The organism is Actinoplanes sp. TBRC 11911, from assembly GCF_012933445.1.
Classification (GTDB): Bacteria; Actinomycetota; Actinomycetes; order Mycobacteriales; family Micromonosporaceae; genus Actinoplanes.
The window spans coordinates 57672-115342 of record NZ_JABBNC010000029.1 but is presented as its reverse complement, the minus strand read 5'-3'; the positions used below and the strand labels follow the sequence as shown (position 1 = coordinate 115342).

Annotated in this window: 55 protein-coding genes, 1 tRNA gene and 1 pseudogene (2 of these 57 cut by a window edge); 23 read left to right on the top strand and 34 right to left on the bottom strand. The window is 68.4% G+C overall.

The features are described 5' to 3' along the window. On the top strand, positions 1-444 hold the end of the coding sequence (pepN, locus tag HH310_RS31185; RefSeq protein WP_169179278.1) for an aminopeptidase N. Its footprint begins 2118 nt before the window's first position; 444 of the gene's 2562 nt are visible here — the last part of the coding sequence; the start codon falls outside the window, past its left edge; its stop codon occupies positions 442-444. On the opposite strand, the gene HH310_RS31180 is transcribed toward pepN, so the two are convergent. The 3 genes from HH310_RS31180 to HH310_RS44300 form a co-directional block, all read right to left on the bottom strand. Then, the gene (locus HH310_RS31180; RefSeq protein ID WP_248294600.1) at positions 441-989 is read right to left on the bottom strand and encodes a Uma2 family endonuclease; all 549 of its coding nucleotides are present in this window, start codon (positions 987-989) and stop codon (positions 441-443) included. The genes pepN and HH310_RS31180 overlap by 4 nt on opposite strands. A gap of 88 nt (positions 990-1077) precedes the next feature. After that, entirely contained in the window at positions 1078-1494 is a 417-nt protein-coding gene (locus HH310_RS31175; RefSeq protein WP_169179305.1) for a DUF5130 family protein, read from the bottom strand. Positions 1495-1531: 37 nt separating this feature from the next. Then, positions 1532-1981 (bottom strand): hypothetical protein, encoded by a 450-nt coding sequence (locus HH310_RS44300; RefSeq protein WP_248294599.1) that lies wholly within the window; start codon positions 1979-1981, stop codon positions 1532-1534. Between the two features lie 53 nt (positions 1982-2034). On the opposite strand from HH310_RS44300, the gene HH310_RS31165 reads away from it, so the two are divergent. Both HH310_RS31165 and HH310_RS31160 read left to right on the top strand, forming a co-directional pair. Then, positions 2035-2529 (top strand): hypothetical protein, encoded by a 495-nt coding sequence (locus HH310_RS31165; protein ID WP_169179276.1) that lies wholly within the window; start codon positions 2035-2037, stop codon positions 2527-2529. A gap of 8 nt (positions 2530-2537) precedes the next feature. Next, positions 2538-3356, top strand: a complete 819-nt coding sequence (locus HH310_RS31160; RefSeq protein WP_312034430.1) for a class F sortase — start codon at positions 2538-2540, stop codon at positions 3354-3356. 6 nt (positions 3357-3362) lie between these two features. Here HH310_RS31160 and HH310_RS31155 read toward each other — a convergent pair whose 3' ends face one another. Then, the gene (locus HH310_RS31155; protein WP_169179303.1) at positions 3363-3908 is read right to left on the bottom strand and encodes an HNH endonuclease; all 546 of its coding nucleotides are present in this window, start codon (positions 3906-3908) and stop codon (positions 3363-3365) included. A 208-nt stretch (positions 3909-4116) separates the two neighbouring features. On the opposite strand from HH310_RS31155, the gene HH310_RS31150 reads away from it, so the two are divergent. From HH310_RS31150 to HH310_RS31135, 4 genes are all read left to right on the top strand, one after another. Further along, positions 4117-5193: a mechanosensitive ion channel family protein gene (locus HH310_RS31150; protein WP_169179275.1), complete on the top strand. Its 1077-nt coding sequence runs from the start codon at positions 4117-4119 to the stop codon at positions 5191-5193. 200 nt (positions 5194-5393) lie between these two features. Then, a complete protein-coding gene (locus HH310_RS31145; RefSeq protein WP_312034429.1) occupies positions 5394-6731 on the top strand; it encodes an MFS transporter in 1338 nt (445 codons plus the stop codon). Between the two features lie 20 nt (positions 6732-6751). Continuing rightward, the gene (locus HH310_RS31140) at positions 6752-7144 is read left to right on the top strand and encodes a globin (protein ID WP_169179273.1); all 393 of its coding nucleotides are present in this window, start codon (positions 6752-6754) and stop codon (positions 7142-7144) included. Between the two features lie 200 nt (positions 7145-7344). Beyond that, on the top strand, positions 7345-8601 hold the full coding sequence (locus tag HH310_RS31135; RefSeq protein ID WP_169179272.1) for a delta-60 repeat domain-containing protein: 1257 nt from the start codon (positions 7345-7347) through the stop codon (positions 8599-8601). Positions 8602-8738: 137 nt separating this feature from the next. Here HH310_RS31135 and HH310_RS31130 read toward each other — a convergent pair whose 3' ends face one another. From HH310_RS31130 to HH310_RS31110, 5 genes are all read right to left on the bottom strand, one after another. Beyond that, positions 8739-9329 carry a YbjN domain-containing protein gene (locus HH310_RS31130; protein ID WP_169179302.1) on the bottom strand — a complete coding sequence of 197 codons (591 nt, stop codon included), beginning with the start codon at positions 9327-9329 and terminating at the stop codon, positions 8739-8741. A gap of 134 nt (positions 9330-9463) precedes the next feature. After that, entirely contained in the window at positions 9464-10114 is a 651-nt protein-coding gene (locus HH310_RS31125; RefSeq protein ID WP_169179271.1) for a hypothetical protein, read from the bottom strand. Further along, positions 10111-10521, bottom strand: a complete 411-nt coding sequence (locus tag HH310_RS31120) for a thioesterase family protein (protein WP_169179270.1) — start codon at positions 10519-10521, stop codon at positions 10111-10113. Before HH310_RS31120 ends, HH310_RS31125 begins: the two co-directional genes overlap by 4 nt. Continuing rightward, positions 10514-12190 (bottom strand): energy-dependent translational throttle protein EttA, encoded by a 1677-nt coding sequence (gene ettA / locus HH310_RS31115; RefSeq protein ID WP_169179269.1) that lies wholly within the window; start codon positions 12188-12190, stop codon positions 10514-10516. Before ettA ends, HH310_RS31120 begins: the two co-directional genes overlap by 8 nt. Positions 12191-12362: 172 nt before the next feature. After that, on the bottom strand, positions 12363-12908 hold the full coding sequence (locus tag HH310_RS31110; protein ID WP_169179268.1) for a hypothetical protein: 546 nt from the start codon (positions 12906-12908) through the stop codon (positions 12363-12365). Between the two features lie 124 nt (positions 12909-13032). Here HH310_RS31110 and HH310_RS31105 point away from each other — a divergent pair, with 124 nt between their 5' ends. Then, positions 13033-14451 (top strand): trehalose-6-phosphate synthase, encoded by a 1419-nt coding sequence (locus HH310_RS31105; RefSeq protein ID WP_169179267.1) that lies wholly within the window; start codon positions 13033-13035, stop codon positions 14449-14451. Here HH310_RS31105 and HH310_RS31100 read toward each other — a convergent pair. From HH310_RS31100 to cobC, 4 genes are read right to left on the bottom strand one after another with little or no spacing between them, the layout of a single operon-like run. Then, positions 14439-14816 carry a VOC family protein gene (locus HH310_RS31100; protein WP_169179266.1) on the bottom strand — a complete coding sequence of 126 codons (378 nt, stop codon included), beginning with the start codon at positions 14814-14816 and terminating at the stop codon, positions 14439-14441. The genes HH310_RS31105 and HH310_RS31100 overlap by 13 nt on opposite strands. A 28-nt stretch (positions 14817-14844) precedes the next feature. After that, positions 14845-16032 carry a uroporphyrinogen-III C-methyltransferase gene (gene cobA / locus HH310_RS31095; protein WP_169179265.1) on the bottom strand — a complete coding sequence of 396 codons (1188 nt, stop codon included), beginning with the start codon at positions 16030-16032 and terminating at the stop codon, positions 14845-14847. Then, the gene (gene cobT, locus HH310_RS31090; protein WP_169179264.1) at positions 16029-17081 is read right to left on the bottom strand and encodes a nicotinate-nucleotide--dimethylbenzimidazole phosphoribosyltransferase; all 1053 of its coding nucleotides are present in this window, start codon (positions 17079-17081) and stop codon (positions 16029-16031) included. The genes cobA and cobT overlap by 4 nt, the downstream gene beginning before the upstream one ends. Continuing rightward, positions 17078-18130 carry an Rv2231c family pyridoxal phosphate-dependent protein CobC gene (cobC, locus tag HH310_RS31085; protein WP_169179263.1) on the bottom strand — a complete coding sequence of 351 codons (1053 nt, stop codon included), beginning with the start codon at positions 18128-18130 and terminating at the stop codon, positions 17078-17080. The genes cobT and cobC overlap by 4 nt, the downstream gene beginning before the upstream one ends. Before the next feature lie 83 nt (positions 18131-18213). Between cobC and HH310_RS31080 the strand changes: the two genes are divergently transcribed. Beyond that, the gene (locus HH310_RS31080) at positions 18214-20475 is read left to right on the top strand and encodes a transglycosylase domain-containing protein (protein WP_169179262.1); all 2262 of its coding nucleotides are present in this window, start codon (positions 18214-18216) and stop codon (positions 20473-20475) included. A 20-nt stretch (positions 20476-20495) separates the two neighbouring features. Here the strand turns inward: HH310_RS31080 and HH310_RS31075 are convergent, their stop codons facing one another. Further along, complete coding sequence (locus HH310_RS31075) at positions 20496-21113, bottom strand: TIGR03086 family metal-binding protein (RefSeq protein ID WP_169179261.1); 618 nt, start codon at positions 21111-21113, stop codon at positions 20496-20498. Between the two features lie 100 nt (positions 21114-21213). Continuing rightward, positions 21214-23214 carry a cobyrinate a,c-diamide synthase gene (locus tag HH310_RS31070; RefSeq protein ID WP_248294598.1) on the bottom strand — a complete coding sequence of 667 codons (2001 nt, stop codon included), beginning with the start codon at positions 23212-23214 and terminating at the stop codon, positions 21214-21216. Positions 23215-23322: 108 nt separating this feature from the next. Between HH310_RS31070 and HH310_RS31065 the strand changes: the two genes are divergently transcribed. Next, positions 23323-24414 (top strand): SURF1 family cytochrome oxidase biogenesis protein, encoded by a 1092-nt coding sequence (locus HH310_RS31065; RefSeq protein ID WP_169179260.1) that lies wholly within the window; start codon positions 23323-23325, stop codon positions 24412-24414. A 34-nt stretch (positions 24415-24448) separates the two neighbouring features. Continuing rightward, positions 24449-25285 (top strand): alpha/beta fold hydrolase, encoded by an 837-nt coding sequence (locus HH310_RS31060; RefSeq protein ID WP_169179259.1) that lies wholly within the window; start codon positions 24449-24451, stop codon positions 25283-25285. Here HH310_RS31060 and HH310_RS31055 read toward each other — a convergent pair. The 10 genes from HH310_RS31055 to HH310_RS31010 all read right to left on the bottom strand — a co-directional run bounded on the left by HH310_RS31055 (position 25260) and on the right by HH310_RS31010 (position 36914). After that, the gene (locus HH310_RS31055; RefSeq protein ID WP_169179258.1) at positions 25260-26774 is read right to left on the bottom strand and encodes an ATP-dependent DNA ligase; all 1515 of its coding nucleotides are present in this window, start codon (positions 26772-26774) and stop codon (positions 25260-25262) included. The genes HH310_RS31060 and HH310_RS31055 overlap by 26 nt on opposite strands. Before the next feature lie 312 nt (positions 26775-27086). Continuing rightward, complete coding sequence (locus HH310_RS31050) at positions 27087-27383, bottom strand: hypothetical protein (RefSeq protein WP_248294597.1); 297 nt, start codon at positions 27381-27383, stop codon at positions 27087-27089. Positions 27384-28608: 1225 nt separating this feature from the next. Next, the gene (locus tag HH310_RS31045; protein ID WP_169179257.1) at positions 28609-30090 is read right to left on the bottom strand and encodes an FAD-dependent monooxygenase; all 1482 of its coding nucleotides are present in this window, start codon (positions 30088-30090) and stop codon (positions 28609-28611) included. Between the two features lie 11 nt (positions 30091-30101). Next, a complete protein-coding gene (locus tag HH310_RS31040; protein ID WP_211192824.1) occupies positions 30102-31448 on the bottom strand; it encodes a dipeptidase in 1347 nt (448 codons plus the stop codon). A 50-nt stretch (positions 31449-31498) separates the two neighbouring features. Next, a complete protein-coding gene (locus HH310_RS31035; protein ID WP_169179255.1) occupies positions 31499-32563 on the bottom strand; it encodes a M48 family metallopeptidase in 1065 nt (354 codons plus the stop codon). A gap of 22 nt (positions 32564-32585) precedes the next feature. Next, the gene (locus HH310_RS31030; protein ID WP_169179254.1) at positions 32586-33185 is read right to left on the bottom strand and encodes a uridine kinase; all 600 of its coding nucleotides are present in this window, start codon (positions 33183-33185) and stop codon (positions 32586-32588) included. Next, positions 33175-34710 (bottom strand): cobyric acid synthase, encoded by a 1536-nt coding sequence (locus HH310_RS31025; RefSeq protein WP_169179253.1) that lies wholly within the window; start codon positions 34708-34710, stop codon positions 33175-33177. The genes HH310_RS31030 and HH310_RS31025 overlap by 11 nt, the downstream gene beginning before the upstream one ends. Further along, entirely contained in the window at positions 34707-35651 is a 945-nt protein-coding gene (locus tag HH310_RS31020) for a cobalamin biosynthesis protein (protein WP_169179252.1), read from the bottom strand. Before HH310_RS31020 ends, HH310_RS31025 begins: the two co-directional genes overlap by 4 nt. 46 nt (positions 35652-35697) lie before the next feature. Further along, a complete protein-coding gene (locus HH310_RS31015; RefSeq protein ID WP_169179251.1) occupies positions 35698-36159 on the bottom strand; it encodes a hypothetical protein in 462 nt (153 codons plus the stop codon). Positions 36160-36290: 131 nt separating this feature from the next. Next, the gene (locus HH310_RS31010) at positions 36291-36914 is read right to left on the bottom strand and encodes a single-stranded DNA-binding protein (protein ID WP_169179250.1); all 624 of its coding nucleotides are present in this window, start codon (positions 36912-36914) and stop codon (positions 36291-36293) included. A 159-nt stretch (positions 36915-37073) separates the two neighbouring features. Here HH310_RS31010 and HH310_RS31005 point away from each other — a divergent pair, with 159 nt between their 5' ends. From HH310_RS31005 to HH310_RS30995, 3 genes are all read left to right on the top strand, one after another. After that, complete coding sequence (locus tag HH310_RS31005; RefSeq protein ID WP_312034427.1) at positions 37074-38090, top strand: alpha/beta hydrolase; 1017 nt, start codon at positions 37074-37076, stop codon at positions 38088-38090. A 103-nt stretch (positions 38091-38193) separates the two neighbouring features. Further along, positions 38194-40527, top strand: coding sequence for a tetratricopeptide repeat protein (locus HH310_RS31000; protein ID WP_169179248.1), 2334 nt, complete (start codon positions 38194-38196; stop codon positions 40525-40527). A gap of 54 nt (positions 40528-40581) precedes the next feature. Then, positions 40582-40657, top strand: a tRNA-Arg gene (locus tag HH310_RS30995). A gap of 90 nt (positions 40658-40747) precedes the next feature. On the opposite strand, the gene HH310_RS30990 is transcribed toward HH310_RS30995, so the two are convergent. Beyond that, a complete protein-coding gene (locus HH310_RS30990; RefSeq protein WP_169179247.1) occupies positions 40748-41944 on the bottom strand; it encodes a tyrosine-type recombinase/integrase in 1197 nt (398 codons plus the stop codon). Positions 41945-41947: 3 nt separating this feature from the next. Further along, on the bottom strand, positions 41948-42619 hold the full coding sequence (locus HH310_RS30985) for a hypothetical protein (RefSeq protein ID WP_169179246.1): 672 nt from the start codon (positions 42617-42619) through the stop codon (positions 41948-41950). A 121-nt stretch (positions 42620-42740) separates the two neighbouring features. Here HH310_RS30985 and HH310_RS30980 point away from each other — a divergent pair, with 121 nt between their 5' ends. Next, the gene (locus HH310_RS30980) at positions 42741-43937 is read left to right on the top strand and encodes an AAA family ATPase (RefSeq protein ID WP_169179245.1); all 1197 of its coding nucleotides are present in this window, start codon (positions 42741-42743) and stop codon (positions 43935-43937) included. 239 nt (positions 43938-44176) lie between these two features. On the opposite strand, the gene HH310_RS30975 is transcribed toward HH310_RS30980, so the two are convergent. The 4 genes from HH310_RS30975 to HH310_RS30960 all read right to left on the bottom strand — a co-directional run bounded on the left by HH310_RS30975 (position 44177) and on the right by HH310_RS30960 (position 46662). Further along, positions 44177-45001 (bottom strand): aminoglycoside phosphotransferase, encoded by an 825-nt coding sequence (locus tag HH310_RS30975; RefSeq protein ID WP_169179244.1) that lies wholly within the window; start codon positions 44999-45001, stop codon positions 44177-44179. Between the two features lie 74 nt (positions 45002-45075). Further along, the gene (locus HH310_RS30970) at positions 45076-45240 is read right to left on the bottom strand and encodes a hypothetical protein (RefSeq protein WP_169179243.1); all 165 of its coding nucleotides are present in this window, start codon (positions 45238-45240) and stop codon (positions 45076-45078) included. After that, positions 45237-46361, bottom strand: coding sequence for a radical SAM protein (locus HH310_RS30965; RefSeq protein ID WP_169179242.1), 1125 nt, complete (start codon positions 46359-46361; stop codon positions 45237-45239). The genes HH310_RS30970 and HH310_RS30965 overlap by 4 nt, the downstream gene beginning before the upstream one ends. Positions 46362-46428: 67 nt before the next feature. Then, positions 46429-46662 carry a hypothetical protein gene (locus tag HH310_RS30960; RefSeq protein WP_169179241.1) on the bottom strand — a complete coding sequence of 78 codons (234 nt, stop codon included), beginning with the start codon at positions 46660-46662 and terminating at the stop codon, positions 46429-46431. A 416-nt stretch (positions 46663-47078) separates the two neighbouring features. Between HH310_RS30960 and HH310_RS30955 the strand changes: the two genes are divergently transcribed. The 5 genes and pseudogenes from HH310_RS30955 (at position 47079) to HH310_RS30940 (ending at position 52817) form a co-directional block, all read left to right on the top strand. Beyond that, entirely contained in the window at positions 47079-48212 is a 1134-nt protein-coding gene (locus tag HH310_RS30955; RefSeq protein ID WP_169179189.1) for a hypothetical protein, read from the top strand. Positions 48213-48231: 19 nt separating this feature from the next. Further along, entirely contained in the window at positions 48232-49158 is a 927-nt protein-coding gene (locus HH310_RS30950) for an inositol monophosphatase family protein (protein ID WP_169179240.1), read from the top strand. A 136-nt stretch (positions 49159-49294) separates the two neighbouring features. After that, positions 49295-50224, top strand: a complete 930-nt coding sequence (locus HH310_RS30945) for a hypothetical protein (RefSeq protein ID WP_169179239.1) — start codon at positions 49295-49297, stop codon at positions 50222-50224. Positions 50225-50795: 571 nt separating this feature from the next. Beyond that, positions 50796-51104: pseudogene (locus tag HH310_RS45905) on the top strand (AAA family ATPase); the annotation flags it as partial. 24 nt (positions 51105-51128) lie between these two features. Beyond that, positions 51129-52817 carry a hypothetical protein gene (locus HH310_RS30940; RefSeq protein WP_248294596.1) on the top strand — a complete coding sequence of 563 codons (1689 nt, stop codon included), beginning with the start codon at positions 51129-51131 and terminating at the stop codon, positions 52815-52817. A gap of 109 nt (positions 52818-52926) precedes the next feature. Here HH310_RS30940 and HH310_RS30935 read toward each other — a convergent pair whose 3' ends face one another. Then, a complete protein-coding gene (locus HH310_RS30935) occupies positions 52927-53271 on the bottom strand; it encodes a hypothetical protein (RefSeq protein WP_169179237.1) in 345 nt (114 codons plus the stop codon). 1525 nt (positions 53272-54796) lie between these two features. Here HH310_RS30935 and HH310_RS30930 point away from each other — a divergent pair. From HH310_RS30930 to HH310_RS30920, 3 genes are all read left to right on the top strand, one after another. Further along, complete coding sequence (locus tag HH310_RS30930; RefSeq protein WP_169179236.1) at positions 54797-55228, top strand: SUKH-4 family immunity protein; 432 nt, start codon at positions 54797-54799, stop codon at positions 55226-55228. Positions 55229-55291: 63 nt separating this feature from the next. Further along, the gene (locus tag HH310_RS30925; protein ID WP_169179235.1) at positions 55292-56236 is read left to right on the top strand and encodes an ATP-binding cassette domain-containing protein; all 945 of its coding nucleotides are present in this window, start codon (positions 55292-55294) and stop codon (positions 56234-56236) included. Between the two features lie 2 nt (positions 56237-56238). Further along, positions 56239-56979, top strand: coding sequence for an ABC transporter permease (locus HH310_RS30920; RefSeq protein ID WP_169179300.1), 741 nt, complete (start codon positions 56239-56241; stop codon positions 56977-56979). A gap of 51 nt (positions 56980-57030) precedes the next feature. Here the strand turns inward: HH310_RS30920 and HH310_RS45010 are convergent, their stop codons facing one another. After that, the gene (locus HH310_RS45010) at positions 57031-57282 is read right to left on the bottom strand and encodes a DUF3500 domain-containing protein (protein WP_312034424.1); all 252 of its coding nucleotides are present in this window, start codon (positions 57280-57282) and stop codon (positions 57031-57033) included. Positions 57283-57289: 7 nt separating this feature from the next. After that, a protein-coding gene (locus tag HH310_RS44295) for a DUF3500 domain-containing protein (RefSeq protein ID WP_282438583.1) crosses the window boundary here: on the bottom strand, positions 57290-57671 show its 3' portion. Its footprint extends 338 nt past the window's final position; the window shows 382 of its 720 coding nt (coding positions 339-720); its start codon lies off the right edge, out of view; it ends in the stop codon at positions 57290-57292.

The following is a 57671-nucleotide window of genomic DNA, read 5'->3' as shown; positions in this document are numbered from 1 at the left end:
ATCGACGAGGAGCTGGCCGGCGACCGTACCGCCAGCGGCGAGCGGGAGGCGGCGGTCGCGCGGGCGCTGATCCCGACGCCGGAGAACAAGGCCGCGGTGTGGACCGAGCTGACCACCACCGACGACCTGCCGAACTGGCTGAACCGGTCGCTGCTCAGTGGCTTCCAGAGCGTCAAGCAGGTGGCGCTGACCGCCCCGTACGCGCAGAAGTTCTTCGAGGTTGTCGGCGACGTGTGGGCCCGATCGGACAGTGAGCCGGCGCAGGAGTTCGTGATGCTGGGTTACCCGGTCTACCAGATCAGCGAGGAGACGGTCGCGCTCACCGACGCGTGGCTGGCGCAGGACGGGCACCCGGCCTCGCTGCGGCGGCTGGTCAACGAGGGACGCGACGGCATCCTGCGGGCCTTGAAGGCGCGCGCGAAGGACACCGCCGCCGGGAACTAGAGCCAGGCGGCCGGGGCGATCCGGAGCGGGAAGGGGGCGTCGAGCTTGACCGGCTCGGCGCCCTCGATGCTGTGCTCCGCGCGATACGCGTCACCCGCCAGCTCGAACGTGCGGAGCAGAGGCGTGGCCGGGCCCGGCTCGACCCGCCAGAACGACGGGATGCCCGCCTCGGCGTACAGGGAAGGCTTGAGAAAGCGGTCGAATCGGCGGGTGGCCGACGTCTCCACCTCGACCACCAGCGCGACGTCGCGCGGATCGCTCCAGACCGCGCCGGAGGAACGCGGGCGCAGCACGGCCACGTCGGCCACCAGGTTGCTCTCGCCGATCGCGACGCCGAGCCGGTCGCACACCCACCAGCCGGGTGGTGCGGCCGAGCGCAGCGTGGTCACCACCGAGCGGACCACCGACTCGTGCGACTCCGGCGGCGTGGGCGCCACGTGCAGGCAGCCGTCGACGATCTCGTAGCGATGCCCGTCCTGGGGGAAAAGGTGCAGGTCGGGCTCTGTCCAGGCGCCCTCGGGAGCGGTCCACCGAGCCGCACTCATCGCCACCATGAGGTGACAGCCTACTCACCGTCAGTGATCTTCGGAACACGAAAAAACCCGTCCCGGCGATCCGGGGCGGGTTTCTCAGTTAATTGCGGCCGGCGTGGCCCGCCAGCTGGTCGATGCCGCTGAGGACGCCGCCGGCCAGGTCGCCGCCGGCGAACGAGGCCGACATGGACAGGCCCGCGAGCTTGGCGTCGCGATCGGTGATGCGCTTGCGCGCCTCGTTGCCGGTCACGATCTCCAGCCGGCGCTGGTTCGGCGAGACCGCGATCAGCACGGCACGGTCGCCGTTCTCGATCTGGCGGTGCAGCTTCTCCGCGTGCTCGCGGGTGGGCGTCTCGAGCTCGCCGATGTAGACGCTGAACGTCAGGCCGGTCTGCTGGTCGGCGGCGCGCAGCGCCTCGTCGAGGCGGAGCAGCTGCCGGACCGAGAACGGGCCCTCGGACACCGGGTTCGGGTCGTGCAGGATCGAGTCGCCGCCCGGGTGCTCCAGCTCGGTCATCGGCTGCTCGTGCTCGGCGGCAGCCGTCTGCCCCAGGTCACCAGCTGTCACTTGCGCCTCCTGTCGAACCGGGCTTCACGCGGTGGCCGGCAGCGTCCTCCAGGACGGGTGCCTCGAGCGCCTGGCGGGACTGATTCCCGCTCAGCGCGGGCGCCGTGTGAGCGACCTGCTCCGGCGAGGCCAGGAACCAGATCGGCTGGAAATCATACGGCCGGCCCGGCCGGTAACGATGGGTACGCCGCGTGCGGTCGCTGCCGGCGAAGACGAGCGCGCCCACCACCAGGATCACCCCCAGTGGGATGATCAAGAAGACCAGAACGGTGTTTGAAACCGACAATCTCAACGCCCCCAGGCGCCAGTGTTCCCAGTTGATCCGAACAAGAGTCACGGTAGCGGAGTGCAGGTCGCGCCGGACCGTCGGGTCTGGAACCCAGCTTCTCACGCCGTAGAGATCTCGGCGTAAGTGGCCGCGGAGTGCGAAAATCACCCACACGCGCCGTTCGTGCCCCGGTGCCCCGCGAACGGCTGGAGGGGGTATCCATGCGCATGTCCGTCCCGGCCGCGCTGGCGGCGCTCATCCTGGGCTTACCTGTCCTGTTCACGGAGACTCCGGCGTACGCGGCGGCGGTCTTCGTGGAGACCAACCCGAGCACCGTACCGGCCGGCGACGAGGTCGGGCTGCGGGCCAGTTGTGAGGAGAATCTGGAAGCGGCGAAGGTCGAGTCGCCGCTGTTCGGTGCGGTCAGCGTCACACCGCAGTACGGCTTTCTGACCGCCACCGTGCACGTGCCGGCCGGCACGAAAGCCGGTGACTACCCGGTCGACCTGCACTGCCCCGCCAAACCGGATCAGAAGGCGGCGTCGACCATCCTGCACGTGGTGGCGAAGGTGCAACCGACGCAGGGACCGGCCACCGGCGGGGGCGGCACCGCGCCGGGCCGCAACGCCTCGCTCATGCTCGGCACCGGTTTCGTCGTCCTGGCCGCCGGGGCCGCGCTCGGAGTGGTGTCTCTTCGACGACGCCGTCTCGGCTGAGGCCGAGCGTGAGCGCCGAGACGCCCCGGTCGGTGACCGGGCCGCGCATGCCCGAGTCGGTGCTGCGCAAGAAGTCGGCCGAGATCGTGGCCCCGCCGCCGGGGACCATCACCGGGCCGCTCCCGCCGCCGCCGTCCGCGCCGGGACGCCACCCCTTTCGAGGCACGCCGGCGCCGCGGCCACGGCAGCCACCCCGACCGATTCGCGGCAAACGTCCGATACCGATCGGGCTGATCGCGCTGGCCCTGCTCTTCCTGGGGCTGTTCATCGTGGCGATGGGCCTGGGCGCGGCGACCAATCTGGACCTGTCGTTCGGTCGCCCGGAGCCGACCGGGGCACCGCCGCGCGCGTTCCCGGTCATGGAGCCGAGCCGCCCGGAACGGTTGAGCATCCCGTCGATCAACGTGCAGGCGCCGATCCTGGACGTGGGGCTCGCCTCGGACGGGTCGGTGGGGGTGCCGCCGCTGGGCCGGCACAACGAGGCCGGCTGGTTCTCCGGCGGACCGACTCCGGGGCAGTTCGGGCCGGCTTTGATCGTCGGGCACGCGGACACGCGTACCGGGCCGTCGATCTTCCATGAGCTGCACCGGATGAAGGCGGGGCAGAAGATCGAGGTGCGGCGGGCCGACCGGTCGGTTGCGGTTTTCGAGGTGAACTCGGTCGAGCATTTCGACAAGAGCCGGCTGCCGATCCAGCGGGTGTACGGCGATTACAGCCGGCCGTCGCTGCGGCTGATGACCTGCGGCGGAACGTGGCTGGGCGGTGACGCGGGTTACTCCGACAACATCATCGTCTTCGCGTCGCTGGTCACCACGAAGGGCGCCTAAAAATACTTAAGCCGCCTCGGCTTCAACCGGGGCGGCGGGAAGGTCCAGCCAGTCTGCCCAACGAGGGTCGGGCGTGCGGTGTCCGAGAACACGCCACGCCACCCCCCGTGGCGCCGCCGGTATGGAATGCAACCGCCACCCGAGCTCGGCCGGAGTCTTGTCGCCCTTGCTGTGATTGCACTTGGCGCAGGCGGCGACCACGTTCTCCCAGGAGTGCAGGCCGCCGCGGCTGCGCGGGAACACGTGGTCGATGGTCTCGGCCGACCCGCGGCAGTAGGCGCAGCGGCCGCCGTCCCGGGCGAAGATCGCGCGGCGGGAGAGGCCCACATGCGTACGGTAGGGAACTTTCACGTACCGAGTGAGGCGGACCACGGACGGAACCGGGAGATTCTGGTGAGCGGAGTGCAAAATGCCCTCACCGTCGGTGACGCACTCTGCCTTGGCGGTCAGGACCAGGATGGTCGCCCGACGCACCGATACGACGCACAGCGGCTCGTAGGTGGCATTCAGAACCAATGCGGATGAGCCCACTGTGGGTCGTATGTCAGGCATCGTGATCACCCTCCGGGTGTAATTGCTTTGTAGCGCTCCCGCTGCATAGTCGTCTCCGGGGCCTCGGTGACGAGGCTCGTGCGCCAATAGTCCCTGATGGATGACCAAATTGCGAGCCTTATCTGTGGCCGCGGGGTTAAGGTCTGACGACTCTGCGCTGTGCGAGCGCTGAGAGCCGCGGATTGTTCGCCCGGTAGGTTGGCTACCCGTGTTACTCCTCGCACCGACCCCTTCGGCGCCGCCCGCCTCCAGCCCGGACGTCTTCACGACGCCGGACACGACCGCGATCTGCCGGGACGACCTGTTGTGCAGCCGGGTCTTCGACTGGACGCACAACCAGTGGCTGGCGAACAGCAGCTACTGGATCGTCGTCAAACCGCTGCGGATCATCGGGATCATCCTGGTCGCGATGCTGATCCGCTGGTTGCTGCACCGCGCGATCAACCGGCTCACCACGAGTACGACGCGGGCCTCGATGCCGGCGCTGCTCAAGCCGTTGAAGGAGAAGGCCACCGCGACGGCCGAAGAGGGGCAATTCATCCCGGAACGCCGCCGGCAGCGCGCCGAGGCGATCGGGTCGGTGCTGCGCAGCTTCGTCACGGCCACGGTCTTCACGATGGCCGCGCTACTCGTGTTCGGAGAGTTCGGCTTCAACCTCGCACCGTTGCTGGCCAGCGCCGGGATCGTCGGCGTCGCCCTCGGCTTCGGTGCACAAAGCCTGGTGAAAGACCTTATAGCCGGTCTTTTCATGCTTTTGGAGGATCAGTACGGCGTGGGCGACACGGTGGATCTGGGCGAGGCAACCGGGGTCGTCGAGACCGTCGGCCTGCGCATCACCACGGTCCGGGACGGCCGCGGCGTGCTCTGGTACATCCGCAACGGCGAGATCATCCGGGTCGGCAACAAGAGCCAGGGCTGGGCCATGGTGGTCATCGACATCCCGATCGGCTTCGTCAACTCGGAGCAGGCGAGCGCGGTGCTCCGGGACGCGGCCGAGGCGGTGGCCGCGCAGCCGGAGCATCAGACCGAGTTCCTCGAGCCGCCGGACGTGGTCGGCGTCGAGCAACTGACCGTGGACGGCGCCACGATCCGCACGATCGCCAAGACCACAGCGGACGGCCAGCTGATCGTGCAGCGGGAACTGCAGCGCGCGCTCACCGAGGCGCTGGAGAACTCCGGATTGTCCGAGCGCATCGCCGCATCTCGATTGGTGCCGCGCTCCGCCGTGCCGCCGCCTTATCTCTTTCCGGGGGAGAACGACGAGCGTACGGGCGGTCCGACCTGACCTGAGCATCGATCTCCTGCGTGCGACTTTCCGGCCGTACGCCCTAGCTTCGTCTCGGGCGATCGGGCAGAATTCGCAGTGAGCAGATGCACATGCGGCATCAAGTTCCCGGCGGGGGCAGACCGACCGGAAGATGCCCCGGGCACCGCCGCGCCCGAGTTTCGCAAGCGCGGCGCGCGCCGAGATCGATGGAGGACTTGGTGCCTAAGCACGCCGCCAAAGAGGTGACCGAGAGCGACCAACCAGTTACATTTCGAGACGTCTTCGCCATACGCGAATATCGCGCGGTCTATTTCTCCCTGGTCGTCAACCTCGTCGGCGACTATCTGTCCCGGGCCGCCATCACCGTGCTCGTCTATCAGCAGAGCAGCTCGGTGCTGCTGTCCGCCGCCGCGTTCGCGATCAGCTTCCTGCCCTGGGTCGTCGGCGGCCCGGTCCTCTCCGCGCTGGCCGACCGCTTCCCGTACCGATCGGTGCTGATCAGCTCCGACCTGGTCCGGATGTGCCTCATCGCGCTGCTGCTGATCCCGCATCTTCCGGTCGAGGTCATGCTGGTCGTGATCTTCGTCTCCAGCCTCGGCGCGCCGCCCACCCAGGCCGCGCGGTCCGCCCTGCTGCCGCTGCTCGTGGACGCCCACCGGCTGCCCACCGCGCTCGCCATGAACGCCACCACCGGCCAGGCCGCGCAGGTGGTGGGCTACCTGGCCGGCGCGTCGCTGGCCGCCGCGATCAATCCGCAGGCGGCGCTCGGCATCGACGCGATCACCTTCGGCCTCTCGGCGTTGCTGGTCCTCTTCGGGATCAGGCACCGTCCGGCCACGCGCACCAGCAAGGAGCGCCACCTGCTGCGCGAGTCCGGCGAGGGGTTCCGGCTGGTCTTCGGCACCGAGACGCTGCGGGCCATCGCGCTGATGGCGTTCGTCGCGACCATGTTCGTCGTGGTGCCGGAAGCGCTGGCCGCGGCCTGGGCCGCCGAGGATTCGGGCAGCTCCGCGTCGCGTGGCCTCAACCAGGGCCTGATCATGGCGGCCGGACCGATCGGGTTCGTGGTGGGCGGCATCCTGGTCAGCCGGCTGTTCGGCACGGCGCAGCGGGAACGCCTGATCCGTCCGCTCGCGGTGCTCTGCCCGCTCGCGCTGGTGCCGGCGTTCGCCGGGCCGCCGGCACCGACGGTGGCGATCCTGGTGGCCCTGGCCGGCATGGCGGTGGGCGGCCTGATCCCCACACTGAACGGCAAGTTCGTGCTGATCCTGCCGCACGGGTACCGGGCGCGCGCGTTCGGCGTGATGCAGAGCGGTGTGCAGCTCAGCCAGTTCGGCGCGGTGGTCGTCACCGGTGTGCTGGCCGACCACTTCCGGCTGCCGCTGGTGGTCGGGCTGTGGAGCGTGGCCGGCGTGATCGTGATGGTGACGCTGGTGTTGCGCTGGCCGCTGCCGTCCGCCTTCGCCGAGGCCGCCGACCAGGCCGCGGCCGTCGTCTCCGCGCCGACCGCTCGGCACGCGCTCGTCACGAGCAGGGTCACACCCGAGCGCTCCTGACCGGCTGGCACCATAGATGGGTGACCGCACCCGTCCCCGAAGAGACCAGCTTCTACGACGCCATCGGCGGCGAGCCCACGTTCCGCCGTCTCGTCAAACGGTTCTACGAGGGGGTCGCCGACGACCCGCTGCTCCGGCCGATGTACCCGGAGGAGGATCTGGGTCCCGCCACCGAGCGCCTGACGCTGTTCCTCATGCAGTATTGGGGCGGCCCGAACACGTACGGGGCGACGCGCGGGCACCCCCGTCTGCGGATGCGGCACGCGCCGTTCACGGTCGACGTGATCGCGCGGGACGCCTGGCTCAAGCACATGCGGGACGCGGTGGATTCGCTGGATCTCCCGGAGGACCAGCACAAGACTCTTTGGGACTATTTAGAGCGTGCTGCGCACTTCATGGTAAACGCTGAGTAGATGGCGTCGCTCCGCTCCGCAGGCGCAATTGCCCTTTAGGTCGGTGAGCGGACACCCGGTTTTCTGCCACCCGCAAACCCCACGGGCGTCAGAAAACCGGGCGCCCACTCACCGACGGCAATTGCGCGATCGTTTCCGGGCCTGCTGGTGGCTCGTTGAGCGGGTGACCAAGTCCTGATCACCCGCCCGGGAGCCGCCGCATGCGTCGCCGCCTGCTCGCCGCCGTCACGCTCGTCTTCGCCGCCGTCGCGGGCGCGCATCCGGCCACTGCCGATCTAGCTCAGTCATCGGTGGTCTCCGCCAACCCGGTCGACTTCACCCCGCACGTGCTGGACGGCACCGTGTGGACCATGGCTGTCGTCGGCGACACGGTGGTGGTCGGCGGGGCGTTCACCAAGGTCGCGGACAGCTCCCGCAAGAACACCTACGCGCGGAAGAACATCTTCGCGTTCGACCTGGGTGACGGCACGATCCGGTCGTTCGCGCCGGACGTGGACGGGGCGATCTACTCGCTCGCCGCGGGTGCCGACGGCACGGTGTACGCCGGCGGCGCGTTCAAGACCGTGAACGGGACGGCGCAGCGCGGTCTGACCCGGCTCGACCTCGGTGACGGCCAGCGCGTCTCGTCCTTCAAAGCAAAGATCAATTGGGGCGACGTACGCTCGTTGGCGAACCGTGGCGGGCGCCTGTACGCGGCCGGCACGTTCTCCGCGATCAACGGCGTGGAACGGCCCGCGCTCGCCCGGATGTACGCGGAAAGCGGCTCGGTCGACACCGGCTTCGACGCCCGGCTCAGCGCACCGGGCCTGACCCGCACGCGGGTCGAGCACTTCGACATCTCCCCGGACGGCAGCCGGCTGGTCGCGGTCGGCGCGATCCTCAAGTCCGGCGGGTACGACCGGACGCAGATCGCGATGTTCGACCTGTCCGGCTCGTCGGCGGAGCTGGTGAACTGGTACACCGACGCGTACAAGCCGCAGTGCATGAAGGGTTTCGACACCTATCTGCGGCAGGTGAAGTTCTCGCCGGACGGCTCGTACTTCGTGGTCGCCGCGACCGGGCGGGCCTCCTCGCCGGTCAAGCTCTGCGACTCGGCGGCGCGGTTCGAGACCGGCGGTTCGGGCCGGCACAACCCGACCTGGGTGCAGCGCACCGGCGGCGATTCCCTGTACGCGGTCGCGGTCACCGGCTCGGCCGTCTACCTGGGCGGGCACCAGCGCTACTTCGACAACCCGCAGGGCACCGACGCGCACGGCCCCGGCCCCGGCGCGGTCTCCCGGCCGGGCATCGGCGCGGTCAGCCCGACCACCGGGCGCGCCCTGTCGTGGAACCCGACTCGCGCCCGCGGCGTGGGCGTCCGCTGCCTGCTCCCGGTCCCCCACGGCCTGCTGGTCGGCTCCGACACCGACCAACTGGGCAGGGAGTACCACGGCCGCATCGGCCTCTTCCCGCTGTAGCAGCCACGTAACCATCGCGATCGCCGCCGGTGACATGGCAGACGATTTTTCGACGCCTGCGGGGTTTGCAGGTGGCGGAAAATTGCCTGCCATGTCACCGGTTACAAGGCGATCGCCCGCCGAGCGGAGCGAGGCCATTAAAGCAGAGCGCCCTCGTCATGGAGCCAGTCGACAAAAGACGTTGCTACCGCGGCGCCGCAGTCGAGGAGCTCCGTGACGAGGGCGTCGTGGGCTCCGGCGGCTAATGGCACCTGCAGCTCGGCGTAGATCGGGAGCTGGCCCCGCTCGGTGGGGTCCCCCACGTACGCCTTGCAGAACCGTCGTGTGTGGTTCCACTCGTTGACCACGCGATAGGCGCGGTCCGCCCAGTCCGGCGGCACTGTCGCATGCGGACGCGCGCGGATCACCAGGATCTCGTCGTCCGGGCCCTCGAGTGTGAACAGCACCGCGTGTCGTTCCCACATGGCCAGCAGACTGCCGCCGCCGTCGGCGAGGAACCTTATGTCGAGCAGGTCGAGCGCCTTGCCGATGCGGGCCAGCGTGACCGGGGCGACCGGTTCGGCCTCCTCGGTGCGGGCCGGGTCGGCCGCGGCCGGTAGCGCCGGCGGTCGCGCGGGCTCGCGTTGCGCCGGAACGCCGACGCGCACGGCGCTGCTTACCGGTGACTTGTCGTCGGTGGCGGACGCACTGTCGGCGGCCGAACCCGAACGCCATGACCACCACGGCATCGTGTGCACCTCACTCCCCAGCGGACCCGTCATCGCCGGACGTAGCGAAGTGGATCCGAGGGCCGACGGTACCCGTACAGTTCGCGGAGGTCATCCCCCCAACGGGAGGGCGGGACCGGTCAGACGACCCGGCATCACCCGTTCGGGTGACTACCTATAGGCGTAACGGTCAATTTCTTGACGGCCTGTAGCCACGCGACTCCGTATGGTGCCGAAAGTCCGACCCAACGGCCCGCCACGCGCACCCGAGTGTCGGGGAGATCGGCACTCTCCGGACCGAGAAAACCCATCCGGGAGACGGCTTGAATCAGCCGTTGGGGGACCTCGACCGGCCCCGGAGTGACGACGAGTGCCACATGGTCGAGGAGGGCGTCCCGCACCACGCGCTGCCCCACCGCCCGACCGGCCAGCCCACCGGCCGTGACCTCGCGCAACGTCCCGGCCGCGGCGGCCGCTAATTTACCGATCTCTATACTGGACACCGATTCGACGGTCTCGGCGGCCGGCGGCGGCAGCGGCCACCGCCACTGGGCGTCCCGCAGCGGTGGCAACTGGTCGCCGCCCTTGGCCAGCACGGCCAGCAGTTCGGCGGCGGCGACCGTGGCGTCGTCCGGGCCACGACCGGCCACCTCGCGAGTGACCAGCACATCCCACGGAAGGCGAGCCCACAACGCCGTACGGGATCCGGATCCTCGCAACCGCACCGGCGCGCCGCGATCGAGCCGGATCAGCCGGGCCAGGAACGCCCCCGCATCGTCGACGCCGGCCAGCCCGTGAGCGGTCATGCGGAGATGACGTACGGGGTGAGGAACTCGCGCTCGGCATCGGACAGCCGCCGGGGCCGCCCGTTGGCCAGGTCGTACGGCACCAGAACCGACTTCGCGCGGCTGGCCAGCACACCGTTGTCGAACAGCTCGTACGAGACGGTGATGGTGGAAGCACGCAGTTCGGAGACCCACATCTCGATCCGCACCGGGTCGCCGTAGTCGACCGGACGTAGATACTCGATCTCGTGGCGGGCGATGACCGTGCCCGCCTCGAACGAGTCGAGCCCGTGCTTGTGAGCCTGGCCGAAGAACAGCTCGCAGCGCGCCTCCTCGTACAGGGTGAGGAAGCGCGCGTTGTTGACGTGCCCGAACGCGTCCATGTCGGACCAGCGAACGGGCACGTCGACGATGTATCTCTCAGTCACGGGTCAGCTTGCGGTAGGTGACCCGGTGCGGACGGGCCGCCTCGGCGCCGAGCCGGTCGATCTTGTTCTTCTCGTACGCCTCGTAGTTGCCCTCGAACCAGAACCACTTGTCCGGGTCCTCGTCGGTGCCCTCCCACGCGAGCATGTGGGTGGCGACCCGGTCGAGGAACATCCGGTCGTGGGAGATGACCACGGCGCAGCCGGGGAACTCCAGCAGCGCGTTCTCGAGGCTGGACAGCGTCTCCACGTCCAGGTCGTTGGTCGGCTCGTCGAGCAGGATCACGTTGCCGCCGATCTTCAGCGTCATCGCGAGGTTCAGCCGGTTGCGCTCACCGCCGGAGAGCACCTTGACCGGCTTCTGCTGGTCCGGGCCCTTGAAGCCGAACGCCGCCACGTACGCCCGGGAGGGCATCTCGACCTTGCCGACCATCAGGTGATCGAGACCGTCGGAGACGACCTCCCACACCGTCTTGGTGCCGTCGAGGCCGGAGCGGTTCTGATCGACGTACGACAGGGTGACCGTCTCGCCGACGCGCACGCTACCCTCGTCCGGCTTCTCCAGCCCGACGATGGTCTTGAACAGCGTGGTCTTGCCGACGCCGTTCGGACCGATGATGCCGACGATGCCGTTACGCGGCAGCGAGAACGACAGGTGATCGATCAGGGTGTGTCCGTCGAAGCCCTTGACCAGGTCGTGGGCCTCGATGACGGTGTTGCCCAGACGCGGGCCCGGCGGAATCTGGATCTCCTCGAAGTCCAGCTTGCGGGTCTTCTCCGCCTCGGTGGCCATCTCCTCGTACCGGTCCAGACGGGCCCGGCTCTTGGTCTGGCGCGCCTTGGCGTTCGAGCGCACCCACTCGAGCTCCTCGGTCAGGCGCCGCTTGAGCTTGGCGTCCTTGCGGCCCTCGACCGCGAGACGCTGCGCCTTCTTGTCCAGGTACGTCGAGTAGTTGCCCTCGTACGGGTACGTCCGGCCGCGGTCCAGCTCGAGGATCCAGTTGGCCACGTTGTCCAGGAAGTACCGGTCGTGGGTGATGGCGATGACGGTGCCGGCGTACTTGGCCAGGTGCTGCTCCAGCCAGTGCACGCTCTCGGCGTCCAGGTGGTTGGTGGGCTCGTCCAGCAGCAGCAGGTCGGGCGCCTCGAGCAGCAGCTTGCAGAGCGCGACACGGCGTCGCTCACCACCGGAGAGCTGGGTGACGTCGGCGTCCGGCGGCGGACAGCGCAGGGCGTCCATCGCCAGTTCGAGCTGCGAGTCGATGTCCCACGCGTCGGCGTGGTCGAGCTCCTCCTGGAGCTTGCCCATCTCCTCCATCAGCTCGTCCGAGTAGTCGGTGGCCATCTGCTCGGCGATCTTGTTGAACCGCTCCAGCTTGGCCTTGGTCTCGGCGACCGCTTCCTCGATGTTGCCGAGGACCGTCTTCGCGTCGTTGAGCGGCGGTTCCTGGGCCAGCATGCCGACCGTGTAGCCGGGCATGAGCCGCGCCTCGCCGTTGCTCGGGGTGTCCAGGCCCGCCATGATCTTGAGAAGGCTGGACTTACCGGCGCCGTTCGGGCCGACCACACCGATCTTGGCGCCCGGCAGGAAGTTCAGCGTCACGTTGTCGAGCACGACCTTGTCGCCGTGCGCCTTGCGCGCCTTCTCCAGGACGTAGATGTACTGGGCCACGGTGTGCCCTACCTCCGCGATAGAAATTAGGCCTTCAGTCCGCTCGAGGGTGGCGGGTGGGGCGGTTGGATGGGAAGCCGGATGGAGTTGCAGAAGTGCAAGGGGCAATCTTTCCAGGTTGCCCTCCGGCCTCTGAAGTCAACCCCTTCCCGCCCGTACGTGTTCCCGGGTCCTAGTCCGCGGCGACGACTTTGTGCTTTTCGACCTTGCCGCTGGTGAACCTGATCTCGAGCATCTCCCGGCTCACGATGATGCGGTTCCCGTTCGTCGCGCGGGCCTGATACTCGCCGGTCGCCAGCTCGGTGACGCCCGGCAGGAACAGCCCGTTCTGGTTCTGCACCAGCTGCCCGTCCGCACGGGGCGTCTTCCCCTGGTAGTAAAGCCCCTCGTCAGCGTCCTGGCAGATCCAGACCACGGTGCGGTTGTCCGTTTCGATCCGCAACACCTGGCGCAGGTCGGCCGGGAAACCCTGCGCGGCCGCGAACTCGCGCGTCTCCACCGGGCATAACTCGCCGGCGGGGGTCGGCGGCGGCGTCCAGATGGCGGGCTGGTTCGGCGTCGAGGCCGGCCCCGGTTGCGCCGCTCTCGCCTCGTTCTTGCGCCGTTCGCCCAGCACGAAACCTGCGGTCAGCCCGATGATCGTGAGGAAAACGGTGGCAATGACCACAGGGAAGAAGATCGGCCGCCGCGGCGGGGAAAGATCGTCGGACGGTGTCACGGGCTCAGGATGGCACCCGGCCGCACGTGCGTCCATCACAGCGGCGACACCTGGGCATCCCCTGGGCCGCTACGCAAAGTACGCTCGCCAGTGGGAACAGAAACGACCCGGAGGTGCACTCAGCGTGGCCGAACGAAGTTCCTTCGTCGTAGTCGCGAACCGTCTGCCCGTCGATGAGGTGACCACCCCCGACGGGGAGCGCCAGTGGCGCACGAGCCCGGGTGGCCTGGTCACGGCCCTGCATCCGGTCCTCACCCAGCACGGCGGCACGTGGATCGGGTGGGCCGGCGGGACCGGCGAGGCGCCCGACCCGTTCGAACTCGAAGGAATCCGGATCCACCCGGTTCCGCTGAGCTCGGACGAGCTGGAGCGCTACTACGAGGGGCAGTCCAACGCCACGATCTGGCCGCTCTACCACGACGCGGTCGAGACCCCGGTGTACAAGCGGCGCTGGCGCGACTCGTACCGCATCGTGAACCAGCGGTTCGCGCGGGCCGCCGCGGAGGTCGCCGACGACGGCGCCACCGTGTGGGTGCAGGACTACCAGCTTCAGCTGGTTCCGGCCATGCTGCGGGAGCTGCGCCCGGACCTCAAGATCGGGTTCTTCCTGCACATCCCGTTCCCGCCGATCGAGCTGTTCATGCAGATGCCGTTCCGGGCCGAGGTGCTGCGCGGCCTGCTCGGCGCCGACCTGGTCGGCTTCCAGCAGCGGCTGGCGGCGCAGAACTTCGTGCGGCTGGCCCGCCACCTGCTCGGCCTGCGGTACGAAGGGCAGTCGATCCAGGTGGACGGCCGCAAGGTCAAGGCGGGTGCCTTCCCGATCAGCATCGACACCCGGGAGATGGAGCGGCTGGCCGCCGACCCGAAGGTGCAGGCCCGGGCCAAGGAGATCCGGGCCGAGCTGGGCGACCCGCAGACGATCGTGCTGGGCGTCGACCGGCTCGACTACACCAAGGGCATCGAGCTGCGCCTCAAGGCGTTCCGCGAGCTGCTCTCGGACGGCAAGCTCAAGGTCGGCGAGGCGGTGATGGTGCAGGTGGCCACGCCGAGCCGGGAACGCGTCGAGCACTACCAGGCGCTGCGCGTCAAGGTCGAGCGCGAGGTGGGGCGGATCAACGGCGAGTTCGGCCGGGTCGGCGTGCCCGCGGTGCACTATCTGCATCAGTCGTACAGCAAGCAGGAGCTCGCGGCGCTGTACGTGGCGGCCGACGTCATGATGGTGACCCCGCTGCGTGACGGCATGAACCTGGTCGCGAAGGAGTACGTGGCGTGCCGCGCGGACACCGGCGGCGCGCTGGTGCTCAGCGAGTTCGCCGGTGCGGCCACCGAGCTGCGCCAGGCGTTCCTGTGCAACCCGCACGACCCGGACGGCGTGAAAGAGGCGCTGATGCGGGCGGTCCAGGCCGAGACGCCGGAGCTGAAGCGGCGGATGCGGGTGATGCAGCGACACCTGCGTACGCACGATGTGGCCGAGTGGGCGCGCATGTTCCTGGACGAGCTGGCCACCGCGGCCGGCGGCCGGGAGACTTCTCAGCCCACGTAGAGGCAGAACGGGTGGCCGGCCGGGTCGAGGTAGACCCGGACGTGCTCCTGCGGCTGGTAGGCGGCCAGGGTGGCGCCGGCCCGTTCCGCGTGCGCGCAGGCGTCCCGCAGGTCGTCGACCCGGATGTCCAGGTGGCTGCTCATCTGCGGCTCGCCCGGCCGGGCCGGCCACACCGGGCGTACGTAAAGCTTCTCGGTCTGGAAGGACAGCCCGGCGCCGCCGCCGGGCGCTGCCAGCGTGACCCAGTCCTCTTCGTCCTGGGTGGCACTCCAGCCCAGCAGCCGCTGATAGAAGGCGGCCAGATCACGGGCGTCCGGCGCGTCCAGCACGACACCCGTCAGCATCATTTGCGGCCGTGCGTCCATGTCTTCGCCATACCCGGTCGTAACGGACCTATGCCGTAGCGTTAACGACGTCGCCAATCACTATAACGGCGGGCGAGCGGATCCCGGCCTCCGCAGCGGCCTCGGCGATGGTGCCGAGCGTGCCACGGACCACCCGCTGGTGATCGGTCGAACCCTCCTGGACGGCAGCGGCCGGGGTGTCCGCCGGACGTCCCTCGGCGACCAGCCGCGCCGTGATGGCGGGCAGGTTCTTGACCCCCATCATGACGACCAGCGTGCCGCGCAGCCGGGCCAGCGCCGGCCAGTCCACAGCGGAGGACCGGCTGTCCGGCGCGATGTTGCCGGACACCACGGTGAACTCGCGCGCCACGCCGCGATGGGTGACCGGGATGCCGGCCAGCGCCGGCGCGGCGATCGAGCTGGTCACGCCCGGCACCACGACGACCGGGACACCCGCCTCGGCGCAGGCGATCACCTCCTCGCCGCCGCGACCGAAGACGAACGGGTCGCCACCCTTGAGGCGGACCACGAACTTCCCCTGCTGGGCGCGGTCGATCAGGATCCGGTTGATCTCCTCCTGAGCCACCGACGGCCCGTACGGGATCTTGGCAGCGTCCACGAATTCGACGCCGGCGCGTAATTCGCTGAGCAGCATGCCGGGCACCAGGCGGTCGGCGACCACGACGTCGGCGGCCGCGAGCATCCGGCGCCCCTTCACCGTGATCAGCTCGGGGTCGCCCGGACCGGCGCCGACCAGCGCGACGCCCTTGTACTCGGGCATCGCGGGCGGCTCGCTCTCCAGCGCCCGGGCGACCATGTCACGGACCGCGATGGCCCGCCGGCGGTCCCCGCCGTCGGTGACCGCGACCGTGACCGGGCCCTGCCGGGTGACGGCCGGGGTCCAGGCGGTGGCCGCGTCCCGGTCGTCGGCTCGCACGCAGAACACCCGCAGCCGCTCCGCGACGTTGCTGACCAGGGCGGCCGCCTCCGGATCGTCGACCGCGACCTGGACCAGCCAGGCGCCCTCGACGTCGGCCGGCTCGAATCGGCGCTGCTGCCAGGTGGCCCGGCCGGCGTCCACGACGGCGTGCAGGGCGGGGGTCAGCACCGGCGAGACGATCTCCACCTCGGCACCGGCCGCGAGCAGGGCCGGCACCCGCCGGCTGGCCACCGCGCCGCCACCGACCACCAGGACCCGGCGGCCGGTCAGGATGAGAGCGAGCGGATACAGACTCACTTCTCGGACACTCCCGCGGAGTCGAACGTGGCCACCTCGTGCAGCACCCGGACGGCGGCCGACACCACCGGCAGCGCGAGCGCCGCGCCGGTGCCCTCGCCCAGCCGCATGCCGAGGTCGAGCACCGGGTGGAGACCCAGGTGTTCGAGCGCGACGGGTGCGCCCGGCTCGGCCGAGCGGTGCCCGGCGACCATGGCGGCCACGGCGTCGGGTGCGAACGCGGCGGCGGCGAGCGCGGCCGAACCGGCGATCACGCCGTCGACGATCACCGGCACCCGGTGTGCGGCGGCGCCGAGGATGAGGCCGGTCAGCGCGGCGTGTTCGAGGCCGCCGACCGCGGCCAGCACGCCGAGCGGGTCGGCCCGGTCCGGTGCGTGCCGGTCCAGCGCCTCGGTCACCACGGCGATCTTGTGGGTCAGCATGGCGTCGTCGATACCGGTGCCCCGGCCGGTGACGTCGGCCGCCGAGCGCCCGGTGAAAACCGCGATCAGGGCCGCGGCCGGAGTCGTGTTGGCGATGCCCATGTCGCCGGTGATCAGGCACTTCGCGCCGGACGCGATGAGCTGGCCGGCGACCTGGATGCCGAGTTCGACGGCGGCGCGGGCCTCGTCGCGGGTCAGCGCCGGCTCGACGGTCATGTCCCGGGTGCCGCGGCGGATGTTGGCCGCCAGCAGCGCCGGGCCGGCCGGCGGCGGGACCGCCACGCCGACGTCGACGACCATGACATCGGCGCCGGCCTGGCGCGCTAACGCGTTGACGACCGCGCCGCCGGCCACGAAGTTGGCCACCATCTGCGCGGTGACCTCCTGCGGCCACGGGCTCACGCCCTGGGCGTGCACGCCGTGGTCCCCGGCGAAAACGGCGACGGTGGCGGGCTCGGGCAGCGGGGGCGGGCACACACCGGCGAGGCCGGCGAGGCGTACCGAAAGCTCCTCCAGAGCACCGAGAGAACCGGCCGGCTTGGTGAGGCGTGCCTGCAGTTCGCGCGCCTCGGTCATTGCTGTCTCGTCCGCCGGCCGGATGGCGTCGACGGTCTGCTCCAGGGTCACGAACGCTCCTTCAGCACGGCGATCAAGGTCTCGACGAATGCGTCGGTGGTGGCAGTGTCGCGCACCGCGATCCGCAGCCAATCGGGGCCCAGCCCGGGGAAGGTGTCGCCACGGCGTACGGCGTAGCCGCGTTCGCGCAGTTCAAGGCGCACCTTGTCGGCTTCGGACAGGCGTACGGGGACAAACGCACTCGCCGGTGTGCCGGTAACCGTGAGGTTCGGCACGTGCTTCAGCCGGTCGAGCAGATGCGACCGCTCGGTCGCGAGTCGCGCCGCGATGTCGCGTTCGGCCGAGATCGCGGTGGGCGAGGCGCAGGCGATGGCGGCGGCGAGAGCCGGGGTGGAAACGGCCCAGAGCGGCTGCGCTTTCGCCAGTTTCGCGACGAGATCGGCGGGCGCGAGCAGGTAACCGATACGCAGGCCGGCCAGCCCCCACGTCTTGGTGAGGCTGCGCAGCACGACCAGGCCGGGCAGATCGCCGCGGCCGGCCAGCGACTCGGGCTCGCCGTCGACGCCCGGCCGGAAGGTCGTGTCGGAGAAGGCCTCGTCGACCACCAGCACGCGGCCGGGCCGGGCCAGCTTGGCGATCTCGGCGGCCGGATGCAGGACCGAGGTCGGGTTCGTCGGGTTGCCGATGAAGACCAGGTCGGCGTCGTCCGGCACGAGGGTCGCGTCCAGCCGGAAGCCGTCCTCCTCGGGCAGCAGAACGCGCTCGATCGTGTGTCCGGCGTTGCGCAGGGCCGCCTCGGGCTCGGTGAACTGGGGGTGCACCACGACCGGCTTCCGGCTCGTTCGCAATGCCTGCGCAAGCAGCACGAACGCCTGTGCGGCGCCGGCCGTCAGCAGCACCTCGTTCTCGGCGCGCCGATGCCTTCTCGCCACCGCGGAGGTCGCGCCCGATTTATCGGGATATTGCCGCAGATGATGGAGGGAAGCGGTAATCGGCCCGGACAACCACTCGGGCATGGGCTCGTGGCGCACGTTGACCGCCAGGTCGATCAACCCGGCGCCCACCTCCGCGTCGCCGTGGTGGCCGAGGTCGATCGTCATGGACCAAGGATGCCGGACGGATTTCCCGGTCGCACTTCGGCCGTTCCGTCAGGACATGAGGGTTTTTGTCATACCTTCGATAGGTGGCAGCCGGAAAAGTCGCACCCCTCGTCCGTGCCGGCCTGATCGCGGGTCTCGTGATCGCCGGACTCGCCTATCCCCTGGCAGCGCTCGCCGGCATCGGCGTCAAGAAGGGCACCGAGGCGCTGCAGGGCCTGCCGGACGCGCTCAAAGAGGTGCCGACCGCGCAAACCACTTATGTGTACGCCAAGGACGGGCACACGCTGATCACCGCGTTCTATGAGGAGAACCGGCGGCCGACCACGATCGAAGAGATGTCGCCGTACATCACGCAGGCGATCGTCGCGTCCGAGGACACCCGGTTCTACCAGCACAACGGGGTGGACGCGAAGGGCGTGGCGCGGGCGTTCGTGGCGAACCAGAAGGCCGGCGGGGTCTCGCAGGGCGCGTCGACGCTGACCATGCAGTACGTGCGGATGGCGTTGCGGGACGGCGCGAAGACCCCCAAGGAGGCGCTGGAGGCGACCGAGCAGACCGCGTCGCGGAAACTGCGCGAGATGCGCCTCGCCGTGGAACTCGAACAGCAGCTCAGCAAGTCGGAGATCCTCGAGCGGTACCTGAACTCGGCGTATTTCGGACATCGGGCGTACGGGATCTATGCGGCTTCTCAGGTTTTCTTCTCGAAGACGCCGGACGAGCTGAACCTCAACGAGGCGGCGCTGCTGGCGGGGCTGGTGAAGGCGCCGTCCGCGTACGATCCGGCGAGCCAGGATCAGGGCGCGGCGATCGGGCGGCGCAACTACGTGATCGACCAGATGGCGAAGATGGGATCGATCACGCCCGATCGAGCGGCGACGGCCAAGAAGGAAAAGATCAAGCTCCGGCTGACCTCACCGCCGAACGACTGCGTGTCGATCTCGCCGGAGCACAACGACTGGGGCTTCTTCTGCGACTACTTCAAGTCGTGGTGGCTGTCGCAGCCGGCGTTCGGGGCGAACGCGCAGGAGCGTGAGGAGAGCCTGCGACGCGGCGGCTACCGGGTCGTCACCTCGATCGATCCGAAGATCCAGGCGTCGGCCATGAAGCACGTGCTGGACAAGGAGCGTAAGCGCAGCAAGTTCGCGCACGGCGAGGTGCTGATCGAGCCGCGGTCCGGGCGGATCCTGAGCATGGCGGTGAACCGGACGTACTCGCTCGACCAGGCGGGCAACGGCAAGCACACCAAGCATCGGGGGGCGCGGGGCAACTACCCGAACACGGTGAACCCGCTGCTCGGCGGCGGGTCGATGGCGGGTTACCAGGCCGGGTCCACGTTCAAGATCTTCACGATGCTGGCGGCCCTGGACTCGGGGATGCCGTTGCGGACGTCGTTCTACGCGCCGCCGCGGTTCGTGTCGAAATACATCACCGCGCCCGGGCCGGCGACGTGCGGCATCCACTGGTGCCCGAAGAACTCCACCGGCTCGATGACCGGGCGGCAGACCATGTGGAGCGGGTTCGGGAAGTCGGTGAACACCTACTTCGTGCAGCTCGAACAGAAGGTGGGCGCGGAGAAAGCGGTCAAGATGGCCGAGCGCTTAGGCCTGCGCTGGCGTACCGAGGTGGACCGCACGCTGGCGACGCCGTCGCGGGCCCGCGGGTGGGGAGCGTTCACGCTCGGGGTCAGCGACGTCACGCCGGTGGAGATGGCGAACGTGTTCGCGACGCTGGCCGCGGAGGGACAGTACTGCGAGCCGTTGCCGGTGCACTCGATCACGAACCGGGACGGGACGGACGCGGTCTATCAGGGCAAGCCGGTGGCGGCGCCGCGCTGCCACCGCGCGGTGTCGGTGGACGTGGCGCGGGCCGCGACGGATGCGGCGCGATGTGTGACCGGCTATGGGTCGGCGCGCGGTTCCTGCGGCGGCTGGGAGACATCACCCATGGTGTACGGCACGCTGAAGCGCCCGGTGGCCGGCAAGAGCGGCACCACGGACAGCAACAAGACGGCGTGGTTCTGCGGGTTCACGCCGCAGCTGGCGGCCGCGGCCTTCGTCGCCGACCCGGACAATCCGGAGAATCACGTGGGCACGAGCCGGGGGACGATCTCGAAGTTCACGGTGGCGGAGACGTTCAAGGACGCGCTGAAGGGGTTGCCGAAGGCGAAGTTCACGCCGCCGTCGAAGGACATCGCGTGGGGCTCGAAGGGGTCTCGCGGTGAGAAGGGATCTGCGGGGTCTCGCGGTGAGAAGGGATCTGCGGGGTCTCGCGGTCACCAGAACTCGGGTGGTCACAAGAAGTCGAAGAGCTCGCACAAGAAACAGCACGAGAGGTCGCGGGACTGACGCCGTCCTTCGGCGCCTCCCTACGCCGCGCGCTCGGCCCTGCGGCGCGGTGGTTTCCACTTCGGGTCGCGGCCGGCCAGCGCGATCGTCTGGTCCAGCAGGCTCGCCTCGCTGTCGGTCGGCACGACCGGGCCGAACATGCCCGGCGTGCCCTCGGCCGGGCCCTGCGACAGGAACTCGATCAGCACGTCGAGGGTGCGAGGATCGGCCGCATATTCCTGGCCGGTCGCCCGCGCCAGGTCCCAGCTGTGCATGATCAGCTCGTTCATGGCGACAGCGCCCATCGCGTTCGCCGGCATCGTCACGCCGCCGGCCTGTGACGTGCCCGTCCAGGCCGCCGGCTCCTTCCAGGCGGTGGCGAGCTCTTCCAGCTGCACGGGCAGGCGGCTGCGCCAATGGCGGGACAGATGATCGGCCGCGGGCTCCGGCGGCGGGCCGGTGACGCCGGACGCGTCGGTGCGTTTCCGGGCGGCCTGGGTGAACGCGTAGGTGAGCCCCATCAGATGATCAAGGAGGGCGGCGACACTCCAGCCGGGGCAGGGCGTCGGCGCGAGTAACTCGTCGTCGTCGACACCCAGCAGTAACGCTCGCAGGACACGAACCGGCGGGTCAAAATCCAGCGGCACACGATCGGCCACGACCAACCTCCTCACGATGGTTAACCCCACGTTACGTGTGGGGTACGACACTTTCGCGACAGGAGGCGCGCGTTTTCGCGCTTTTCGATACGTGCCCGGCTCAGGGTGCGGTGATGTCCAGCGTGTCGCTGAGGTTGGCCGGCGGCTCGGCCGGGCTCTCCGGCGTCAGCTGCGCGGGGGAAAGCTGCTGGGTCGGCTCGTACACCGCCGAGACGGCCCCCGAGGCGAGCGGATCCACCGAGAACGGCTGGCCCATCGCGGGTGACGGCGAATGTGGTGAGGTGGGTGGCATGCCCGGCGCGTGCCCGGCCGTCGGCATCGCGGACATGGGCGGAAGCGCCTGGCCGAGGGCCGGCATACCGGACATGGGCGGCAGCGCCTGGCCGGCGGCCGGCGTCCCCGACGCGGGCGGAACCGCGTAGTCGGCGGGCAGGACCGCGTGGCCGGCGGGCGGGACCGCGTGGCCGGCCGCCGGCATCGCGTTCTGTGGGCCGGGCATCGGCTGCGGTGCCGGCATCGCGTTGTGCGGGCCGGGCATCGAGCCTTGCTGCGCAGGCACCGCGTTGTGCGGGCCGGCCATCGAGCCTTGCTGCGCAGGCACCGCGTTCTGCGGTCCCTGCGCGCTGCTCTGCGCGGCGGGCATCGCATTGTGCGGGATCTGCTGCACCGGAACCGTCGTCTGCTGCGGGATCTGGTGCACCAGCGTTGTCGGCATCGCCTGGTGCCCGGGCGGCGCGCTGGGCACCGGACCGGCCATGGCCGCGCCCACGATCCGCTTGGCGATCTCCGGCGCGGCGGCCCAGTGCAGCCCGAGCTGGGAAGCGTGCACCTGCCGCCAGACGAAGCCTTCCGGGTGGCCGCCGGACCACGTCCACGCCGGAACCACCCCGGCTCGCGGCGTGACGATCGCCCGGTGCTGTTTGTACCCGGTGATGCGGGCGCCCGCCGGTGCCATCGACGACGTGGTCGGCGCGGTCGCCTCGCGGTAACCCGCCACGGTCTGCTCGCCGGTCACCGCCGAGGCGTCGAGCACGCCGCACATCGGGCGGCCGTCTAAGTCACGGGCCAGCCACGGAAGCGCCACGCCCTCGGCGACGACCGGCCACCCGTCCAGGGCGAACCGGGCCACCTCGGCGGAGAGGCGGCGGTTGGCGGACAACTCTTCGGCGTACCCCTCGGGCAGGCCGGCGCCGACGACCAGCGCTCGGGTGCCGGCCGGGAGGCTCTCGTCGCGGAGCGGGTCGACGACCATGACCTCGGCGCCCGCGGCGGACAAGAGTTCGGCGGTCTCGGCGTACGTGAAAAGCGCCCCAGGGCCGCCGGCCAGCGCAACCACCGGTCGTTGCTCGGAGACCTCGCCGCCGACCGCCTCGGCGGGAGACCAGAGGGCGCCGGGCAGGGCCGGCGCGGAACCGGCGAGCGCCATCAGCCGATCCAGGTCGAGGCAGCCGCCGACGGCCTCGCCCAGACGCCGGACGGCCCGGATCGCTTCCATCGTGCGGTGCGCGACCGGGACCGGACCGTGCGCGCGAGCCGGCAGCACGTTGGGCAGATCACCACGGCGCAATGCACCGAGCACCGGCATGCCGATGTCGTCCAACGCCGTACGCAGCATCTGCTCGTGACGAGAGGAGGCCACCCGGTTGAGGATCACGCCGCCGAGATGGACCATCTCGTCGAACATGCGGAAGCCGTGCACCAGCGCGGCGATCGAGTGACCCATGGCGGCGACGTCGACGACCAGCACGACCGGGGCGCGCAGCGAGGCGGCGACGGCGGCCGTGCCGTCGATCTCGGGCTGGCCGGTCAGCGAGTCGAACAGCCCCATCGCGCCTTCGATGATCGACAGTTGCGCTCCGGACGCCCCGTGCGCGAACAGCGGTGCGACGCGCTGGGCGCCGACCAGGCGGGGGTCGAGGTTGCGACCGGGACGTCCGGCCGCCATCCCCAGGTACGCGGCGTCGGTGTGATCAGGCCCGACCTTGAAGCCGGCCGCCTGGATGCCACGAGCCGTTGCCGCCGCGAGCAGGCCGACCGCGATGGCGGTCTTCCCGTGCCCCGAGGAAGGGGCGCTCACGACCAGGCGAGGCTGGGCGCTCATGAAGGTTCTCCCGACGCTTGGTTCTCTTGAGCTGACTAAAAGTGCTGCCGGTTGCGCACAGTACCCGGCTCCGGCCGCGGCTACCGGGGCGACGGGTAGCCTCGGGGCGTGTACCGCTTCCTGGTGACCCCGCGCTGGCTGGGCGGCGCCGCGCTGGCCATCGCCGCCTCGGTGGTCATGGTGCTGCTCGGCAATTGGCAGCTGCACCGGTACCAGGAACGCAGTGGGATCAATCATCGAATCGACACCGCTGACTCGGTTTCGGCGGTTCCGCTGGTCGGCCTTCTCCATGTCCCGACCCGGTCGGGGGCGGCCGGCAGCTCACCCGGCAACGACCTGGCCTGGACAAAGGTGTCGATGAGCGGTCGCTATGATCCGGCTCACGAGATCCAGGCGCGCGGTCGCACGGTGAACGGCGACGTCGGCTTCGAAATCGTCACACCGCTGATCCTCGGCGACGGGACGGCGGTGCTCGTGGACCGCGGCTTCCTCCCCGCCGGGGCCTCCGCGACCGCCGCGCCGACGGTTCCGCCGGCGCCGACCGGGCAGGTCACGGTGGTCGGGCAGATCCACTTGTCGGAAAGCCGACCGAGCGCGATCTCGCACCGCGACGGCCGCCTCGACACGCGGCGGATCTCGGTGTCGAAGCTCGCGGAGCAGATGCCGTACCCGGTTTATGGGGCGTATGTGTTGCTTACGTCGCAAACGCCCGTTGCGGATCCGGCCTTCGCGCAGATCCCCATCGATAAAGAGGACTCCTGGCAGAACGCCGGGTACACGGTGCAGTGGTGGCTCTTTGCCGCGATGGCCCTTTTCGCGTACGGGTGGGTGGCGCGCAAGGAGGCATTGATGCTCTCCGGAAAGCTCCCCCGATCGGAGGAGGTGCCGGAGCGGGAGTTGGTCCCTCCTCCGGGGGATGGCATGCGTTCCGGGGACGGCGTGGGTTCCGGGGACCGCGTGGCGGACGCGGATCAGAGGCGCGCGGGAGTGGGTGCCGGCGTGGAGGAGGCGGACCGGCGCCGCGATTCCACGGACCGCGTGGACGAAGCCGATCGGCGGCGCGCCGCCAAGGAGGCGAAGCGGGCGAAGTCGTCCGGGGATCGCGTGGAGGAGGCCGACCGGCGGCGTGCAGCCTCTTCGGGTGACCGGGTCGAGGAAGCGGACCGCAAGCGTGCCGCGTCCGGCGATCGTCCCGTGTAGACCGGACATGGAAGGCCGCCAATAAGATCACGGCATGGCGGATTTCGAGAGCTTCGACGGGACACGGCTGGCCTACCGCCGCATCGGCTCGGGTACACCGGTTCTCTGCCTACCCGGCGGTCCCATGCAGGCGTCCGGCTACCTCGGTGATCTCGGCGGTCTCTCTGCCGAGCGCGAGTTGATCGTGCTGGATCTGCGCGGCACCGGCGACTCCGCGATCCCCGAGGACAAAGCCACCTATCGCGTGGACCGCCAGGTAGACGATGTCGAGGCGTTCCGCGCACATCTCGGCATGGACCGCGTCGATCTGCTGGCGCATTCCGCCGGCGCGGCCCTCGCCCTGCTCTACGCGACGCGCCACCCGAACCGCGTCGCTCGCCTGGCGCTGATCAACCCCTCCCCTCGTGTGGTGGCGCTGGACATCACCGACGACGACCGCCGGGAGATCGCCGAGCTGCGCCGGGGCGAACCATGGTTCCCGGCGGCTTTCGCCGCCCTCGAGCGGCTATGGGCGGACGAGGGCAAGCCCGGCGACGGCGCCGCGATTCAGCCGTTCAACTACGGCCGGCGCAACGACGACGACCCGGTCCGCCGGAATCAGGAGGCGGCCGCCGCCTACTACGGAGAAGGCGGCATCGACCCGGCGTCCGTCCGCGCCGAGCTGTCCCGCCTGCCCGTGCCGGTCCTGCTGACCAGCGGCGAATACGACATCCAGATCCCGCCGAAACGTGCCGCCGACTACGCCGCTCTCTTCCCGCAGGCCCGGCTGGCCGTGCTCGAGGAGTCCGGTCACTTCCCGTGGCTGGACGACCCGCGGTGGCTCGTGGCGACCGTGACCGATTTCCTCACGCGTACCCGCCGATCTCTTTGACCATGTCGATCGTGTCGGCCTCCTCCGCTCGTTTGTCCTCCCGGTAACCCAGGACGCGCGCGAACCGCAACGCCACCCCGCCCGGGTAGCGTGGCGACGCCTGCACGCCGTCGAACGCGATCTCCACCACCTGCTCGGGCCGCACCTCGACGACCCATCCGTTGTCGCTGGTCGCCAGCTCTTTGAAGCGCTCGGTCTGCCATCGGAGCAACTCGTCGGTCAGCCCCTTGAAGGTCTTGCCGAGCATCACGAACCCGCCGGTGCGCGGATCGCGCGCGCCCAGGTGCAGATTGGACAGCCACCCCCGGCGCCGCCCGTGCCCCCACTCGACGGCCAGCACGACCAGGTCGAGCGTGTGCCTCGGTTTGACCTTGACCCAGGCGGAGCCGCGGCGCCCCACGTCGTACGGCGCCTCGACCGCCTTGATCACCACGCCCTCCTGCCCGTCGGCGAGGGCGGCGGCGAACGCGGCGGCGGCCTCCTCTTCCGACGTCGCGGTCGTCCGGCCCACGATCAGCGAGCCCGGCAGCGCGTCGGCGAGCGCCGCCCAGCGCTCCCGGCCCGGCCGGTCGAGCAGGTCGGTGCCGTCGAGGTGCAGGAGATCGAAGAAGTATGGACTCAGCGCGACGGCCGCCGCCCCTCGCGTGGCCGCACGGCTCGACGTCTCCTGAAACGGGCGCGGCCGGCCCGTGGCGTCGAGAGCCATGGCTTCGCCGTCGAGCACGATCTCGCGTACCGGCAATGACCGCACCGCGGCGACCACCTCGGGCATGCGTGGGGTGATGTCGTCGAGGCTGCGCGTGAACACGGCCACCTCGTCGCCGGATCGATGCACCTGAATGCGGATGCCGTCGAGCTTCACATCCACGGTGGCCGGCGCACCGGTCGCGAGCAGCGCGGCGCTCACGTCGGGAGCACTCTGCGCAAGCATCGGCGACAGCGGCGTGCCCACCCGCAGACTGATCTCGGCCAGCGCCGCCGCACCCCCGGTCAGCGCCGCGACCGCCACCTGCTTGAGATCACCGGAGAGCAGCAGCGCCCGCCGGACGGCCGTCACCGGAACCTCGGCCGCCTTGGCGATGGCGTCAGCCAGCAGCCCCGCCTGCGCACCCTGGCGTAACTCACCGCCGAACAGCCCGATCAACAGCCGCTGCTCGTCGGTGGTGGCGGCCGCGAACAACGCGTTCAGCAGCTCACGCCGCCGCGCCTGGGACCCCGCGCCGGCCACCGCCGAGATCTCGGCGATCGCCGCGTCAACCGCCGCCACGCTCAGCGTCGCCTCGGCCGCGGCCGGCGGCCGGTCGCGCAGGCTCGCATAGCCCACCCCGGTCTGCCGTTGCCGCAGCTCACCCGCGAGATAGGCGGACCCCGCCGCGATCTCATCGGGCTCAAGCCGGCGGAGCGCGTCGGCCATGAGCTCAATCTTGGCCTTGCGCCCGGGCACCGCCGTCACGGCAGCCGAGGTGGCTGCCAGGTCGAGGAAAAGCACGACCTCATCCTGGCAGCCACCTCTGACATTTTCGCCCGGTCGCGCGGCACTCCCCCGTCGACAGCCCGCGCAACCGAGCCACCCCCGCGACGAGGGCAGACCGATACTTCAGATGCGACGGATATTTCGGACTCGTCGCCAATCACCGGATGAAGGCGTCCGGGACCGTCGTCCTGTCCGCGACCACGGCCAGCAAGCGGCGGGCGCATCCGTCGTAAGCCGTCAGACCCACCCGTCCTTCGGCAGCAGACGCGCCTGTCGCTCGGCAGCTGACGCACCGCGTCGTTCGACGATGGCGCCGCGAGGCCGGCCTCAGGCCGCGAGTGGCTCCTCGATGCGGAACCCGCGCGCCCGCACCGCATCAGCCATCCGTGTCAGTTGCGCGTCGATCGCGCACAGCGTCGCCGAGATCTCGTCGAGATGCTCGGCCAGCGATTTCTCGTCCCACCCCGAGACGTCCACCTGACCCATCGCCCGCACGGCAGCCCGCAGCCGCACGATCGACTCGATCTGATCATGGGAGTGAAGCCGATCAATCGCGTTACGCGGCCCGGCGGGCATCGGCCGCACCGCCGGAATCACCGTGGCAGGCACATCATTCGAACGCATGTTCGAGATCCTAACAGGACTCGGACCGCGAGCGCACCCCTTCATCCGTTCGAGGACACCCCAATCGACCTGCACAAAAACCTTTCAGATGTACGGCGTGCGATGAGTCCCGTGTCACTCGGCGATCTCCACGGTGGTCAAGCCATTGCCGCCCGCTCCGGGCGGAGCTGCCACCCATCGCGACCTCATATGGCTCGACAACTACGGCCCGGCAATGCCGACCTCGGGTGTCCGCGCCGCTGTTCTGGCCGTTCTGGACGAGGATGTTGACGGCGCGGATGGGGGCCGGCGCCCAGCGATCACTCGTCGCGCTTCCCTAGCTCGGAGTCGCCGCAGACGCCCACCCGCGACGTACGCAGCACGCGGCCGATCAGATCGAGCACGTTCCGCGTCGAACCGGCCAGCCCGACAATTTTCAAGACCTTGGAGAGTTATGGCTCGTATATGGGCGTAACTCTCCAAGGTCCCGAAATCGGCCCGAAAATGATGGTCACAAAGGCCGTGAAGCGACCAAATCAACCGTCCTATTCGGACTCATGTCCACGATGCAAGCAGCCGTGCCCGGATAGTGGGACGATTGCCGGCTGCCCGAGGCACGCGCCGCCGTCATGGCCGCACCTTATGCATCGGCAAATACCGTTTTATGCGGTCTAAGCGTGACAGTCCATCTGCTGCGGACGGGTGAACAGCTACGCCCACGCACTATGGAATTCGCGACGCACGATGGGCCGACCCCGCACGATGAGCGGCGCCGCGCAGGGTGGGGTGGCGCGATGCGCACGATCGGCCGTACCACGCACGATGGCCAGCCACGCACGGTCTCGCTCGCCAGGGCCACGTTCTGTTACCCGGGGCCGCGCCAGGCGGTGCCACTCACGGTAGGCCCCGCCGCACACGGTCGGCCGCGCTGCGCACGGTAAGACCGGGCCGCGCACGGTAGGCCACGCCAGGCCGCCATGCACGGTCGGCCGCGCCACGCACGCCAGGCCGTCACGCACGGTCGGCCGCGCCACGCACGCCAGGCCGCCACGCACGGTCGGCCGCGCCACGCACGCTGGGCGCGCTGGGTGGGAAGCCCGGGCAAAGGGTGCAGCGTTTCGCACCAAACAAGAGGTGCACCAGCGCGGTGACTCCGACGAATAGTGCGGCGCCGCTCATCACACGGCGAGCGAGGCGCGGAGGCGCGGTGCTAGTAGGGCCGCCCGGTCGCTGCGGCGGCGCGTGGTCAGTCGGACATGGCTCGGCGGAACGCGTCGGGGGCCTCGGCTGGGGAGCTTTCGGCGGCTACGAAGCCGTCTGGGCGTACGAGGTAGAGGAAGCCTGGCTTCAACGACGTTGCGGGGGCCGCCTCGGGGAACACGTGGACCGGTAAGCCGATGTCGGGAATGTCCGGCTCGGTTACGCCGCCGTAGGCGTGGACCTGCCACGTCAGGGAACGCAGCTCTGCGAAGTTCGCGCCTGACCAGGGCAGACGCCGGCCCACCACCGGGTCGCGGCGGCCGTGGGCGGCCCGCTTCGCGTCGGGGGTCATCCAGTAGTGGATGCGGATCTGGGAGACGTACTGGAAGAGGCGGGAACCGCCCGAGCTCCGCGGCAGCGTGCGGACGCCGAGCGGGGCGAACAGCGGCACGGCCAGGCGGCGCAGCGTGCGGACCAGGAAGCGCTGCGAGGTGACGAAGTTGAAGATGCGGTCGGTGGTCGACACCAACCGGCGGGCGACCGGGCGGCGCTCCGCCTCGTAGCGGTCCAGCCACGCGTCCCGGCGGCGGCCCCGCAGGACGTCGGCCAGCTTGAAGGCGAGGTTGTGCGCGTCCTGCAAGCCCGTGTTCATGCCCTGGCCGCCGACCGGGGAGTGCACGTGCGCGGCGTCGCCGGCCAGGAAGAACGGGCCGTCGCGGAAGGCGGCGGCGACGCGGTGGTGCACCCGGTACGTGGCGAACCAGCGCGCCCGGTCGTAGGTCACCGCGAACTTACGCAGGCGCGGGCGGACGTCGTCCTCGGTGAGCTCGCCGTCGCCGTCGTCGTCGCGGACCAGGCCGATCACCCGCCACGTGCCGACGCCCTTCATCGGGAAGCCGAGCAGGAAATCGTCGCCGCCGGGGCGTACGTTGACCGCGTCGCCGACCATGCCGCCGGTGCCGAGGGCGTCGAGCACGAAGAAGCGATGCGGGTTGGTGATGCCCTCGAAGGCGATGCGGCGCGCCTTGCGGATCGTCGAGTTCGCCCCGTCGCAGCCGACGCAGAAGCGCGCCCGGATCGTGTCGTTGCCGGCCTTCACCTCGACGCCGTCGTCGACCTGCGCGACCCCGGTCACCGGCGTTTCCCAGCGCACGTCGGCGCCGAGTTTCTGCAGGTTGTCGTACAGGATCTCCTCGTTGCGGCTTTGTTCCAGGATTTCCAGGTACGGGTACGGAGTCACCTCGGTGCCGAGCGGGCCCAGCGGGATGCGGCCGAACACGCGGCTGCGGGCACCGGGCGCCAGCGCGTCCGCCCGGTGGGCCGCCTCGAGCACCTGGTCGCCGAGGCCGAGCTGGTCGTAGATCTCGATGCTGCGGGCCTGCAGGACGAGCGCCCGAGACTCCCGGGTGGGCCCGTCCTTGCCGTCCACGACGATCACGTCGACCCCGAGTTTGACCAGCCAGTTCGCCAGCATCAGCCCGGTGGGGCCGGCGCCCGCGACCAGCACGTCACACCTCTGCTCGGCCATCGGAGGTCCTCCTACTCGGTCAAGGTTTCCGCCACGTTCTTGAGTAACAGGGCCTCGGCGAGGCAGGCCCGCTCGAACTCGCCGAGATGCAGGCTCTCGTCGGGGGCGTGCGCCGCCGCGTGCGGGTCTTCGACGCCGGTCACGAGGATCGCGGCCTGCGGGAACAGCTCCTGGAACGTCGCGATGAACGGGATCGACCCGCCCATGCCCATGTCGACCGGCTGCGCGCCGTCCCACGCCGACGCGAACGCGGCGCGCGCCGCCTCGAACGCCGGGCCGGTCGCGTCGATCACGCAGGGCGCGCCGCCGGCCTCCAGCGTCACCTCGATCCGGGCGCCCCACGGCACGAACTTCTCCAGGTGGGCGCGGATCGCCGCGTACGCGGACTTGGGGTCGTCGCCGGGCGCGAGCCGCAGGCTGATCTTCGCTTTCGCCGAGGGCTGGAGCGCGTTCGCCGCCTCCGAAGTGCGCGGGGCGTCGATGCCGAGCACCGCGATGGCGGGCTTGGTCCAGAGACGATCGGTGATCGTGCCGTGGCCGGTGAGCCGCACGCCGTCGAGCACGCCGGCCTCGAGCCGGAAACGGTCCTCCGAGTAGTCCACCGAGGCGCCCTCGCGGCCGATCAGCCCGTCGACGGCGACCTCGCCGTTCTCGTCGTGCAGCGTCGACAGCAGGCGGGCGAGGGTGGTCAGCGCGTCCGGCACCGGGCCGCCGAACATGCCGCTGTGCACCGCGCTCTTGAGCACCTTGACCTCGGCGAAGAGGTTGACGATGCCGCGCAGCGAGGTGGTCAGCGCGGGGGTTCCGATGTCCCAGTTGCTCGAGTCGGCGATCACGATCACGTCCGACCGCAGCTCGTCGAGATGCGCCTGGATGATCGCGTCGAGCGAGTCCGACCCGTACTCCTCCTCGCCCTCGACGAACACCACCACGCCGACCGGCAAGCGGTCGCCGAAGGCGCGTAACGCGGCGACGTGGGCCAGCACGCCGGCCTTGTCGTCGGCGGCGCCGCGGGCGTAGAGGCGGCCGTCGCGCTCGGTCGGCTCGAACGGGTCATTCGTCCAGAGCGCCGGGTCGCCGACCGGCTGCACGTCGTGATGCGCGTAGAGCAGCACGGTGGGTGCGCCGGCCGGGGCGGCCTTGCGCCCGATCACGGCGGGCTGCCCGCCGTGCCGCACGATCTGCGTGTCGAGACCGCACCCGCGCAGCAGCTCGGCGACGGCCTCGGCGGACCGCTCCACGTGCGAGTGGTCGAAGCCGTCGAAGGCGATCCCCGGGATGCGGATCAGCCGCTCCAAGTCGGCACGGACCCCGGGCATCTCCCGCGCGATCGCGCTGCGCAGATCTGTTTCACTCAAGCTCATGGGGCCGATCCTAGGGCTGGGGTGAGACAAATTTGCTTTCGGTGTCAGCCTTCTTCATCCGGTCCGCGACGGTTGCGGCGGCCCGCGTCGCCGACCCAGGAGCGGGCGCCGCGCACTGCCGACCCGGCCAGATCGCCGGCGCCGTCGCCCAGCTTGCGCATCAGGCCGACCAGCGGGTCCTGTGAGTTGTTGAACGTCTCCCGGTACGAGTTCGCGGCGGCCTTCACGTCGTCGGTGACCGAGGCGTCGCCGTCCGAGTCGCGGCGCGGGTAGTCGCCGCCGAGGATCTCCGCGTACGCCCCGGAGTCGATCCATTTGCGCAGCTCGGCGGCCCGGGCGACGGGCACCGGGTGGGTGCTCCACAGGTTCAGGCCGATCTTGTGGATGCTGTCGCGCAGGTCGCCGCCGCTCTCGTACTCGGCGGCCTGCTCCAGGAACGCGGCCGTGTCGATCTGCGACAGGTCGCCGCCGCCGGCCAGCTTCATCAGCAGCCGCATCGAGGCTGCCGGGTCCTGCCCGGCGAGCAGCCCGGCGCGGTCGGCGGAGAGCTCGGCCTTGCGCCACCACTCGAACATCGCCGTGATGATGGCCCGCAGCGCGATCGCGCCGACCGGGAGCCAGCTCAGGTTGGCCGCCCATCGGGTAAGGATCATCATGATGGTCTTGTAGACGGCGTGCCCGCTGCCGATGTGGCCGATCTCGTGGCCGAGCATCGCGCGCAGCTCGTCGTCGTCCAGCCGGTCGACAGCGGCCGTGGTGATCACGATGAACGGCTTGTTCATGCCGATGGCCGAGCCGTTGATCACCGGATCTTGCGCCACGAACAGCTCGGGCGGCTCGGCGACGTCGAGCACCGCGGCCGCCTCGGTGAACCGCTGGTAGACCCTCGGGTACTGCCGGTGATCGACCCGGATGGCGCCGGCCAGGAACGACAGCCGGAAGCCGCGCTCGTTCCACATGCCGAAGAAGGCCTTGACCACCTCGTCGAAGCCGCGCAGCTCGCGCAGGGCGGTGAGGGCGCCACGGTCGGCCGGATGCTCCCAGGCCCGCGAGCTGATCCCGGTCAGCGTGACCCGGCGGCGTACCGGCCGGTTCTCCTCGTCGGTCATCGTGCCACCCCGTCCTCGCTGGTCACGGCTCATACCGGGCGAAGCGGTCATCGCCCGCGGTCGCCGCACCGTCGACGATCAGGTCGGCGGCAGCGGCGGTCTCGTCCTCGGCGAAATGCCGATCCTCGGCAGCGCGCCATCGCTCAAGGTACGCCCGAAACGCAACGCTGTCGTCGCCATCGCGAGCCAACGCCCGGGCCAGCCGAAGGTCGGACGGCGCCGTGACGAAGACCGCCAGGCTCAGCTCCGGGCGGATCTCCCGGCGGGCGGTGCTGACCCCCTCCAGGAGCACGACCGGGCCCGGCGCGACGGACACCGGGTTGCCGCCGAATACGCCGCGGTGCCACAGATATCGTCGATACGTCGCGGTCGAGCCACGCCGCAGCGGGCCGAGCACCAGCTCCTCCAGGCGCGTCCAGAAGGTGAACTGGTCGTCCCAGCCGTCGAGCAGGTCGTCGGTGTGCACGACCGGCGCGTCCAGCTCCTTGGCCAGCCGCAGCGCGAACGACGTCTTCCCGGCGCCGCTGGGCCCGTCCACGGCGACCAGGCGGACGCGGCCCAGGCGCGGCGGCAATTTCAGCACGTACGCGGCGAGCGCGGCGAACGTGCCGTCAGGAGGCACCGGGCGCCCCGGGTGGCAGGAACGGCAACCCGGCCGGCGGCCCGTCCTCGATGAGCCGCCACAGCGCGTCGGTGTCCAGGTGTTCCGCCACCAGGTCGCCGAGCGTGTCCAGCGCACGTTCGCGGACGGCCGCGTACCGCGTGTCCGGCGCCACCGCGAACCCGTGCCGCCCGGCCTGGCGCGCGGCCTCGGTCAGGAAGCGGCGGCGGAACTCGTCGGACTCGAACGCACCGTGCCAGTGGGTGCCGCTGACGTTGCCGACGACGGCACCCTCGGGCCGGCCGTCGGCGTAGCGCAGCAACGGATCCGGCGAGCCCGCGGCGACGAACCCGTGGTGGATCTCGTAGCCGTCGACGGCCGCGCCCAGGCCGGACCCGGTCGAGCGAGCCAGCGTCTTGCGCTCGGCGAACCCGACGCGTACGGGCAGCAGGCCCAGCCCCGGCACCTCGCCGCGCTTGCTCTCGACCTCGTCGTGGATCGTCTCGGCCAGCATTTGGAAGCCGCCGCAGACACCGAGCAGCGGCTTACCCGCGGCCGCGTGTTCCGCCACCGCGCCGGCCAGCCCGGTCGACCGCAGCCACGCGAGGTCGCTGACGGTCGCCTTGGATCCGGGCAGCACGACCAGGTCGGCCTCGGCGATCTCGGCCGGTTCCACGGTCAGCCGCACCCGCACGCCCGGCTCGGCGGCCAACGCCTCCGCGTCGGTGGCGTTCGAGATGCGCGGCAACCGCACCACCGCGACCCGCAACCACTCGCTGCCACGCGGCGGGGCCGGCCGCCCCAGCAACCGCCCGTACGCCAGTGAGTCCTCCGCGTCGAGCCAGACGTCCGGGTGGAACGGCAGCACGCCGTGCACCGGCCGCCCGGTCGCCGAGGTGATCATGTCGAGCCCCGGACGCAACAGGCCGAGGTCGCCGCGGAACTTGTTGATGACGAACCCGCTGATCAGCGCCTGGTCGGCCGGTTCGAGCAGCGCGATCGTGCCGAACAGCGCCGCGAACACCCCGCCGCGGTCGATGTCGCCGACCACGATCGCCGGGAAGCCCGCGTGCCGGGCCAGGCCCATGTTCGTGAAATCGCCGTCCCGCAGGTTGATCTCGGTGGGGCTGCCCGCGCCCTCGCAGATCACCACGTCGTACTCGTCGCGCAGCGCAGCCAGCGTGGCGTGCGCGGTCTCGGCCAGCCGTGGCCGCAACGCCCGATAGTTTCCCGCGGTCACCGTGTCGATGGCCTCGCCGAGCAGCACCACCTGGCTCGACAGGTCGCTGCCCGGCTTCAGCAGCACCGGGTTGAACCGCAGGTCGGGGGCGACCCCGGCGGCCGCGGCCTGCATCGCCTGCGCCCGGCCGATCTCGCCGCCACGCCCGTCCGGGCCGAGCACCACGGCTGAGTTGTTCGACATGTTCTGCGCCTTGAACGGCGCGACCTTCACGCCGCGGCGATACAGCCAGCGACAGATACCGGCGGTGAGCACGCTCTTGCCGGCGTCCGAGGTCGTCCCCGCGACGAGCAGGCCGCCGCTCATCGGATCCGCCCGCGCAGCAGGGCGATCCCGGCGGCGATGCCGGCCGCCGCGAGACCGACCGCACCGGAGACCCGGGCCGCCTTACGCAGATGTGCCGCGGAGGGTCGCGGCCCGTCGCCGAGGAACGGACGCGTCTCACTGCGTCCGAAATAGATGTTTCGCCCGCCGAGGCGGACGCCGAGCGCGCCGGCCATCGCCGACTCGCACTGCCCGGCGTTCGGTGACGGGTGGTCGTTGCGGTCGCGCCGCCACACCCGCAGCGTCTCCTGGGGCGAGCCACCGGCGAGCGGCGACACCGCGACGGTCAGCAGGCCGGTGAGCCGGGCGGGCGCCAGGTTGAGCACGTCGTCCAGCCGCGCCGACGGCGTGCCGAACCTCGCATATCGCGGCGACCGGTGCCCGACCATCGCGTCCAGCGTGTTGGCCGCGCGGTACGCCAGCAGGCCCGGCAGCCCGAGCAGGCCGCCCCAGAGCAGGGGCGCGACCACGGCGTCGGAGGTGTTCTCGGCGACCGACTCGACCGTGGCGCGGGCCAGTTCCGGCTCGTCGAGCCGGGCCGGGTCGCGCCCGCAGAGGTGGCTGAGCCGGTCGCGCGCGGCGCTGAGGTCGTCGTGCTCCAGGTGGCCCGCCATGAGCCGGGACTCGCGGCGCAGCGTGCGGCCGCCGAGCACGGTCCAGGTCGCGGCCGCCACCAGCGCCGCGCGGGCGATCGAGTGATTTTTCGTCGCCGTCGCGGCGGCGACGCCCGCGAGCGCGGGCACCCCCACCGCCACGGCGGTGAACGCCGCCCCGGACCGGCGGTTCGGCGCGTAGAGCTTGCGCTCCAGCGCGCCGGCCGCGGTGCCGAAGCCGGCCACCGGATGGAAGCGGCGCGGATCACCGAGCACGGCGTCGAGCAGGTAGCCCGCCGCCAGGCCCGCGGCATCCGCGGTCACCGCCATGTCCCCTCCTCGTACGCATGATCGCCGGCCGGGCCCGACCTGACGATCATGGACGGAGGTCGCAGACCCAGACCGGGATTTCCCCCGTCACCGGCTCCGGAGAGTCGGGAAACGGGAACGGTTCCAATTGACCCCAGGCGATCGCGCCCGGTGCGCGATCCTCCAGGAACTCGACGACGATGGACTGCAGATCACTGGTCAGGTGGTAGGCCCCGCCGAACGGCAGAGCGTTCTGGTGGCAGGAGCCGGTCGAGCAGCGTAGCTGCCCCGCCTCCTGGTCGTGCCAAACGTAGAACGTCACCGGCCCGTCGTGCTTCAGGGTGGTGACCTGGTCGCGAAGGAGCTCCGCCGTCTCCTCGAAGGCGGACACCACCTCCTCCGGCGACAGGCCCATGCGCTCGTGGGGTGGCGCACTGAACCAGCTGGTGTTGACGTTCTCGGCCGCCTGGTCGTGGGGTGCGAGAACCAACGTCTCCCCCGCGATGGCGCGGATCTCCTTCAACAGCACGGACCCAGTCTGCCGGTACGACGCACGTCGAGACCAATCGGGCAGGTCGGATGGGTGGTCCGATCGCGCGGCACGATCGGACCACCCCATTCGGGGTGTGCTGGGATGATCGGACCACCCCGTCCGTGGTGTCAGGCCGCGACCGGTTCCCGTTTCGAGCTCCGGCGTGAGCGCCGATTACCCTCCGGCGGTGCGGCGCTGTCGCCCTGCTCGGGCGGCATCGGCGGGTCGTCCAGCCCGGCGACGACCTCGAGGAAGTCGGGCTCCTCCCCGTCGGGGACTCCGTCACCGTAGGTGACCGGCACCTCCTCGGTGGCGAGCGGCATCGACGCCTCGCCGCCGACGAAGACCTCCTCGTCCGCCTCGTCGATCATGCCGGCCTCCTGCGTCGCCTTCGTGCGGTAGAACCTGGCCCGCCCGCGTGCCAGATCGTGGCCGATCGAGGACGCCACCATCTCGTACGAGATCCGGTTGTTGCCCTTGTCGTCCTTCCAGTCCCGGGTGTAGAGCCGGCCGTAGATGATCACGGGATCACCCACGGTGAGTGACGACGCGACGCCCTCGGCCAGCCGGCGCCACGCGGTGACCCGCACGCGCAGGTTGTTGCCGTCGACCCAGGACTTGCTCTCCCGGTCGTAGCGCCGGGCGGTGGACGCGACCCGGAAGTGCGCCACCAGCACGCCGTTCCGGTCGACCCGGCGCCACTGCGGCGCGACCAGCACATTTCCCACGATCACAAGATTCGTGTCGAACACGGTGCCCTCCTTGTCGGATGTGAGGCGGGCAGCATGGCCTGGCCCGCGTACCGAAGGGGAATCTGGCTGTGGACAACCCCGCGCCGGGGAAATCGCGGCTCCCGGCCGGTGGATCTGTTATGGAGGCAGTCATCGAAACCGCTGGGTAACCTGGAGCACGTGGAGACCGACGTCCTCGGACCGCCGTACGAGCGGCACACGATCGAGCTGGCCGACGACGACGAGGGCGCGGTGATCGCCACCCTCGTGCGGCGACGCGCCAGCCGGCCGACGACCCGTGCCGTGCTTTATGTGCACGGATTCGTCGACTACTTCTTCCAGACCCACCTGGCCGACTTCTTCGCCGAGCTCGGCTGGGACTTCTACGCGCTGGACCTGCGCAAGTACGGCCGCAGCCTGTTACCGCACCAGACGCCGAACTTCGCCCGCAGCCTCACCGATTACTACCCCGAACTGGACGAGGCCGCGCGGATCATCCGGGACCAGGACGGCCACGACCGGCTGCTCGTCGCCGGCCATTCCACCGGTGGTCTCATCACGTCCCTCTGGTCACATTCCCGGCAGGGCTCCGGCATTGTCGACGGTCTCTTCCTGAACAGCCCGTTCTTCGACTTCAACCTGCCCTGGCTGGTCAAACGTCCGATCATGGCGGCGACGATCGCGGTGAACCGGCGTACGCCGTACCGGGCGATCCCGCAGTCCAACCTCGGGCTCTACGGCCAGAGCCTGCACGCCGAGCACCACGGCGAATGGACATACGACCTGGCATGGAAGCCGGTCCTGGGTTTTCCGGTGACGGCCGGCTGGCTGTCGGCCATTCGCCGCGGTCAACGCCGACTACGCGCCGGGCTGTCGATCGACGCGCCGATCCTGGTGGCCTGCTCGAGCCGGACGTTCCGCGGCAAGGAATGGAATGACGACGTGCGGATCAGCGATTCCGTGCTGGACGTCGAGCACATCGTCCGCTGGGCGCCCGGCCTGGGCCCACGGGTGAGCATCGCGCGATTCGACGGCGGCATGCACGATCTCACGCTGTCCGGCCGGGACGTGCGCGCCGAGGTGTTCCGCGAATTGGGCCGCTGGGTCGACGCCTATCTCCGGCCGGTGGGCACCCCGGAGATCGAGGTGCCACCGGCGCCCGAGGAGCGCACCGCCCATCCGTCCCCCTCGATGTGACGGACGTCGGCTGAGCGATCCCATCAGCGGCCCGGCCCGTCACGGCGATATCCAAACGATCCCGTACGCATCGATTGGTATCGTCACGACGGGAGGTGCCGCGATGTCCGCAGCAGCGACGGACCAACCGCCCGACCCCGGCACCGCCCGCAATCTCGACGAATTGGTCGACTGTCTCCGGGCACTCAAAGTCTGGGCGGGCGATCCGTCCTACGACACCATCACCCGCCGGGTGAACGCGCGTTGGTCGGCCGCCGGTCGCCCCGCGAACGAGCACGCGCGGCGGGGCACCGTTGTCGATTGTTTCCGCCGCGGCCGGCGACGGCTCAACACCGATCTGATGATCGCGGTGGTGCGGGTTCTGCACGACGAGACCGGGTACGTGGCGCATTGGCGTCAGGCGATGCGGGTCACGCTCGCCGAGACGCGCGCCGGCAGTCAGGTGCGCGTGTTCGATCGGCTGCCGGGCGACACCGCGGCGTTCACCGGGCGCGACGCTCAGCTTTCCGTGCTGCGGCAGGCTTCCGGCGGCGTTTTCATATTGACCGGCATGGCGGGTGTCGGGAAGACACAGTTGGCCGTCCACGCCGGACACCTGCGAAACGGCTTCGACACCAAGCTGTTCGTCAACCTGCGCGGCTTCCACCCGGACGCGTCGCAGCCGCCGGCATCGCCGAGTGCCGTTCTGGACGGCTTTCTGCGACTCCTCGGCGTGCCCGCGGTGCACATCCCGCACACCCTCGAGGGTCGCGTGGCCGCCTTCGCGTCGCGCCTGACCTCGCGGCGTGCGCTGGTCATTCTGGACAATGCCGCGGACGAGGATCAGGTACGCCCGTTGCTCGTCGCGGCGCCCGGCGTGCTGACCGTGGTGACGTCGCGGCGGGAGCTGAGCGGACTGGACGGCGTCGTCCGGCTCAGTGTCGACGTTCTGTCACCACCCGAGTCGGTTCGATTACTCTCCGAGACGGTGCCGTTGATTCCGGTGGGTGCCGACCCGTCGGCGTACGGGAGGGTGGCCCGTCGATGTGGTTTTCTGCCTCTCGCATTGACCGTCGTCGGCGGTCAAATGGCCGCCACGCCGGGCTGGACGGCGACCGATCACGCGGACCGGCTCGACGAACGCCACCGGCACCACCGGCTCGACTCGGGCGTGGAACTGGCGTTGCATTCGTCGTATCAGAGCCTGCCGCCGGCCCGGCAGATCCTGTTGCGGCGCCTGGCCGCGCATCCCGGCCAGGACCTGGACGACCAGGCCGCGGCCGCGTTGCTGTCCGCGGACCTCGCCGAGACCGGCGAGCATCTGGCCCAGCTCACCGCCGATCACCTGGTCGAACAGCCGGTTCCGGGCCGTTTCTCGCTGCATGACCTCGTACGCTCGTACGCCGCCGAACGGTCCGTGGAAGAGGACCGCCCGCAGGATCGCCGGGACGCGCTGACCCGCCTTTTCGACCATTACCTCTTCGGGGCCGCGGCCGCGATGGACCTGCTTTATCCGGCCGAGAAACATCGTCGCCCGAAACTCGACTTCATCGGCCCGTTCCCCGGTCCGCCGACCGCCAAGGCCGCGCTGAGCTGGCTCGACGCAGAGCGCGCGACGCTGGTGGCGGTGAGCCTGCACGCCGCCCGCAACGACTGGCCGTGGCAAGCGATCCGGCTGGCCGCGACCCTGTATTCGTATCTCGACAATGGCGGCTATCCCGCCGACGCCGTCACCATGCACACCGAGGCGCGGCATGCGGCGCAGCACCTCGGCGATCGGGGCGCGGAGGCCGGCGCATTGATCAGCCTCGGTGTCGTCCACTGGCAGATGGGCAATTATCCGGCCGCGATCGAGGAGCTCACCCAATCGCTGGAATTGTTCCGCGCGGTCGGCGACGTGCGCGGTGAGGCGCGCGCGCTGGGCAACCTCGGCGTCGCCTATACCAAGACCGGTCAGCTCGAGCTGTCCATCGACTTCCATGACGAAGCCCTGTCCCGGTTCGTCGCTATCGGTGACCATGTGGGCGAGGCCAACACGTTGACCAACATCGGCGACGCGTACGTGCGGTTAGGGCGGGTGGGCCCCGCGGCCGATCATCACGCCCGGGCCTTGGAGATCTTCCGCGCCCAAGGCCACCGCGGCGGCGAGGCGACCGCCCTGACGAACCTGGGCGACGTGCATGTACGCCTGGGGCGGCACCCGGAAGCGGTCGTGGAGCACGAGCAGGCCTTGGCGATCTTCGGTGAGCTGGGCGAACGCTATGGGCAGACGTGTGCGCTGAACGGGTTGGGTGAGGCACTGACCGGCCTGGGGCGTCACGCCACGGCGACCGAACGCCACCGCGCCGCCCTGGAGTTGGCGATCTCCATCGACGAACCGGAGGAGCAGGACCGGGCGCGGGAAGCCCTGGACCGGCTGGCCGCGGTACACGAGGCTGGGGTTGACGAAGCTACATGAGCCCAAGGCTGGTCAGCCCGACAGGGTGACCGGCAAGATAGTCTGTGCTTCCACGCGCTCGTAGCTCAGCGGATAGAGCAACGGACTTCTAATCCGTCGGTCGCAGGTTCGAATCCTGCCGGGCGCACCACTCCCTCGATCTACCAGGACATCGACGATCCGCGTGGATCTGCCGCAAGGGCTGGTTACCTGTTTTGTTACCCGTTTTCGCTGGTCAGCGTCACAGGTGCTCAGCGACCGACGGCTTGTCGCCCATCAGGTCAGGACCAAGATACTTGCTCGCCGTCATAGCCGGATCCGTGTGCCCGAGCTGGTCGGCGATCGTCGCAATCGGCACTCCGGCTTGGTCGAGCAACGTCGCCACGGTACGCCAGAAGCTATGGGGCGTGGCCCACCGAAAGCCGCTGTCCTTGATGATGCTCGCCAAAGCCTTGGCCGAGTTGCTCTGGTCCCAGACTCGCTCGGGCTCGCTGAGGTGGTGCGGCGAACTGAACACCAACCCGTCGTCGCCGAACCGCTCCGCCCGGTCCTTCATCCGGTCGACGAGCCATCCGGGCAGGGTCAGCCGCCGGTCCGAGGCCCGCGTCTTGGTGCCGCGGATGTGGACACTGCCTGCTTCGAGGTCCACGTCGGCCCAGCGAAGATTGCGAGCCTCATTGATCCGTACGCCCGTCCCAGCCATGAACGCGACCAGATCTGCGACCGTCTCCCGCTTCCGTCGCGTACGCGGGTTCACGGACTCGTCTCGTGCCAGCTTGTCGGCGTAGGCCATGACGGCTTCCCGCTCGTCCCTGGTCAAGGCTCGGGTCGTGTCCCGCTCGCTCGTCTTGACCGTTTGAGCCTTCACGGGACGCACCTGGCGAAGAGCGTTGAGCTTCAGGATGCCGTTCTCGATGGCGAAGTTGAGGATGCCGGAGAGGACGCTCTTGCTGATCTTCGCGGCTCCGGTGCCGTGCTTGTCCGCCACGACCTGGAGGAAGTTCCGGAGACGCTGCGGATCGTTGGCTTGAGTCAGGGTGAGCCCTCGAACGCTCGACCTGTCCGCGTCGATATAGCGGGCGAAGGTGCGGCTGTAGTCGAGGACAGTCCGGGCGCTGAGGCGTGAGTCCGTCCGCCGGATCTGCGTCAACCACATCTCACCCGCCGCGACCAGCTTCGTCCCCGACGTCATCTCGGCGTGGCCACGCTCCATCTCAACGAGCGCATTCTCCACCGCCTTGAGGGCCACCCGCTTGGTGGCCCCGAAGCGTGACACCTCTTTGACCATTCCGTCGTAGCCCCGGTAGTAGCACCGGGCACGCCAGCGGTCGGCACCCCGAGCCGTGGCCGCACGCTTCCACTTCCCGGCCACGTCCCGGACCTGTGGCGTTGCTTCGATCTCGCCGTGCTCGCCGAGTTCAAGTGCTCGTCTGCCCATGCGTCACTCCTCCTCTGTTATTTCGGCGTCGATACGGGCGTCGTCCTCCGACGACCAGCCCGGATGGACAAGTTCGATGGCCTTGTCGCTCAGACCGCCGCCGGCTTCGCCTGATTTGACGGCGGTGAGCAGGCCACGCTTGCGCGCCTCGGCTATGCGGTTTGCCCAGGTGCCACTTGCGCCGCCGTGCCGGTCGGCGAGCGTCTTGGCGGGCGTGCGGTCGCCGTCTCGAACGAGAAGCGCGTACTCAAACGCAAGCCCGGCGTACGCCTTGTCGTCGCGGGGTTGTCGGCCCCGCGCGTCTTCCAGGAAGGGCGGTAGCCGGACGGCGGAAGGGGTCACGATTCTCAGCTTGGATTCGCCGGGCGTAGCCCCACGATCGGCGCTTAGTGCCCTCCTCGCCGCCGCGAGCAGCTCGCCGATGGGCAGCGCTCGGATGGTCTTGCTTGTCATGCCCGACAGCGCCGCTTCGTCTGCCTGCCGCACCGCGAACTCGACAGGTCGTCGCTCACCGAGACGGTCGTCGACTGCGGCGAAGCGGAAAGCCACGAGCCAGTCCTGCTCGCCGTCGTGGTGACGAAGCACGACGAAGCTGTCTCGCCTGCCGTCTCCCACACGAACGACGGGCGTGACCGCATCCGGCGTGACCGCATCCGGCGTGACTGCCGCCTCCAAAGCCGAATCTCCGCAGCATGGAGGCTGGCCCCGTCTACCTGAAGTTGGGCGGTCGCGTCCGCTACCGACTCGTGGACGTCGAGGCTTTCGAACGGCAGACGCTCGTTCTGGGAGCGAGCGCGTGACTCCGCCGGAAGCCATCGAGCCCGCCGACTGGCTTGCGGCGGCTCGTTTGCATGCGGAGACGTCCCGCAGCAAGGCACTTGTGCCAGTAGCTGCGACCCGAGCCGATCAGGCCGAACGTGAGAACGGCGAACTGGTCTCCCGGATCTCGCTCAGCGAGTTGGCGACCACGAGTCAGGTGACAAGGGATCAGGTGCGGACCGTCAACATCGAACTGGCGCGGGCCGGGCTGACCGTCGAGCTGACCGCGCCTACGGGCAGGGCGCCGGCTGCCGTGGGACTCCGCATCCCTTCCGACCTGGCGACACAGGTCAGCCTGGCTGATCGAAAGACCCAGCCAACGGCGTTCACGAGCGAGATTGTTCTGACCGAGGAGCAGCGGAGGGCGGTGAACGGCATCGTCGACGTCGGAACCCAACGCCCGAAGATCACCGGCCTGACACGGGTTCTCCGCGTCCACGGGTATGCGGGCACCGGCAAGACCACCGTTATCGCAGCAGCCCTGCGGGAGTTGGAGGCAGCGGGAAAGTCCTGCGCGGTCGTCGGCCCCACCGGCAAGGCTGCCCACGTACTGCGGCAGAAGGGCCTCGCGGCGACCACGGCCCACTCCGCGCTCTACCAACCTCGGGGCGAGTCTGATGACGGCTCCCCCGAATTCTCCGTGAACTTGGACGCCGCCATCACCGCAGTCGATGTCGTCATCATCGACGAGTGCTCGATGGTCTCCGAGCAGATGGCGGATCACTTCGCGTACAACGTCCGCGCCGTGGTCGCTGTCGGCGATCCGATGCAGCTCCCGCCCGTCAACAGCGACGGCGCACCGTGGGCCGTTCGTGGTGAGTGCGAATACGAACTGACCGAGGTCTTGCGAAGCGACGCTGCGGAAGTTCTCGACCTGGCCCACCGACTACGCAGCGGCACGTGGGATCGGGCAGCGGTCTACGGCCATCCGACCCACGCTTCTGGTCTGGTCAACCCGCACGACTACGACGCAATCATCGTTTACAAGAACGCCGACCGGTGGAGTCTGATCGAGCAGATGCGCGGCGGGCGGGTGCTCGTCGTCGTGGACCTCGATGATCTGGAAAGAATCATGGGCAGCTCCCAGGCAGCCCAATGGCTCTACACGGCTATCACCCGCGCTCGGCATCAGGTCACAATCGCCGCCCTCGGCCAAGTCAGCGGACTCGCCTGAGCCGATCCCTCATCCCGTCTTGGATGGGTGGGACTTTCACTCCCGTATAGCGTTAACCCATAAGGACTGAAAGTCCCACCCTGGTAGCCGCTTCGCCGGGAAGGCCCTTCGGGCCTCTACGAGTCAACAGGTTCGCCGCTGACCAGATTCGATAGTCGACCCTTCGGGCCAAATATAGCTAACCGGGTACTTAATTCATCTCCTCCCATTTTCTTGCCATCGACTACAAGCGCGCCAGGTCAAGCACGACCGGCGGACCCAGCCTGGGCCGTTTGCTTCCGCCGCCATGCCTCCGAGGCGACGACGAGGCGACATGTCCAGACGTCCGGATGCTCGCCACCGATCTCTGCCCATAGCTGCGCGTTCACCTTGGCGAATGCCTGGACGCCAGCCGGCGGCGCGGCTCGCCACGCGGGTATGCGCGCCGCCCATCGTTCGGCCGCTCCGGGCGCGTGCCCGGCGGCGATCAGCCAAATGATCCAGTAAGCCGCGTCGAGCCAGGCGGCACCACGGGTGGCCCATCCCCAGTCGACGATGCGGGCACGGTCCTTGCCGACGATGACGTTGGCGTTGTTCAGGTCGGTGTGCAGCAGAGCGTCCCCGGCGAAGTAATGCAGGTCCCCCGCGTCGGCGAAGGCGCTCAGCCGCTGTTCCGCCCGCCGCAGGGTGATCTCCGGGCACGGAATCTTCCCGAGCTGGGCGAGCAGGTCGGCCACCAGCGGCAGGTCGGGCGAGCCGGGCGTGTAGTCGGCCTGGTGTCCTTCGACGGCCCGGAAGACGTTCGCGTCCCAGCCCGCTTCTACTACTCGCCCGACGAGAGGTGGCGCGACGGCCTGAACATGCGGCGCCACCTCGGCCTCTCGCACCTGCGTCCACACCCACCGATGATCAGTCGGCAACGCCTTGACGAAATACGCACCTTTGACGCTGCTCAGCGTCGCCGCAACCGCGCTGTTCAGGCCGCCACTCGCCGGTTCTAAAACATCGGGTGGACCCGTGATCTCTTCGATGGCATACCGGACCGGCTCCGGCAGGTCGGCGTAGGCGATGCGGCTGACGGGCACGTTCTTCTCCTGGATCGGGCCACCCCGGCGGCCGTCGCCATGGCACAACGACCTTCCGGGGTTCCCTTCTCGGACTAGTTGTACGGGTTGTCGTCGCCGCAGCCTCGCTCATTGCCGGTGGTCAGGCTGTCGATCTGCGTGATGACGACTCCGGCGGGTTCGGTCTTGCTGGTCAGCTTCTTGGCGGCGTTGCCCGCGTGCGGCGGGCGGCTGAGGATCTGCACGGGGGTTGCGCTCATGACTTCTCCTTCATGCCGTGCTGGCAATAGTGACTGAGTGGTGCCTTCGCCTCCTGGTACACGCGCGCCATGGGTCGGCATACCCGGCAGGTGGACGAGAGCTTGCAGCCACTGCATCCGCCTGTGCGAAGCATCTGGGCGTCTGCGATCGCGGGCAGACGCAGCAGCCCTTCCGGGCCTTCGGTGATCAGATTGATGGGGTTGTCCCGGCCGACCTTGCACATCGTCGTGAACCCGAGCGGATCGACGTGAAACGACGTGTGCCCCGCCGGGAAGCCCTGGAAGACGTCACTCTTGCCGATCAAGCTCGGCACCTGGGTCTCCAGGGTCGTGCCCTTGCCGGTGTAGGTCGGCGAGATCGAGGCGTACTCCTTGAACGGCAAGCCCAGTTCGCGCACCATCGCGCGCATCTCGTCGAGTTCATCGACGTTGTGCTTGGTGACGATCAGCGTGACCTCAAGCGGTAGACCAACGCCGGCCGCCGCGACGAGGCCGCGGTACGCGTTCTTGAACGCGCCGCGCGTCTGCGTGAGGGCATCGGCCGTCTCGGGGCTCGCTCCGTACAACGAGACGGTGATCTTGTGAGGCCGACGAGCGATGAAGGCGTCGAGCAACTCGTCCCGGTAAAGCCGGGAGCCGTTGGTCAGGATCTCCATCATCATTCCGGCGGCGTGAGCATGCTCGTACGCGGGCACGAAGTCCTGGTCGATTAGCGGTTCTCCGCCGGTGACCTCGAACCAGATGACGCCCATGTCGCGGAGCATGTCGAGCAGGCGCAGCTTCTCGGGTAGCGGCAGACCTGCGAAAGGCCGTTGTTCAAGGTAACAGTGCTCACACGAGAAGTTGCAGCCCTTGTTGATCTCCCATGACGCCCGGCTGTAGGTGACCGGTGAGACCGATGGCGGTCGTATCACCAGGACGTCGTTGATAGGCCGCCCGTCCAGCTCGATGCTCCACGCCTGATGCGCCGCGTCCGCGAACCAATCGGGGACTGGCTCATCCCGGTCGGCGATGTCCGCGAGTTCGGCGTAGTAGGCGGACGGAAGCTGCATAGCCGCCGTATGGCCGGGCCGCACGGCGATGAACATGTCTTCTTGCGGGCTCACGATCGCCTGGTACATCGCTCCTCCAATCCGGAGAACGGACGTCACGGGTGCGCTGGGCAGGCATGACCAGCACGGGAACCTGTCACGCCCGCCCGGCTCCGATCACGCGGCACGGAATCGTGACGTGCGTTTCGCAGTCCTGCACTTCTCCACGGGCGGGTTGTTGGGCCGCCGGTCCGGTGGGTGGTGGACGCATGCTCAGGGGAACCCAACCCATGAAGCGCGACCAGAAGTCGATGTCGACGTCCATTGGATGGCGAACGGCGTCGTCGATCGCCTTCTGCATGTGCGCGGCCAGGTACATCCGCAGCGTCAAGCGCGCATGCCGGAACGTTCGCAGCAAGTCCGCTCGCTCCGTCGCGCAAGGCCACGGTTGTCCGCATCCTGGCGTCGCACAGTTCCAGTCCGGCCGTGAGGGGACGTGCGGCGTCGTCGACTCCGACATGCCTCTCCCCTCCGGTTGGTGACCGCTCGCCGCCTTCGCTCATTTGCTGGGACGGCGAGCGGAGTTCTGAAAGGCCGACCCGAAGGTCAACGTGGAGAAACGGTCGCATCACCAGGGAGTCGGGCACACCTGCGCGACGGTCCGAACGCCATCGGATCTATGGGCGGCGACGACCTGCGGATTCACGACCGGTCGACGCGGATTGCCCATTGCGGTGGGCAACAGTAGCGTTGCGGTCACGACCGGTGAGAGATTCCAGACGCGCAGTCAGCGATGGAGAGGCCAGCATGGGCGCCACCGCACAGCAGAACCTATCTCCGCAAGCACGCGGGCGAGAGCTTGCCCGGCAAGGCAAGGCTCTGTTCTTCGAGTACGGCTCAGTCAATGCGGCGGCGCGCCAGTTGATGAACCGACACCAGGACCTGCCAAGCATTCAGGCGTACCGCTACGCGGCCGGGCTGTCGCAGGACCAGGCTGCCGCCCGCTACAACGAGGTGGCGGGAAATCAGACCGCCTTGGGCGGAACCACGATCAATGCCTGGGAGAGCTGGGCGAGGGCACGCGGCACCGCCGGCGCTGGCTCACCACCGTCATTCGCCAGCCTGCTCATCCTCGCCATCGCCTACGGGCGTGGTCCACACAGCACAGCCGACGAGGTGATCTCGCCCGGCGACTTGGTGCAAGAGGCGTACGAGAAGCTTCCAGTGGAAGACCAGTTGGCGTTGAAGACCGCGTCCGAGCGCTCACCGATTCCCGCTACCAGCGACTCGCTCCGGGTGCGGAACGGCGTCATCGACGGCTCGCCGGACGCGGACAATGTCATCGGTCCGGACTTCAACCTGCTCGTCCCCACGATCGACAACGGGAACCCGGCCATCTGCGCCTTCTCGTTGCCCAATCCCAACCCCGCGCAGTTGCTCGACTTGACCTGGAACACCTTCGGCTTCGGTATCCAGCGCCTGATGAGGCAGATCAGGAGCCTGGGACGCAGGCTGGATGCGGACATCTGCTTCGGGATAAATGAAGCTGGCCTGGTCATGGCCACGTTCCTGGCTTCCGCCCAGTTCAACCGGTGCTCCATCGGCTACCTCAGATGCAATCGCGCCAAGAACGAGATCACCTTCGGTACGGACTCCCACTTTCCCGAGTCGGTCGAGTCGCCGGTAATCGTGATCTGCGACTTCGAGGTGAAGCATGCCGACGTCGTCGGCCTCGTTGCCCGTGAGCTTCGCCAACGGTATCCGGGCGCGGAGTTGTACTTCGCCGTTTTCGGAGCCATGACCAAGGGCAGTTCCTTGGAAGTCGACAGCTTCGAAGACCTCACCGGGGCGAAGATCATGCAGGCGGCGAACTTCGAGGCGGTGTTCATCGCCGCGACGATGAGCCCGCCCGGTATCGAGCCACCGCTAGAACTGCGCTGACCAGACTGGAGACGCACCGATGGAGCAGGCCACGGACATCCCACCGCTCGCCCAGAAGATCGCCGAAACGGTCCGCGGCGTCATGCTGGAACTACGCCCGCGCCTCATCGAGGCGGCCCTGACGGGCCAGCGAGGCGAAAGCGAGAACCTCCGCCACGAGGACAATTTCCTGTCGGAGCACGATCTGTGGATGCACCGGCGGTATCGGGAACTCCTGACACCGATCCTCGGCTCGTTCGTCTACGCCTCCGAGGAGGCAGAGCCCGAGGTGATCGGCGACAACCCCGACGCTGACCTCTGCGTGCTCGTCGACCCGCTCGACACCAGCGAGTTGGCAGTGCGCGGCCTGCTCGGGTACACGCACGTCATGGTCTACAGCCGTGAGGCTGCGCAGCCCGTCATCGCGGTGGTCGGCGACATCTTCCACCACCTTCAGCTCTACGTCGGCGCCCGCGACGACCAGGGCGTTGACCGGGCGTTCGTCATCACCGCGGACTCGCAGACCTTTGAGCTGAAGCAGCGCTCGAAGAAGAAGCTGTCTGAGTCGCTGGTCACCAACTTCCTGATGCGGCCAGGCGAGCGCTTCCTCCCGCTGTCCCAGCAGACCCAGCTCATGCAGGCGCTGGACGCGCCGGGCGAAGACGGCAAGAGCCGGGGCCGGATCGGCGTGGACTTCGGCTCCGTCAGCCTGTGCCACGTCGCCGCCGGCATGACAGAGGCAGTCATCGAGTTCGCCAAGGGCTTCGCCGTCTGGGACCTCGCGCCGGGGCACTACATCCTGCACGCCTCCGGCGGCACGGTGCTCGACCTGGACGCCAACCCCGTGCCGCTCGACTACGGCTTCGACTCGTTCACGGACGTGGCGAAGGCGATGGACCGAAGGCAGCGGTTCGTAGCCGCAGGCAGTCTCGACCTCGCCATGAAGGTCGTCTCGGAGCTCCGTTGACCATACAAGCAAGGACATTCACAGAACGTCCTGTCTTGGTTACGATGCGAAAGCGACAGTGGAGAGTGGATCGGCACCTACCAGCAGACCGACTTGAAGGCTCGCTTCCGGCTCGGGAAGCAAACTGGAGTTGCTCATGTCCGTGCGGGAGCAGTGGGATGGCAACGAATGGCAAGATCATTGCTGTCGGCTTCTTGGCCTCAAACATGGTGACGACATCCAATTTATTCCAGCAAGAGTCGACGGCGACGGCGGCATGGAGGCCTATCGGCTCGATGACGGCATCGTCTATCAGTGCTATTCGCCGGAAGACTCGTTCACCGTCGCCTCTCAAACCGAATCCCAAAAAGGCAAGATCCGTGATGATGTAGGAAAACTTGTCAACAAAACCGCCGAGACCATGAGACTACTCGGGCCTAGCTATCGAATTCGGCGATGGATACTGCTGACGCCAGATTACGATGACAAGGAATTGGTCAAGTATGCCCGCCTGAAGAGCAAACGAGTTCGCGACTCAGTTCCACGCCCACCCTGGTGTCACGACGATTTTCAGATCCTTATTTACAATGATCGAGAATTGTTCCCAGCAGAACTGAAGAAATTGAATGGACTGCTTTCAGGACAGATTCGCTTGACCACTATGGAACCTCAGCTGCATGAGGTCGAACGTCACGGAAAGCCGTTCGAGCAGGGCCTCAGAGAAAAGCTCCTGGAACATCCACAGCTTGCGGAGGACCCGGACCGCCTACAGGCATACTGCCAGGACACCCTCTACGAATACGTCTACGGCCAGAAACACCTTGAAGCCCTTGAGGCCCGTTACGGGCTGGCGCACGAGGTCATACTAAGACGCGCGAATACAACATATCGAACGATCAGAAAGAGCAACGCCGTAGATGGCGCCCGTACCCACCAAGAAATAGCGCAACTCGCCCAGCAACTCGCAGCCAGCTTTTCGAGGGATGTACCGACGCTATCTTCGCTATTGTGCGATGAACTGGCACATCACTACATTGCATCCTGGCTCATACAATGCCCACTCCGCCTGGGCGGAGCTGCGGTATGACCGAAAATTCAAGCGACCGACGCGAGACTGAGACCTCTGCCCCGCTTGCCAGTCCTCGGAGATCACGCCAAAGCAATTGGCGAGAACTTGAGGGGACCATCCTTTCCACTCGGCAGGTTGCGCTTCCCTTACCCGGTCGAGAGCGCGCAGCATGGCGAGTGTCCGCTCTAGTCCTTTGCCTCGCTGGGTGCAGAGGGCAGTCGGCAACTGTCGAACAGCTGCATATCCTCTGCTGGTCGTTGAGGGACGGGCAGAACGAGCGTCAACTTCTGGAAGCGTGGAGTGCGCCACCAGGACGCAATGCCCCCCTGCGAGCGTGGGATAGCGCTCTAGAAGATACGTTGCGCCTTGCGCAGGCATCAGGCTTGGTAGAAGCCCAAGCTAATGGTCGAAGGAAACTTACTGCTCTAGGAAAAACTCTTGCATCGGCGATCAGGGGTGATGAGCATGGCCTAATGGAGCGGGAACAACTACTTCTATCAGCTCTCGGGCAGGTTTCTGAGGCGGCAATGTGGAGGAAACTAGGCACACCAGCGAAATTGCAAAATGACAACTCTATAGGAAGCCAGACATGACCGTTCAAATAGTTGCAGCTTCGCTTACGGTTGTCAGCACAGACGGCACTGCAAACTATAACGTCCGCTTCGGTCACGGACTGAACGTCCTAAACGCGCCAAACAGTTGGGGGAAGTCAACGCTCCTTCAGGCAATGGTATACGCCCTCGGCCTCGAAGGATCACAATCAGCAAGTCGTCGGTCCCCTCTCGGCCCCGCAATGACCACTGTCATTGAGACCGGGCGAGGGAGATACGGCGTCATCGAGTCATACGTCACCCTGACGATCTCGAATCGAGATCGTAGATTCCTTCAAGTTCGACGTTGGGGAAAGAGCGCCGACAGAAGCTTGAACCTGGTGCAGGTTTGGACAGCCAGCGATGAACAAGGCTTACGTCAAGCCGAACGGCGAGACATGTTCGTTCGCGATGCCGGATCAACCACTAGCCGCGTCGGCTTTCATCGCCTTCTCGCCGAATTCGTCGGCTGGAATCTTCCTATGGTACCGAACTTTTCCGGGACGGAGACCCGACTATATCTTGAAGTCCTGTTTCCATTGTTCTACATCGAGCAAAAATATGGCTGGTCCGGCATAGGTCCCCGCATTCCCACCCATTATGGCATTAGGGAACCCTTACGGCGAGGCGTTGAGTTCACACTTGGGCTACACACGCTCGAAAGGATTCGTCAAGCCGACGCACTCCGCGAGGAGGCCGCTGCCGCAAGCCGCCAGTGGGCATCTTTGGTCAGCAAAGCACAAGCCACGGCGCAGGCCGAGAATTTCCGAATTTCTTATCTTCAAGAAAAGCCTACCGGACGTCCACAACGACGCAACGCCGAGGTAGAGGCGAACATTAATTCAGAGTGGCATGGCCTACAAGACGCTGAAGCAATTTGGAGGCGTAGGCTGAGCGACTTGCGGGATGTCGGGATGGATGCCGGCGCCCGAACGACCCAAACGCGAGAGCAACTCGCTGATGCCGAGCGCGAGGTTCAACGCCTTAGCGCAACGGCGAGAAACTTACATGAGCAGCTTAACCTTTCGGCGAGTGATGAGGACGCCATAGTTGCAAGACTGTCCAGCCTTGCCGAAGACAAGAGACGCCTGCAAGATCTAAAGAAGATCGTGAGCCTCGGCGGCGAGTTAGAATTACCTCTGCTCTCCGAGGGCAGATGTCCGACCTGCTCACAGGAAGTAGACGGGCGACTGGTAGCAACGGAAACTGTTACTCCAGTCGAAGAAAACATCTCCCTCCTCGATTCCGAGCGCCTCGCCCTGCAAGCCCTTCAGAACTCAGCTGCTACCCGCACAGCCAACCTCGCCAGATCGTTGGCCAATGCCGAAGCATCGCTTTCAGAGGCGCGCGACCGAGTTCGTCTCCTTCGCGATGAACTTATTGGCCCCTCTAACGCGCCAAGCATCGCCGACATTCAGGAGCGCCTGGTTCTTGAAGGAAGGCTTCGTGCCGCTACGCACGCTCGTCGACTGGTGGCCGGAATAGATGAGGAGCTTGACGAACTGGCTGAGATTGTAGATGACACCCGTGCACGACGGGCGAACCTTGACTCCAACATCACGGATGCAGAGGATCGAGCTACACTCCAGAATTTTCGAAGAAGCTTCCAACAACAGCTGGCTGCATACAACCTCCGAAGCCTTTCTCCCGAATCAGTCAGCATTGACGACAGAACGCTACTGCCAGTAAATGATGGATTCGAGCTCACCTTTGATGTTGCTTTCGGAATCAGCGCCTCAGACACAATCCGCACCAAATGGGCATACTATGCTGCGCTACTGGAGACCGCGATCTCCGCGCAAGGCGGAAGGCATCTTGGCCTCCTTATGCTTGACGAGCCGCGACAGCAGGAAACCGACCGCGACAGCTTGGCCGCGTTCCTTCACCGATTGAGATACGATAGCAGAAACGCTCAAATAGTATACGCAACTAGCGAAGACCCGACTCAGCTGGAGCGCCTCCTAGCAGGGATTCCGCACACGAAGCTGCCCGCAAACGGAAGACACCTGATCGATTTTTGAACCACGTTACGCAACTCGCAACGACCCTAAAACCGTGGCAGGTTTTGGGCTGCTATCACATAGCGGTCCGGCTCATCGGTTCGAAGGGGTCATACCCCCAGGTCCCGGGTCACGGGGACTCGCACCGCACGCCGACGCTCGCGAGTTCGCCGCTGCGAACGAGTTCTCGGATTGCGGCGGTCATCGCCGGAAGGCCAGGCTTCGGCACGATCACCTGGTCAACGGCCCAGAAGTAACTGCCGTTCGCCACTTCGCCGGTCGCCTTCCAAACCGCCAGACGACGCCGAACCTCGTCGGCCGTGAATATCGTCAAGGCCCAACTAGACCCATCCGGAAGGTCCACGAACGCATCCACGTTGGCGACCGAGTCAGCCGTGTCGACGCGAGCGTCGAGGAGGAAGCGGACCACGAACGTTGGTTCCTCAACAACCACGTACGGATTGACGCTTCGCATGACCGGCAATCATGCCGCACCCAGCACTGACCGGTCATCCCCGCTGACCGTCGGCGGCGTCGGCCTTCACCGACCGTGGATGCGACCTGCCGAACGAACTGATCCGCCGTAGACGTGCACCCGCTTGTCGACGTCATGGTCAGGCTCGTCTCGAACGAACCGGTCAGGCTCTACCCTGCCGTTGCTGACGTGCACCGACCAGCTCTCGTAATGCCAGGCCCGGTCGCAACAGCTCCCCGCGAGTCGGAAGTTGGCTCGATACCGCCCCACCTCGCCCGGCAGGAGCGTGAACAGGCGTGCGGTCCCGCTGTGACGCGGGTAAGGCCGCCCTCTCCGGCAGCCGATCGACTACCAGCGTCGCGCCCTCACTCGTCAGCCACGGGCCGATGTCCCCGCCTCGCTCGACACCGCCGCATAACACGTCGTCGTGGCGCTCGTAGCCGTTGGCCTCATCAGCGAGCACGTCATGAATCGCGACCTCAGACGCCGGCAGGAGGGCGGGAAGCTCTACGGGACAGTCCATGCCACGCCGGGCGTCCGCTTGCCGCGCACCACGTGACGCCGCGCTCCACCGCACGCGTACCCGCTGGATCGTGATCACGACTCACCATGACGTGTCGCCCGCCCGACCGCCAGCCGTTTCAGGCACCAATCGGGTGTCCGCTGGTTACCGACTTTGTTACCCGTCATCGACGTTATTACCCGTTGACCGGCATGATCTTGGATTAGGTCCGAGCCGAGAACTATCCCGTCTTCCCAGTTCAGGATGCTTCCCGATGAACTTCCATGATCCAGCGCGCCCGGCAGGTCTGCTAATCCGTCGGTCGCAGGTTCGAATCCTGCCGGGCGCACGACCGGGCGTGTTTCCTGTCCGCGAAGAGCGCGAACCGTTCCGGTCGCGCGTTATTCCTGGGGGCCGAGCCCCCAGACCCCACGCCCGGGCGGCCCCCGGAGTCCCGACGCTTCGCGCGTTCGCTACTGCGCGACCTCGCCCGTCGACAGTCATTCGCTGGCGTTCGAGGTGAGTGCTCGCCGTCGTGGCCGGGTCACCAACGTGTCGACGTGTATCGACGCCATGCGGACGAAGCCTCGACCAGGCGGCTCGTCCAAGCGTCCGGACGCTCCCCACCGATCTCTGTCCACAGTCGCGCGTTCGCCTCAGCGAATGCCCTGACTCCGGCCGGCGGCGCGGCTCGCCAAGCAGGTACGCGCGACGCCCACCCTTCGGCGGCGTCGGGCGGGTGCCCGGCGGCGACCAGCCAAATGACCCAGTAACGATCGGAAAGCCCCGGCGGCCGTCGCCATGGCACAACGACCTTCCCGGGGCGATCTCTTTTCGACTAGTTGTACGGGTTGTCGTCGCCGCATCCTCGCTCGTTGCCCTTGTTCAACGTGTCAATCTGGGTGATGACGATCCCGCGCCTGCGATGGACGTGAGAGTAGAGAGAGAACTCAGCGAAAGACCACCAGATCATGGACAGTCGTTCATCTTGTGGATCTTGAGAGGAACTAAACTGCCGCGCTGATGACTGACTACGTGAAGCCCGCGGCCGCGGCTCTGGACGGGTGCCCGGCGGAGGCTCGTGAGTTCCTGCTGGAACACGGGCTTCCGCGGCGAGTGGGCACGATCTTCGCGGCGGCCACGCGAAGTGCCAAGACGTCCCGATACTTCGGTGGCCGCGAGATCGACGGCATCGTGCTCGGTTTCTCCGCCGAGCATCACGAGCTCGCCCTGGACTACGAGCAGTCCAAGGTCTGGCTGCTGGCGCCGTGGCGGCCGGACGCGCCGATCCTGGTCAACAGCAGCGTGCGGACGTTCGCCGAATGCCTCGCGCTGGCCGCCGACCCGGACACCGGCAGCGATGCCCTCCGCGCCGCTCTGACCACGATCGACAGTGCGACCACCGAGGACCCGGACTCGTTCTGGCCGGCCGTTCTCGACTCGATCGAACCCTGATGTCAGGGCCCGTGTCAGGGCCGTGACAGGGGCGTGACAGGCCGCCCGCCGATCGTGGTCCGCATGAGAAGTTCAGCGATCGAGGTTTCCGGGCTGCGCAAGGCCTTCGGGGACAAGGTGGTCCTCGGCGGCATCGACCTGGAGGTCCAGGCCGGCACCATATTCTCCCTGCTCGGCCCCAACGGGGCGGGCAAGACGACAACGGTCAACGTGCTGACCACGTTGATCAAGGCAGACGGCGGCACCGTACGCGTCGCCGGGCACGACGCCGCGACCGACGCCAAGGCGGTCCGCGCGGCGATCGGCGTCACGGGTCAGTTCGCGGCGGTGGACGAACTGCTCTCCGGGCAGGAGAACCTGCAGCTCATGGCCGACCTGCACCGGCTGGGCGCGGCCGAGAGCAAGCGGATCATCCCGGAGCTGCTGGAGCATTTCGAGCTGACGGAGTCGGCGCAGAAACTGGCGTCAACCTACTCCGGCGGCATGCGACGCAAGCTCGACCTGGCGATGACGCTGGTCGGCGACCCGCAGATCATCTTCCTGGACGAGCCGACGACGGGCCTGGACCCGCGCAGCCGCCGCACGATGTGGGGGATCATCCGCGAGCTGGTCGCCCGCGGCGTGACCATCTTCCTCACCACGCAGTACCTCGAGGAGGCCGACCAGCTCGCCGACCGGATCGCCGTGCTGGACGGCGGCCGCCTGGTCGCCCAGGGGACGGCCGCCGAGCTGAAGCGACGGATCCCCGGCGGACACGTCCGGCTCCGGTTCGCCGACGTCCGCGAGCTGGACGCGGCCGCGCTGGTCCTGCCCGGCGGAACCCGCGACGACGAGGCACTCACCCTGGCGGTCCCCAGCGACGGCGGCACGAAGTCGCTGCGTGACCTGCTCAACCGGCTCGACGAGCAATCCGTGCAGGCGGAGGAGTTCTCCGTGCACACCCCCGACCTGGACGACGTTTTCCTGGCCCTGACCGGCCACGCGAGCAACGAGGAGATGGCGAAATGAGCATGGGTGACTCGGCGATCATGCTGCGACGCAACTTCAAACACACCGTCCGGAACCCGACCTCGGTGTTCAACGCCATCCTGTTCCCGGTCATCCTGATGCTGATGTTCGTGTACGTGCTCGGCGACGCGTTCAGCGTCGGCGTCGACTACGTGGACTACGCGACGCCGGGCATGATTCTGCTGGCCGTCTGCTACGGGCTCGGCGCCACCGCGACGGCCGCGAACTCGGACATGACCAAGGGCATCATCAACCGGTTCAAGGTCATGGACGTCTCCCGGGGCGCGGTGCTGACCGGCCAGGTCGTCGCCAGCATGCTGAACAACGTGATCGCGGTGGCGGCGATCATCGGGACGGCCTTCGCGCTCGGGTTCCGCCCGTCCGCCAGCTTCACCGAGTGGCTCGGGGTGATCGGCCTGGTCGTGCTGCTCAGCTTCTCGGTCAGCTGGCTCACCGTCGCTTTGGGACTGGCCGCCAAGTCGGTCGAGACGGCCGGCCTGGCCACCGTGCCGCTGATCATGCTGCCGTTCTTCAGCAGCGCGATCGTGCCGGCCGACAAGATGGGCGCCGGTGTCGCGCAGTTCGCCCGGTACCAGCCCTTCACCCCGATCATCGAAACCTTCCGCGGGCTGCTGGCGGGCACTCCGTCGGCGGGGGACGCGATCGCCGCGACCGCCTGGTGCGTGGGGATCGCCGTGGTCGGCTACGTGTGGGCGACCGCCACCTTCAAGAAGCGCGCCTGACGGTTTCTCGAACCGGCCCGGACCGCACCAGCGGTTCGGGCCGCGGCGCGCCTAGGGGTGTTGCCGCGCGTAGTGGGCGCGGAGCAGGTCGCCACCCCAGTCGTCACGCATATGCCGCCACACGGAGTGCACGTGGTTAGCGCCGTCCTGCGTGTTGTCGTACTCGATGAGGAACTCGGGAGCGCGTACACAGTAGTAATGGCCCGCACCGAGCGTGGTCGGCCCGGCCCAGGCGAACGAGATCTGGTCGAGGCCCGCGGCCTCGGCGGCATTCCAGCATTCTTGCCCGTACGGCGTGGGCACACTTCGGCTATCCGGTCGATGCCGGGGTCGGCACCCTGGCCGATGTGGTGCGGTCAAGGTAGCGCCGCACCAGGCGATCGAGAACGTCCCGTTGATCCGGCCGCAGTAGGCCCCGCCCGATGCCCGTAGGCAGCACCGACGGGTCGCACACCGGGTCGGCCCGGGTAAGGATGTCGGCGGGCGCGACGTCCGAGCTGATGCCGGCCGCGCGCTGATCCGGGTCCAAACTGGACGCCAGCGCACGCCCCAGATCCTCCTCCGGACCAAGAATCCGGCGCCCCGCGTACGGCCCGGACGGCACCACGGCCGGCTCGGAACCGATGAAATGCGGCGTGTACGTCGTCCCACCGTCCGTCGCGATCACGTGCACGGCGAGGTGATGCCCGTTG

Coding starts and splice junctions, on each gene's coding strand:
- HH310_RS31180 (WP_248294600.1), bottom strand. CDS start 989: ATGAGTGCGGCTCGGTGGACCGCTCCCGAGGGCGCCTGGACAGAGCCC.
- HH310_RS31175 (WP_169179305.1), bottom strand. CDS start 1,494: ATGACCGAGCTGGAGCACCCGGGCGGCGACTCGATCCTGCACGACCCG.
- HH310_RS31165 (WP_169179276.1), top strand. CDS start 2,035: ATGCGCATGTCCGTCCCGGCCGCGCTGGCGGCGCTCATCCTGGGCTTA.
- HH310_RS31155 (WP_169179303.1), bottom strand. CDS start 3,908: ATGCCTGACATACGACCCACAGTGGGCTCATCCGCATTGGTTCTGAAT.
- HH310_RS31135 (WP_169179272.1), top strand. CDS start 7,345: ATGCGTCGCCGCCTGCTCGCCGCCGTCACGCTCGTCTTCGCCGCCGTC.
- HH310_RS31130 (WP_169179302.1), bottom strand. CDS start 9,329: ATGCCGTGGTGGTCATGGCGTTCGGGTTCGGCCGCCGACAGTGCGTCC.
- HH310_RS31125 (WP_169179271.1), bottom strand. CDS start 10,114: ATGACCGCTCACGGGCTGGCCGGCGTCGACGATGCGGGGGCGTTCCTG.
- HH310_RS31100 (WP_169179266.1), bottom strand. CDS start 14,816: ATGGACGCACGGCCGCAAATGATGCTGACGGGTGTCGTGCTGGACGCG.
- cobC (WP_169179263.1), bottom strand. CDS start 18,130: ATGACGATCGACCTCGGCCACCACGGCGACGCGGAGGTGGGCGCCGGG.
- HH310_RS31070 (WP_248294598.1), bottom strand. CDS start 23,214: ATGAGCGCCCAGCCTCGCCTGGTCGTGAGCGCCCCTTCCTCGGGGCAC.
- HH310_RS31060 (WP_169179259.1), top strand. CDS start 24,449: ATGGCGGATTTCGAGAGCTTCGACGGGACACGGCTGGCCTACCGCCGC.
- HH310_RS31050 (WP_248294597.1), bottom strand. CDS start 27,383: ATGCGTTCGAATGATGTGCCTGCCACGGTGATTCCGGCGGTGCGGCCG.
- HH310_RS31045 (WP_169179257.1), bottom strand. CDS start 30,090: ATGGCCGAGCAGAGGTGTGACGTGCTGGTCGCGGGCGCCGGCCCCACC.
- HH310_RS31035 (WP_169179255.1), bottom strand. CDS start 32,563: ATGACCGACGAGGAGAACCGGCCGGTACGCCGCCGGGTCACGCTGACC.
- HH310_RS31025 (WP_169179253.1), bottom strand. CDS start 34,710: ATGAGCGGCGGCCTGCTCGTCGCGGGGACGACCTCGGACGCCGGCAAG.
- HH310_RS31020 (WP_169179252.1), bottom strand. CDS start 35,651: ATGGCGGTGACCGCGGATGCCGCGGGCCTGGCGGCGGGCTACCTGCTC.
- HH310_RS31000 (WP_169179248.1), top strand. CDS start 38,194: ATGTCCGCAGCAGCGACGGACCAACCGCCCGACCCCGGCACCGCCCGC.
- HH310_RS30990 (WP_169179247.1), bottom strand. CDS start 41,944: ATGGGCAGACGAGCACTTGAACTCGGCGAGCACGGCGAGATCGAAGCA.
- HH310_RS30970 (WP_169179243.1), bottom strand. CDS start 45,240: ATGAGCGCAACCCCCGTGCAGATCCTCAGCCGCCCGCCGCACGCGGGC.
- HH310_RS30965 (WP_169179242.1), bottom strand. CDS start 46,361: ATGTACCAGGCGATCGTGAGCCCGCAAGAAGACATGTTCATCGCCGTG.
- HH310_RS30955 (WP_169179189.1), top strand. CDS start 47,079: ATGGGCGCCACCGCACAGCAGAACCTATCTCCGCAAGCACGCGGGCGA.
- HH310_RS30950 (WP_169179240.1), top strand. CDS start 48,232: ATGGAGCAGGCCACGGACATCCCACCGCTCGCCCAGAAGATCGCCGAA.
- HH310_RS30945 (WP_169179239.1), top strand. CDS start 49,295: ATGTCCGTGCGGGAGCAGTGGGATGGCAACGAATGGCAAGATCATTGC.
- HH310_RS30935 (WP_169179237.1), bottom strand. CDS start 53,271: ATGCGAAGCGTCAATCCGTACGTGGTTGTTGAGGAACCAACGTTCGTG.
- HH310_RS30930 (WP_169179236.1), top strand. CDS start 54,797: ATGACTGACTACGTGAAGCCCGCGGCCGCGGCTCTGGACGGGTGCCCG.
- HH310_RS30925 (WP_169179235.1), top strand. CDS start 55,292: ATGAGAAGTTCAGCGATCGAGGTTTCCGGGCTGCGCAAGGCCTTCGGG.
- HH310_RS30920 (WP_169179300.1), top strand. CDS start 56,239: ATGGGTGACTCGGCGATCATGCTGCGACGCAACTTCAAACACACCGTC.